54 protein-coding genes and 1 pseudogene (2 of these 55 only partly in view) are annotated in these 56,390 nt (G+C 70.7%); 33 read left to right on the top strand and 22 right to left on the bottom strand.

The features are described 5' to 3' along the window. The 13 genes in view from ACQP2E_RS12040 to ACQP2E_RS12100 are tightly spaced (at most 12 nt apart) and all read right to left on the bottom strand, a layout consistent with a single transcriptional unit that may run on beyond the window. Positions 1-2,196, bottom strand: the 5' portion of a protein-coding gene (locus ACQP2E_RS12040) for a hypothetical protein (RefSeq protein ID WP_433830884.1). The gene continues 885 nt to the left of window position 1, outside the view; 2,196 of the gene's 3,081 nt are visible here — the first part of the coding sequence; it begins with the start codon at positions 2,194-2,196; the stop codon falls past the left edge of the window. After that, positions 2,193-3,731: a hypothetical protein gene (locus ACQP2E_RS12045; RefSeq protein ID WP_433830886.1), complete on the bottom strand. Its 1,539-nt coding sequence runs from the start codon at positions 3,729-3,731 to the stop codon at positions 2,193-2,195. Before ACQP2E_RS12045 ends, ACQP2E_RS12040 begins: the two co-directional genes overlap by 4 nt. 2 nt (positions 3,732-3,733) lie before the next feature. Beyond that, a complete protein-coding gene (locus ACQP2E_RS12050) occupies positions 3,734-4,399 on the bottom strand; it encodes a hypothetical protein (protein ID WP_433830888.1) in 666 nt (221 codons plus the stop codon). After that, complete coding sequence (locus ACQP2E_RS12055) at positions 4,396-4,665, bottom strand: hypothetical protein (protein WP_433830889.1); 270 nt, start codon at positions 4,663-4,665, stop codon at positions 4,396-4,398. Before ACQP2E_RS12055 ends, ACQP2E_RS12050 begins: the two co-directional genes overlap by 4 nt. Positions 4,666-4,667: 2 nt before the next feature. Continuing rightward, complete coding sequence (locus ACQP2E_RS12060; RefSeq protein ID WP_433830891.1) at positions 4,668-5,471, bottom strand: hypothetical protein; 804 nt, start codon at positions 5,469-5,471, stop codon at positions 4,668-4,670. A 12-nt stretch (positions 5,472-5,483) separates the two neighbouring features. Then, complete coding sequence (locus ACQP2E_RS12065) at positions 5,484-6,695, bottom strand: AAA family ATPase (RefSeq protein WP_433830893.1); 1,212 nt, start codon at positions 6,693-6,695, stop codon at positions 5,484-5,486. Further along, entirely contained in the window at positions 6,692-8,539 is a 1,848-nt protein-coding gene (locus tag ACQP2E_RS12070) for an ATP-binding protein (protein ID WP_433830895.1), read from the bottom strand. The genes ACQP2E_RS12065 and ACQP2E_RS12070 overlap by 4 nt, the downstream gene beginning before the upstream one ends. Continuing rightward, positions 8,536-9,390 (bottom strand): hypothetical protein, encoded by an 855-nt coding sequence (locus tag ACQP2E_RS12075; RefSeq protein WP_433830897.1) that lies wholly within the window; start codon positions 9,388-9,390, stop codon positions 8,536-8,538. Before ACQP2E_RS12075 ends, ACQP2E_RS12070 begins: the two co-directional genes overlap by 4 nt. Next, positions 9,335-10,552 (bottom strand): JAB N-terminal domain-containing protein, encoded by a 1,218-nt coding sequence (locus ACQP2E_RS12080; protein WP_433830899.1) that lies wholly within the window; start codon positions 10,550-10,552, stop codon positions 9,335-9,337. The genes ACQP2E_RS12075 and ACQP2E_RS12080 overlap by 56 nt, the downstream gene beginning before the upstream one ends. After that, positions 10,542-12,077 carry an effector-associated domain EAD1-containing protein gene (locus ACQP2E_RS12085; protein WP_433830901.1) on the bottom strand — a complete coding sequence of 512 codons (1,536 nt, stop codon included), beginning with the start codon at positions 12,075-12,077 and terminating at the stop codon, positions 10,542-10,544. The genes ACQP2E_RS12080 and ACQP2E_RS12085 overlap by 11 nt, the downstream gene beginning before the upstream one ends. After that, a complete protein-coding gene (locus ACQP2E_RS12090) occupies positions 12,074-13,102 on the bottom strand; it encodes a HesA/MoeB/ThiF family protein (RefSeq protein ID WP_433830903.1) in 1,029 nt (342 codons plus the stop codon). The genes ACQP2E_RS12085 and ACQP2E_RS12090 overlap by 4 nt, the downstream gene beginning before the upstream one ends. Continuing rightward, entirely contained in the window at positions 13,099-13,704 is a 606-nt protein-coding gene (locus ACQP2E_RS12095; protein WP_433830905.1) for a hypothetical protein, read from the bottom strand. The genes ACQP2E_RS12090 and ACQP2E_RS12095 overlap by 4 nt, the downstream gene beginning before the upstream one ends. Beyond that, positions 13,701-14,534 (bottom strand): effector-associated domain EAD1-containing protein, encoded by an 834-nt coding sequence (locus ACQP2E_RS12100; protein WP_433830907.1) that lies wholly within the window; start codon positions 14,532-14,534, stop codon positions 13,701-13,703. The genes ACQP2E_RS12095 and ACQP2E_RS12100 overlap by 4 nt, the downstream gene beginning before the upstream one ends. Before the next feature lie 300 nt (positions 14,535-14,834). Here ACQP2E_RS12100 and ACQP2E_RS12105 point away from each other — a divergent pair, with 300 nt between their 5' ends. The 11 genes from ACQP2E_RS12105 to ACQP2E_RS12155 all read left to right on the top strand — a co-directional run bounded on the left by ACQP2E_RS12105 (position 14,835) and on the right by ACQP2E_RS12155 (position 26,191). Next, entirely contained in the window at positions 14,835-15,782 is a 948-nt protein-coding gene (locus ACQP2E_RS12105) for a protein kinase domain-containing protein (protein WP_433830909.1), read from the top strand. A gap of 3 nt (positions 15,783-15,785) precedes the next feature. Next, complete coding sequence (locus tag ACQP2E_RS12110; protein WP_433830911.1) at positions 15,786-16,844, top strand: hypothetical protein; 1,059 nt, start codon at positions 15,786-15,788, stop codon at positions 16,842-16,844. Then, positions 16,841-18,754, top strand: a complete 1,914-nt coding sequence (locus ACQP2E_RS12115) for a hypothetical protein (protein WP_433830913.1) — start codon at positions 16,841-16,843, stop codon at positions 18,752-18,754. Before ACQP2E_RS12110 ends, ACQP2E_RS12115 begins: the two co-directional genes overlap by 4 nt. 12 nt (positions 18,755-18,766) lie before the next feature. Next, a complete protein-coding gene (locus ACQP2E_RS12120; RefSeq protein ID WP_433830915.1) occupies positions 18,767-19,831 on the top strand; it encodes a hypothetical protein in 1,065 nt (354 codons plus the stop codon). Continuing rightward, positions 19,828-20,373 (top strand): hypothetical protein, encoded by a 546-nt coding sequence (locus ACQP2E_RS12125; protein WP_433830917.1) that lies wholly within the window; start codon positions 19,828-19,830, stop codon positions 20,371-20,373. The genes ACQP2E_RS12120 and ACQP2E_RS12125 overlap by 4 nt, the downstream gene beginning before the upstream one ends. Next, positions 20,348-21,259 (top strand): hypothetical protein, encoded by a 912-nt coding sequence (locus ACQP2E_RS12130; protein ID WP_433830919.1) that lies wholly within the window; start codon positions 20,348-20,350, stop codon positions 21,257-21,259. The genes ACQP2E_RS12125 and ACQP2E_RS12130 overlap by 26 nt, the downstream gene beginning before the upstream one ends. 74 nt (positions 21,260-21,333) lie before the next feature. Continuing rightward, a complete protein-coding gene (locus ACQP2E_RS12135) occupies positions 21,334-23,217 on the top strand; it encodes an acyl-CoA dehydrogenase family protein (RefSeq protein ID WP_433830921.1) in 1,884 nt (627 codons plus the stop codon). Positions 23,218-23,271: 54 nt separating this feature from the next. After that, positions 23,272-23,895, top strand: a complete 624-nt coding sequence (locus ACQP2E_RS12140) for a TetR/AcrR family transcriptional regulator (RefSeq protein ID WP_433830923.1) — start codon at positions 23,272-23,274, stop codon at positions 23,893-23,895. A 42-nt stretch (positions 23,896-23,937) separates the two neighbouring features. Continuing rightward, the gene (locus ACQP2E_RS12145; RefSeq protein WP_433830925.1) at positions 23,938-24,594 is read left to right on the top strand and encodes a TetR/AcrR family transcriptional regulator; all 657 of its coding nucleotides are present in this window, start codon (positions 23,938-23,940) and stop codon (positions 24,592-24,594) included. 101 nt (positions 24,595-24,695) lie between these two features. Beyond that, complete coding sequence (locus tag ACQP2E_RS12150; protein WP_433833900.1) at positions 24,696-25,028, top strand: DoxX family protein; 333 nt, start codon at positions 24,696-24,698, stop codon at positions 25,026-25,028. Between the two features lie 1,037 nt (positions 25,029-26,065). Continuing rightward, positions 26,066-26,191 (top strand): hypothetical protein, encoded by a 126-nt coding sequence (locus tag ACQP2E_RS12155; RefSeq protein WP_433830927.1) that lies wholly within the window; start codon positions 26,066-26,068, stop codon positions 26,189-26,191. A gap of 4 nt (positions 26,192-26,195) precedes the next feature. Here ACQP2E_RS12155 and ACQP2E_RS12160 read toward each other — a convergent pair whose 3' ends face one another. The 5 genes from ACQP2E_RS12160 to ACQP2E_RS12180 all read right to left on the bottom strand — a co-directional run bounded on the left by ACQP2E_RS12160 (position 26,196) and on the right by ACQP2E_RS12180 (position 31,205). Further along, complete coding sequence (locus tag ACQP2E_RS12160; RefSeq protein ID WP_433830929.1) at positions 26,196-26,633, bottom strand: hypothetical protein; 438 nt, start codon at positions 26,631-26,633, stop codon at positions 26,196-26,198. Positions 26,634-27,124: 491 nt separating this feature from the next. Beyond that, the gene (locus ACQP2E_RS12165) at positions 27,125-28,165 is read right to left on the bottom strand and encodes an ABC transporter ATP-binding protein (protein ID WP_433830931.1); all 1,041 of its coding nucleotides are present in this window, start codon (positions 28,163-28,165) and stop codon (positions 27,125-27,127) included. Continuing rightward, the gene (locus tag ACQP2E_RS12170) at positions 28,162-28,965 is read right to left on the bottom strand and encodes an ABC transporter permease (protein WP_433830933.1); all 804 of its coding nucleotides are present in this window, start codon (positions 28,963-28,965) and stop codon (positions 28,162-28,164) included. Before ACQP2E_RS12170 ends, ACQP2E_RS12165 begins: the two co-directional genes overlap by 4 nt. Positions 28,966-28,970: 5 nt before the next feature. After that, positions 28,971-29,759, bottom strand: coding sequence for a molybdate ABC transporter substrate-binding protein (modA, locus tag ACQP2E_RS12175; RefSeq protein ID WP_433833902.1), 789 nt, complete (start codon positions 29,757-29,759; stop codon positions 28,971-28,973). Positions 29,760-29,834: 75 nt separating this feature from the next. Continuing rightward, positions 29,835-31,205, bottom strand: coding sequence for an FAD/NAD(P)-binding protein (locus tag ACQP2E_RS12180; protein ID WP_433830935.1), 1,371 nt, complete (start codon positions 31,203-31,205; stop codon positions 29,835-29,837). 255 nt (positions 31,206-31,460) lie between these two features. On the opposite strand from ACQP2E_RS12180, the gene ACQP2E_RS12185 reads away from it, so the two are divergent. After that, positions 31,461-32,666, top strand: a complete 1,206-nt coding sequence (locus ACQP2E_RS12185) for a molybdopterin molybdotransferase MoeA (RefSeq protein ID WP_433830937.1) — start codon at positions 31,461-31,463, stop codon at positions 32,664-32,666. A 91-nt stretch (positions 32,667-32,757) separates the two neighbouring features. Here ACQP2E_RS12185 and ACQP2E_RS12190 read toward each other — a convergent pair whose 3' ends face one another. The 3 genes from ACQP2E_RS12190 to ACQP2E_RS12200 form a co-directional block, all read right to left on the bottom strand. Beyond that, positions 32,758-32,985 (bottom strand): hypothetical protein, encoded by a 228-nt coding sequence (locus ACQP2E_RS12190; protein ID WP_433830939.1) that lies wholly within the window; start codon positions 32,983-32,985, stop codon positions 32,758-32,760. Positions 32,986-33,068: 83 nt separating this feature from the next. Further along, on the bottom strand, positions 33,069-33,785 hold the full coding sequence (locus ACQP2E_RS12195; RefSeq protein WP_433830941.1) for an AfsR/SARP family transcriptional regulator: 717 nt from the start codon (positions 33,783-33,785) through the stop codon (positions 33,069-33,071). Positions 33,786-33,892: 107 nt separating this feature from the next. Then, positions 33,893-34,951 (bottom strand): hypothetical protein, encoded by a 1,059-nt coding sequence (locus ACQP2E_RS12200; RefSeq protein ID WP_433830943.1) that lies wholly within the window; start codon positions 34,949-34,951, stop codon positions 33,893-33,895. 134 nt (positions 34,952-35,085) lie between these two features. Here ACQP2E_RS12200 and ACQP2E_RS12205 point away from each other — a divergent pair, with 134 nt between their 5' ends. The 21 genes and pseudogenes from ACQP2E_RS12205 (at position 35,086) to ACQP2E_RS12305 (ending at position 56,384) form a co-directional block, all read left to right on the top strand. Next, on the top strand, positions 35,086-35,682 hold the full coding sequence (locus ACQP2E_RS12205) for a DUF4255 domain-containing protein (protein ID WP_433830945.1): 597 nt from the start codon (positions 35,086-35,088) through the stop codon (positions 35,680-35,682). Next, positions 35,679-36,374: a hypothetical protein gene (locus tag ACQP2E_RS12210; protein WP_433830947.1), complete on the top strand. Its 696-nt coding sequence runs from the start codon at positions 35,679-35,681 to the stop codon at positions 36,372-36,374. Before ACQP2E_RS12205 ends, ACQP2E_RS12210 begins: the two co-directional genes overlap by 4 nt. A 13-nt stretch (positions 36,375-36,387) precedes the next feature. Beyond that, positions 36,388-37,989, top strand: a complete 1,602-nt coding sequence (locus ACQP2E_RS12215; RefSeq protein WP_433830949.1) for a phage tail sheath family protein — start codon at positions 36,388-36,390, stop codon at positions 37,987-37,989. A 1-nt stretch (position 37,990) separates the two neighbouring features. Continuing rightward, positions 37,991-38,428 (top strand): phage tail protein, encoded by a 438-nt coding sequence (locus ACQP2E_RS12220; RefSeq protein WP_433830951.1) that lies wholly within the window; start codon positions 37,991-37,993, stop codon positions 38,426-38,428. Continuing rightward, on the top strand, positions 38,425-39,870 hold the full coding sequence (locus tag ACQP2E_RS12225; protein WP_433830953.1) for a phage tail sheath family protein: 1,446 nt from the start codon (positions 38,425-38,427) through the stop codon (positions 39,868-39,870). Before ACQP2E_RS12220 ends, ACQP2E_RS12225 begins: the two co-directional genes overlap by 4 nt. After that, positions 39,854-40,294: a phage tail protein gene (locus tag ACQP2E_RS12230; RefSeq protein ID WP_433830955.1), complete on the top strand. Its 441-nt coding sequence runs from the start codon at positions 39,854-39,856 to the stop codon at positions 40,292-40,294. Before ACQP2E_RS12225 ends, ACQP2E_RS12230 begins: the two co-directional genes overlap by 17 nt. Before the next feature lies 1 nt (position 40,295). Further along, a complete protein-coding gene (locus ACQP2E_RS12235) occupies positions 40,296-40,478 on the top strand; it encodes a hypothetical protein (protein WP_433830957.1) in 183 nt (60 codons plus the stop codon). A gap of 1 nt (position 40,479) precedes the next feature. Beyond that, positions 40,480-41,169 carry a CIS tube protein gene (locus tag ACQP2E_RS12240; RefSeq protein ID WP_433830959.1) on the top strand — a complete coding sequence of 230 codons (690 nt, stop codon included), beginning with the start codon at positions 40,480-40,482 and terminating at the stop codon, positions 41,167-41,169. After that, entirely contained in the window at positions 41,166-42,263 is a 1,098-nt protein-coding gene (locus ACQP2E_RS12245; RefSeq protein WP_433830961.1) for a phage late control D family protein, read from the top strand. The genes ACQP2E_RS12240 and ACQP2E_RS12245 overlap by 4 nt, the downstream gene beginning before the upstream one ends. Continuing rightward, positions 42,263-42,838, top strand: a complete 576-nt coding sequence (locus ACQP2E_RS12250) for a phage baseplate assembly protein V (protein WP_433830963.1) — start codon at positions 42,263-42,265, stop codon at positions 42,836-42,838. Before ACQP2E_RS12245 ends, ACQP2E_RS12250 begins: the two co-directional genes overlap by 1 nt. Positions 42,839-42,855: 17 nt before the next feature. Beyond that, positions 42,856-43,251 carry a PAAR domain-containing protein gene (locus tag ACQP2E_RS12255; protein ID WP_433830965.1) on the top strand — a complete coding sequence of 132 codons (396 nt, stop codon included), beginning with the start codon at positions 42,856-42,858 and terminating at the stop codon, positions 43,249-43,251. 1 nt (position 43,252) lies between these two features. Further along, positions 43,253-43,672 carry a GPW/gp25 family protein gene (locus tag ACQP2E_RS12260; protein WP_433830967.1) on the top strand — a complete coding sequence of 140 codons (420 nt, stop codon included), beginning with the start codon at positions 43,253-43,255 and terminating at the stop codon, positions 43,670-43,672. Continuing rightward, positions 43,662-45,557 (top strand): putative baseplate assembly protein, encoded by a 1,896-nt coding sequence (locus ACQP2E_RS12265; RefSeq protein ID WP_433830969.1) that lies wholly within the window; start codon positions 43,662-43,664, stop codon positions 45,555-45,557. The genes ACQP2E_RS12260 and ACQP2E_RS12265 overlap by 11 nt, the downstream gene beginning before the upstream one ends. Beyond that, positions 45,554-47,560, top strand: a complete 2,007-nt coding sequence (locus tag ACQP2E_RS12270; protein ID WP_433830971.1) for a phage tail protein — start codon at positions 45,554-45,556, stop codon at positions 47,558-47,560. The genes ACQP2E_RS12265 and ACQP2E_RS12270 overlap by 4 nt, the downstream gene beginning before the upstream one ends. Positions 47,561-47,577: 17 nt before the next feature. Then, positions 47,578-48,768, top strand: a complete 1,191-nt coding sequence (locus ACQP2E_RS12275; protein ID WP_433830973.1) for a hypothetical protein — start codon at positions 47,578-47,580, stop codon at positions 48,766-48,768. Then, on the top strand, positions 48,765-50,195 hold the full coding sequence (locus ACQP2E_RS12280) for a helix-hairpin-helix domain-containing protein (protein ID WP_433830975.1): 1,431 nt from the start codon (positions 48,765-48,767) through the stop codon (positions 50,193-50,195). The genes ACQP2E_RS12275 and ACQP2E_RS12280 overlap by 4 nt, the downstream gene beginning before the upstream one ends. Next, a complete protein-coding gene (locus tag ACQP2E_RS12285) occupies positions 50,192-51,193 on the top strand; it encodes a hypothetical protein (RefSeq protein WP_433830977.1) in 1,002 nt (333 codons plus the stop codon). The genes ACQP2E_RS12280 and ACQP2E_RS12285 overlap by 4 nt, the downstream gene beginning before the upstream one ends. 11 nt (positions 51,194-51,204) lie before the next feature. Further along, positions 51,205-52,302 (top strand): hypothetical protein, encoded by a 1,098-nt coding sequence (locus tag ACQP2E_RS12290; RefSeq protein ID WP_433830979.1) that lies wholly within the window; start codon positions 51,205-51,207, stop codon positions 52,300-52,302. Between the two features lie 10 nt (positions 52,303-52,312). After that, a complete protein-coding gene (locus ACQP2E_RS12295) occupies positions 52,313-54,364 on the top strand; it encodes a hypothetical protein (protein ID WP_433830981.1) in 2,052 nt (683 codons plus the stop codon). Then, positions 54,333-54,959, top strand: a pseudogene (locus tag ACQP2E_RS12300) (hypothetical protein); the annotation flags it as partial. The gene ACQP2E_RS12295 and the pseudogene ACQP2E_RS12300, both read left to right, overlap by 32 nt. A 12-nt stretch (positions 54,960-54,971) precedes the next feature. Next, entirely contained in the window at positions 54,972-56,384 is a 1,413-nt protein-coding gene (locus tag ACQP2E_RS12305) for an ATP-binding protein (RefSeq protein ID WP_433833904.1), read from the top strand. Here the strand turns inward: ACQP2E_RS12305 and ACQP2E_RS12310 are convergent. Further along, positions 56,373-56,390: the final stretch of a hypothetical protein gene (locus ACQP2E_RS12310; protein ID WP_433830983.1), read on the bottom strand. It continues 642 nt past the right edge of the window; only the last 18 of its 660 coding nucleotides appear in the window; its start codon lies beyond the right edge, outside the window; the stop codon is at positions 56,373-56,375. The two genes, ACQP2E_RS12305 and ACQP2E_RS12310, sit on opposite strands and share 12 nt — an antisense overlap.

Raw genomic sequence — 56,390 nt, forward strand, 5'->3', positions numbered from 1 at the left:
GTCGAGCAGCTGCCGGGTCATGTCCTCCAGGAGCGCGCCGGCCGGGGCGCGGTACCGGGTGGCGGTCTCCAGGTCGGCGGCGATCATGGTGACCAGGCCGATCCGGGCGTCGACCGGCCAGCGCAGGGCTCGCAGCGCCCGTACACCCCGCAGGTCGGCGACCGCGTCGAGGGCCGGCGCCGGATTGTCCTCGCCGAGCAGATCGAGAAGCTGCACGAGCAGGGTGAGCGGCTGGCCCTGACCGAACCCGCCGAGCCGGGCCAGCAGTGGTGCCGGATGGTGCAGCGCGGCGCTGTCGGCGTCGGCTGCCGGCCGGGACAGCCGGTACCGGATCGTCCGCCCGCCGGTGTAGGTGACCGCGAGCTGGTCACCCGCAGGTGACCAGGTCACCGTCCAGACGTCGCGGGCCTCGGCATCCGGTGGCGGGATGCGGCACCGGGTCCGGCCGTCGGCGACACCCCAGATCTCCACCTCGCCGCTGAGCCGGTCGCCGGACGCTCCGGCCAGCAGTTTGGCGTCCGGTGACCAGGCCAGCGCGGGAGCCCAGTCACGGCCGCCGGCCGGGGCGAGGGTGTGGTACAGGTCTCCGGACGACGTCAGGAAGATCTGGGTGCCGCCGCGTCCGGCGGAGGTCTGTGCGGCCAGGAACTCGCCGTCCGGTGACCAGGAAACCCGGGTGGTGAGCACGTCGGTACCTGGCATCCGGATGAGGCGTTCGCGCTGCCAGGTCCGGGTGTTCCAGATGATCACCTTGCCGTCGGCGGCGCCGGCCAGCCACGCGCCGTCCGGTGACCAGGCGATCCGGCCGACACCCTCGTCGACCGGCAGCCGCGCGACAGGTGAGGGGTCGGTGATCTCGTAGATCAGCACAGCCCGCGGGGCCGCACCGGCTTCCGGGACGGCCAGCAGGTCACGGTCGTCGGGCGCCAGCACCGGGGACTGCCCGCCCGGGAACTCACCGGCGTCCTCGCCGGTGCCGGCGTCGAGTACGCGTACCCGTCCGCGCTGATTGCGGGCCGCGATGGCGACGTGCCGCACCCGGGGGTCGGCGGTGATCTCGGCGATCGGCTCGTCGATGTAGCGGTCCCACTCCGGGTGGGCGGCCCCGGCCCGGGCCCGGATCAGCCGGCCGGCCGGCGACTCGGCGATCCAGCCGTCCAGTGTCCAGACGAAACCGGGGCTGCCGCTGCCCTCGCCGGCCTGCGGGATCGGTTCGGCTTCGGTGGCGAGCGGCCGTTCGTCGTACGCGACACTGCGCGCCCGGCCCACGGTGAGCGCCATCGACGCGGCCCACCGGCGCACGGCGAACGTGTCGGTCTCCCGGTCCAGCCGCCGGCGGGCGTCCGGCGGGCGGTAGACGGCCACCGAGGTCTCGTCACGGCGTACCGCGACCAGGCCGCACTCGGCCCGGGACAGGTGGCCGCCGGTCAGCACCTCGCCGGGTAGTTCGGCCTGCTGGACCAGGGCGGTGTCCAGCACGTACACGTTGGCCGGGGTGCCGAGCAGCAGCCGGGACTCGTCGCGGCTGAACGCGAGCGCCACCGCGGCCGGCACCTCGGCGATCAGGTCGCTGGTCGGGCCACGGGTGCCGAGCAGGCGTACGCCATGACGGTCGATCAGCGCGGTCCGTGAACTCCGCGTCCCGTGCCGCAGCCCGGTGACCCCGTCCAGGGCGATGGCCGGTGTGCGTACCATCGTGCGCCGGTCGGTGTCCCACTGCTGCACGGTGTCGCCGGTCGCCACGAGCAGGCTGCTCGGACCGTTCCAGGCCAGGGCCACCACGGGATCTATCGCGCTGAGTTCACGCGTACCCCTGCTCTTGAGATTGACGAGATGGACCGCGCCGCGGCGCGTGCCCACCGCGAGGTCCTGACCGCTCGCGTCGATCGCCAGCGCTGTCGCGTCAGCGACCGCGCCCAGCGCCGGGGTGTCGGTGAGATCGCCGCCGGTGTCGGCGCGCAACGCCAGGATCCGGCCGCCGACGGCGGCGAAGAGCACGTCGCCGGCGGGCGTCCAGAGCATCGCGGACGGCGCGGCCCGGTGGATGGCTTCGGTACGCGTCCACAGCGTCGCCTCGTCGTCGACCAGCCGCCAGCCGTGCGCGTCGGCGATCAGCAGGGTTGACCCGAGCGGATGCAGAGCCAGGTGGTTGACCCGGTCGGCGCGATGGACCGAAACGCCCGCGGCCCAGCTCACGCGTCTCCCCGGCCCAGCGCGGCGGCCTCCAGCAGACGTGCCGCCGCGGCGAAGTCACCGGCCTGCTGCAACAGCCCGGCCGCCCGGATCGGATCGTCGTCGTTCTGCGCGATCAGGGCATCGCGGTGCAGCTCGGAGCGTTCGGCGCCACTGACGTCGGTGTCGAAATCCGGCGACGGCACCGGTGGGCGGGCGTCGAGCAGACCGTCGAGGCGGCGCAGGATGTCTTTCGCGCTGCCGGACACCTGGGCGCGGACCTCGGGCAGTTCGGCGGCCCAGAGCGCCCAGATCGGCACCGCGTCGTCGAGCGAGAACCGGCGGACCGTCCCGTCACTGATCACCACAGCGGTACGCCGGGCCACCGCGAACAGCGTCTGCCGGCCGCTTGCCGGGATGGTCGGATGCAGCCGGTGCCCGTCGGCGAGGTAGAGCCCGCCCGGGCCGATGCGCCGCAGCGGGCTGCCGAACGGCAGGTCGGCGACGAGACCGCCGGGCTGCTGGATCAGGAAGCATCCCGGCCCTGGCGTCAGGTATCCGGTCTCGCCGAGCGGCCGTCCGGTGAGGTAGACCCGCAAATTTTCCAGGTCGGCGTCGTCGATCAGCACGGCGTCCGGCCGGCCGGCGTTCGTGGCGTCGCGGACCAGCCGCACGGTGATGCCCTGCGGCACGAACGACGACCGTTTCTGCGGCAGGCCGGGCGCCGCCGACAGGCCGTCCGAGCTGTACAGCTCGTCGGCGCTGTACCAGTTGCCCTCGCTGCGCGGCACCAGCCAGGAGCCGCCGTCCAGGCCGCCGATCACCCAGCGCTCGTCCTGCGGGATCTCGCCGAGCAGGTCGGCCGGCTCGATCGGCAGCCGGTGGTCGAGCGCCACGATCAGCCGCTGCTCCTGGTCGTACGGCTCACCGACGACGGTCTGCGGCAGCTGGGTCAGGGTGCGGACCAGCGAGCGGGGCAGGCCGCCGGCCCGGATCACCCGGATCAGCACGGCCGGCCCCGGTTTCTGGTCCGGTCCGGCCTGCGTCGTCTTCACCTGCTGGTAATGCACCTCGGCGCCGGCGCCGATCGACCGCCGGATCACATGGTTCGCCACCGGGCCGTTGACCAGCAGGATCAGCTCGTGCCGGGCGGTGGCCGACTCCTGGGCCCGGCCCGGCACCGCCGACAGCAGCTCCAGCAGCGGCACCGGTGTATATCCGGGGAAGGCGCTGTGGTCGGCGTACGGTTCCCCGCCGCAGGCCCAGACGATGCCGGTCGCGGTGTCCGGCGGCACCGGCGCGCGCAGCCACAGAGAACCGTCCGGCGCCCGGCGTGCCTCGACGTCGATGCCCTGGCCGGCGATCGCGCGCAACTGCGCCCAGCAGGTCAGCGCCCCGGTCGGCCGGGGGAACCGCGCGAGGGTCCCGGAACCGGCCGGCGCGGACGCGGCAGCGTGTTCCGGCAGCCGCTGCCCGGGGACCTCCGGGTCCGGCGCGCGCCGGATCGTCAGCTGTGCCTTGCGGGGCGCGGGCGGGGGTTTCTTACGAAAGAACGCCACGGTCAGTCCACATGGGGTAAGGGTTGGTCGGGTACGCCGAACGTGTCGCCCAGCGCGACGGCCGCCCAGCCACGCCAGCGGGCCACCGTGTTCGGCGTCCGGGCGTGGTACGCGGCCGCGAAGATCTGTGCGGCGAGGTCGTGCCGGCCGGCCTGGTCGGCGGCCTGAACCGTCCAGTCACGCAGGTCGGCGCGCATCTGGTCGGGGGTGATCGCGGGCAGCGCCACGGCACACCGCTGGACCACGGCCGCGAGCGCGCCCGCGTCGCCGCGCAACCGGACCGCACACAGCGCCAGCCCCAGCTCCCGTCGCAGCCGGCCGGCGTCGGTGGCCGGCGCCGCGTCGGTGAGCAGCACCTGCGCCTGGGCGGTCCGGCCGGTGTGCAGGGCCAGCACCCAGCCGGCGCTGAGCAGATCGCCGACCTGTTCGTGGCAGGTGACCGCGTCGTCCGGCCGGCCCAGCTCGATCAGGATCGACGCCGCCGCGTCGGCCGCGCCGCACCGCCGGTACGCGTCGGCGGCCGCTTCCCGGTCGCCGGCGTTCTCGAAGCTCTGCGCCGCCTTGAGCACCAGGCCGGCCTCGGCGTAACAGCGCCCGGCGTCGAGTGGCAGGCCCGCCTTCGCATAGCTCTCGGCGGCCCGCTCCAGCAGCTCGGCGCGACGGTTCACAGCTCCTGCCGCTCCGGCGTGTCCGGGGTCTGCTCTTCCTGCTCCTGGCCATCGCGGGCGAACGTGGCCTGGTCGACGAGGATGCCGGCAATCGGCACCGTCTCCTCGATCTCGGCGCGGCGCTCGACCAGCGCGCCGAGGCTCTCGGCGACCTCGTCGTGCTGGCCGTCGTGGTCGGCCCGGCGGCCGACACCGGTGTCGACGACCTGGAACACCTCGATCTCGCCGGTGTGCTTGTTGATGCGTACCTGGACCTGATAGTTCACGATCAGGCCTCTCTCTGGTTGAACTGGATGTCGATGAAGTCGCCGTTCTCCTGGACGGTGAGCCCACCGGCGCCGACCCGCTGCGCGTGCGCCACGAGGATGTCCCGGTACGCCTGGGCCAGCGGCAGGTTGATCTCCCGCAGGTAGTCCTGCTGGTAGGTCTGCGCGAGCAGCGCGGCCTCGTTGCGGGCGTCCGCTTCCCGCCGGGCCCGTTCCTCCTCGATCGCGGCGAGCGCCCGGGCCCGCGCCTCCTCGTCGATGTCGGCGGCCGCCTCCTGGAGGCGTTGCAGCGCGGCGGCACGCTCCGCCTCCGCGTTGCGCAGGGCGTTCTCCCTGGCCTGGACGGTCGCGTCCTGCCCGGCCTTCTCGTTCGCCTCACGCTCGGCGACAGCTTTGGTACGCCCGGCGTACCCGTCGGTGTAGTACGAGGCCTCGAACTCGGCGTCGGCCGTGCCCTGCGCCTCGCCGGAGTCGGCCCGGGTGGCGCTCGCCTCCACGGTGAACTCGGCGGTCACCCGGGCGACGATGGCGACCTCGCCGGTGTCCGGGCGGTACTCGACGTAGCCACCGGGCATCTCCCGCCGCAGGGCGCCGTCGACGACCCGCCAGCCGGGGGTGGCGCGGAGCAGGTCGACCAGCCGCTGGCGTACCGGTCCGGGCAGCTGGCGGCCGAGTGGCTGGGTCAGCCGGGCCTCGCCGGTGGCGGTGTCGCTGGCCTGCGCGGTCCGGGTCACCTCGGCCCGCCAGGCCTCAGCGAGCTGGCGGCTCGCGCGTACCCGGATGCGACGAGGGTTGCACATGGTCATATCTCCGATCGTCTAGCGGCCGTTCTGGTCCGCCCGGGAGAGCAAGCTCTTGATGGATTGCTGGATCTGGCTGTCCACCTCGGTCGCGGCCGGGTGGTGCCGGTGCAGGTACAGCTGAAGCCGGTGCAGCTCGGTGAGCCCGCGTTCCAGCACGTGCGGGCCGTTCTCACCCTGCTGGAGGCGTTTCAGGGTCTGCGCGTACACGTTCTGCGCCTGGTACGCGATGGTCTGCACCGTCTCGACGCGTTCCATCGGGTCGCCGCCGTCGGCCTCGACCCGGCTCTGCACCACCTCGGTGAAGACCGGCACGTCGGCCGGGTCGGTCCAGAAGTGCAGCAGCGGCCAGAAATCGCCGAGCTGCGCACGGTCGGCGCCGCGCATCAGGGCCGCGCCGGCGACCAGTTTCCAGCCGCGGACCACCCGCCGGTCGGACAGCGTCACGTTGGCGGCCAGCAGTTCGCGGATCACGTCCTCGTAGTGTCCGCGTACCCCGGTGAGGTCGACCTCGTGCAGCAGCTGGGAGAGCCGGACCACGTCGGCGACGTCGAGGATGGGCTGTTCGCGCTGGCTGGCGGGGCGTTCCTCGGTCGCGCCGGGCGGCTGCTCGCGCAGCCGTTCCTCCTCCTGCGCCCAGCCCCTGTCGATCAGGTCGCCGAGGTGGTCGGTGGCGATCGAGTTCAGCTCGACGCGCAGCAGCATCCGGTCGGCGAAGGCACGCAGGATCGGGTCCTGCGGCGTCTCGTTCGCGGCACCGATCAGGGTGAGCAGCCGGGTCGAGACCGGCTGGGATCCGTTGTGGAACGTCCGCTCGTTGATCAGGGTGAGCAGCGAGTTCAGGATCGCGCTGCTGCCCTGGAAGACCTCGTCGAGGAACGCGATCTGCGCCCGGGGCAGCATCCCGGTGGTACGGATCCGGTACGTGCTGTTGCGGAACGCGGCCATGTCGAGCGACCCGAAGATCTCGGCCGGCTCGGTGAACCGGGTCAGCATGTACGCGAACTTGTCCGCATTGACCAGGTCGGCGAAGCGCAGCACCAAATCGGTCTTGGCGGTGCCGGGCTCGCCGAGCAGCAGCACGTGCTCCCGGCAGATCAGGGCCAGCTGCAGCAGCCGGACCGGGAGATCCCGGCCGACGTACCGGCTGGCCAACCGGCGGCGTACCGCGTCAAGGCTGTTGATCGTCTTGGTGGTCTCCGGCGACCAGCCACGTCGTGTGTCGGTCACAGGTGGCTCTCCCGTTGCTCCTTGAAAGCCCGATTCATCTTCCCGACCAGCTCGCCGATCAGGAACGGGTCGTTCGACTGCCGCCCGTGCAGCTTCTGCGCCACGTACGCGTCCCGCAGCAGGGACTGGATGTGGTCGCCGCTGCGGGTGTCGGTGGCGTCGACCATCAGGTCGACCAGCTGCGGCGGCAGGTCGATCTTGAAGCGTTTGGCGTGCACCTCGATGATTCCGCGCCGGGCGATCGGGTCCGGCGGGCCGATCCGGATGCCCCGGAACCGGCTCGGCCGCAGCAGGGCCGGGTCGATCAGGTTGAGCTGGTTGGTGGTGCCGACGACCAGGAACGGCACCTGCTCGCGGAAACCGTCCAGTTCGGTGAGCAGCTGTGCCACCATCGCGTTGCCGGCCCGGCTGCCGCCGTCGTCGCGGTCGCTGCGCCGGCCCGCGATGGCGTCGAACTCGTCGAAGACGATCACCGACGGGGCGTTGCGGCGGGCCTCGGCGAACAGCTCGCGGATCTTGCGTTCGCCCTCGCCGACGTACTTGTCGGTCACCTCCGGGCCGGAGACCACCATGATCGTGGCGTTCAGCTGGTTCGCGATGGCCTTGGCGAACAGCGTCTTCCCGGTGCCCGGCGGCCCGTGGAAGATGAAGCCGCGCGGGATGAGGTCGCTCTGCAGCAGCTCCTCGGCGGCCGACTCGGGGTCGGCGCCCCCCTGCATGATCTTCAACGCGTCGGCGATCTCCCGCTTCACGTCGTCGTACCCGCCGATGTCATTGAACGACACGTTCGGCACTTCGAAACTCGCCGACAGCTGCGCCTTGAACCCGCGGATCGTCTTGAACAGGTCGAGCCCGGTCGGATTCTCCCGGCCACGGTGCTGGTGGTACGCGTACTGCATGGCCTGGCGTACCCGGATGGCGTTGAGCCCCGCCACGTGTTTGTGGAATTCGCTCGGGTCGTAATCCTGGAAGAGATCCGCTTCCTGGCGGGTGACCAGCAGCTCGCCGAGCAGCCGGGGCCGCCCGTCGAGCGGGTCCGGCACGGCGCGTGGACTGCCGGCCAGCCCGATCCGGGCGGTGAACCGGCTGGCCAGGACCTCGGGCAGCCCGATCGACGGGTCGGCGAAGGCCAGCAGCAGACCCTCCGAGTGGTTGTAGAGCAGCTCGACGACCTCGCGGGTCTCCGCGTTGAGCTGGTTGTCCGGGCCGCCGGCGAGCAGGTCGGCGTGCGGGACGATCAGGAACATCCCGTCCTTGAGTTCGGCGAGCAGCTCCCGGAGCCGGGCCAGCTGCCGCTGCCGCTGCGGTCGCGGCATCATCAGGGTCGGGTCGGCTTCCTCACCCGGGGTGTCCAGCACCACGGCCTGCCGCCCGGCACGCTCGGCGATCAGCGGGCCGAGCTGTTCGACCACCAGCTTCTCGCAGGACACCAGCACGGACAGGTCCTGGCGCAGGAACGACGCGATCGTCTCGATCTCCTCGGCGTACGCGAGGCCGACCGCGTTCCGTACCGTGATCTGCTCGGGGAAGGCCGGCGCCGCCTCGCGGGGCGGCGGCTCGGGATAGTGCGAGGCCGGCGCGGGAACGCCCGGCTGCTCGGGACCGCGGGGCGCGGGCACGGCGCGGTACAGCGGCGTGTCCAAGTCGATCTCGGCGGGCGTCCGGACGACCAGGTCGACGTCGCCGACGCGCAGGTCGGCGAGGAGCCGGTTGAACGGCTGCGGCAGCAGGTATGTCCCGCCGCGCAGCGCCTCGGCGATGGTCTGGCCCCGGTCGGCGCCGTAGAGCCGCGACCGGTCCTCCTCGCTCCAGGCGATGATCTCGAGTTGCCGGCTGTCGGTCACTTCACCATCCCCAGTCTCCAGGCGGTGCGGTACAGATCCAGGCCGAACGCGTAGTCGCGCAGCCCGAACCGGGACTTGAGCGCGGTCGCGCCGCGCCCGCGTTCGAGGTAGGACAGGGCCTGCCACCACTTGGCGACCGGCGCGACCCGGCCGGTGTCGAGAACCCCGCCGAACGACAGGCCCCGGCGGGCGAACCGCACCTGCTCGACCAGCGCCGGCCGGTGCTGACCGAGCGCCGTCTCGTAGACGTCCAGTACCAGGGCCGGCTCGCCGGGCCGCAGCCGTTGCAGGAGGCTGCCCCGCCACAGGCTCTGCTCCGGCGTCGCCGGCGGCCGGCTCAGATGCCTGATCAGCGTGACCCGGCCCTGCGGGTGGAACAGCAGGTCGTCGAGGGTGTCCTCGGCGACCATCTCGGGCGCGCCGCCGGGGTGGTCGAGCAGCGCGGTCAGCGGGGACGCGGCCAGCAGGGCGGCTCGGAAACCGGCCGAGCCGACGCCTTCGCGTACCGCCGGTTCCACGACCGCGTGCCGGGCCAGCAGGTCGTAGCCACCCGCCGGTTGACCGGCCGCCCGGAGCAGCTCCAGCGAGGCGCTGTCGCCGGGCGCGCCGACCGCCGCCGCCACCAGGATCGGCTCGCAGCCCAGCTCGGCGCGGCCGCCGAGCGGCGGGGCGTCGAGCATCATCCGGGCCGCGGTCACGGCCGCGGTCCGGGCCACCGCGCGGCGCAGCACCGGCGGCGGCGCGGCCAGGTCGGCCACGTCGCTCAGGGCGCCGGTCGGTGCCGGGCCCCGCGACTCATCGGTCGCGGTCGCCCAGATCAAGACGCGTAGCGCCGTGTCCATCGCGCTCATCGGTCACCCACAGGGCACAGCGCTCCATGTCGTCCTCGGTCGCCGCGAAGAATCGCAGCTTCCGTTCGGATCGGGTCAGGTTGATCAGCCCGGCCACCTGCCAGGGCTGGCGGAACGTGCTGTGGTGCAGTTTCACGTCCACCGAGGACAGATCCATGTGGTGGTCGGCGGGGAAGAGGTGGGTGTGGTACCAGCCGACGAGCCTGCTCGGCCCGCCGGTCAGCTCCCGGGTCATCTCCTGGAAGGAGTCGACGGTGAAGGTGAAGTGCACCGACGAGGCGCCGGTGTGCTTGGCGGGCAGCACCCGCTCGATCAGGACCACGTATCGGTCCTCGCCCGGCGCGACCCGGAAGATCTGGCCGGCGAAGAAGCCGCCTTCCTCCATCTTGAAGCTCAGGTTCAAGTCGCTGCTGAGCTGGCGGTGCGGCTCGGGGCGCAGCACCACGGTGATCGGCGCCCGGCGCCCGGGTGTTACTCCCAGGTTCGCTGTCTCGAGCAGCGGCAGCTCCGGCTCGGCGGCCTTGCGGATCGAGAACGGGACGCTGCGCGGCCGGTCCAGGTCGACGTCGACAGCGCCCTCGACGCGTGGCGCCGGCCGGACCACCTCGCTGGTACGCCCGTCGTCGCTCTCCCGCCCGACCCGGATCCGCAGGATCACCACGGGCAGCGAGCGGCTGTCCTCGACCAGTTCGGCCGCGCCCTCACCCTCGACCCGGCGTACCGACAACGGCAGCCGGCGAGCGTCGGACTCCTCCGGGGAGACAATCGGCATCCACGCCATCCGGCCCTCGTTGAGCTGGGTGATGTCGAAGAACCAGCGGGATCGGGTCTCCGGATCCAGGTCCTTCGCGAGCCGCTGGATGACCGGTTCCAGCAGCTCACGGACCGGGTGCTCACCGGTGTAGACCTGTTCCTCGTCCACAAAGATCATGATGTGGAAGACGCCGAGATTGCCGTTCAGGTTGATCAGGGAATCGCCGGTGGCCGGGGTCGGATCCGGTCGCTCCAGAAGCGCGGCGGTGAGGCTCACCTTGCCGCTGCGGGGGATGCGGTCGCCCAGACCGAGCCGGAGCAGATGCACCAGCGGCCAGGAGTCGACCGGCGACCGGACGTCGTCCTTGTAAAGACGCACGCTCGGCCGTTTCCGCTGTTCATCGCTCATCGGCGTGCTCCGGTACCACCCGCTGGCCGGCGTGGCGTACCTGCAACGGCAGCGGCGCGCGGACGTTCTCCTCCAGGCGTTCGCGGACCGCGAGGGAGAGCCCGCCCCGCGCGACTATCTGCCGCTGGCCCTCCGCGGAGAGCGCCCAGATGGCGGCGTCCTCGTCGAGGAAACCGTGGCTGTCCAGGATGCCGGGCGGCAGCGCGCCGTAGTTGCGCCAGCTGGCTATGTCGACCAGCAGCTGGCACAGGTCGTGGAAGTCCAGGTCCGGCCGGTACGCCTCGCGGATCGGCCCGAGGCAGGCGGTCCCGGTCGGCATCCGGGGCAGGTCGACGGCAGCGATGTTGGGGTGGAAGAACGGCTTCTCGAAGAGCACCACCGGCGGCCAGAGCGGGAAGTACTCACCGAGGCCGATGTAGAGCCGGTGGGTGTCCTGCAGAACCGGCTGGATCGGATGCTCCATGCTCTGCGGCGGCCCGAAACCGGGCGCCTGGAACTCGATCTCGTACCGGGTGGGCAGCAGATCGTCGTCCTTGTTGACCACCCGGAATGTCGGGTGGCCGGCCACGTACTCCTCGATCTCGTTGCGGACCCGGGCCAGGGCGTCGATGTGCCGCTGCCCGGCCATCGCGCCGGCCGTGCTGTCCGCCTGCACCTGGAGCTGGTCGCCCTCCTCGACGCCGGCCTCGTGCAGGGTCTGCGCCGGTTCCAAACGGTCGATCTGCGGCGGTTCGCCGGCCTGGCCGGGCACCACCCGGTCGACGACCATCCGGCGGTTGCGGCCGAACCGGTCCTCCCGGGCGTCGGCGGCGTACAGGCCGAGGACGGCGTGCGGGATGTCGCGGACCGGGGTGGTGGCCGGAATGTTCTCCACGACGAAGGCCTGCTGGTCCGGGCCGACGACGTTCAGCGTCTGTATCAGGTACGGCTGGTAGTCGAACTCCTGGAAGCGGACCTGGATGTCGGCTTCCGGATCGATCTGCCGGGCCAGTTTCGCCAGCTCCTCGACCATCGCCTCGGCCCGTTCGCCCTCGGGGACGTACACCGCGGTCTCGGTGGCGGCGGCGTAGAGCAGGCGTGGCTGGGGGCCGAGCCGTTCCCGGACCAGGCGCATGAACTGGTCGTACCGCTCGCTGCCGGTGAACAGCAGGGTGGGCCAGATCCGCGGGGTCTCCTCGGGAGCGTGCGGCGCCGCCGGTGCGGGAGCGGCCGCGCGCTGCGGCGTCTCCGGCACCCGGCGGGTCTCCGCCAATTCCTCCGGCGCCTCGGCGGCGATCTGGAACGTCGTATTGCCCGGGTACTGCCGCAGGGCGGCCTCGGCCAGCCACTCCGGCCCGTGGCCGCGGATCCGCCCGCGTTCCAGCGCGGTGACGATCGTGGTCCAGAACGCGATCGTGTTCGGCTGGGCGGCCCAGACCGGGGCGTGCTGCAACGGGTACTCGATGTCTTCGAGCAGCGCGTGCGCGATCGCCTCCTGCGCGAAGATACTCGCCAGCTCGTTGATGAATTCCCTGCGATTTCTCACCGGCGGGGCTCCTCGGAAGTGGTGGACAGTTCGATGAAGCGCACCGCGCTCGTCACCCGTCCGAGCCGGACGGGCAGGATCTCGCCGGGCGCGACCCCGATCTCGGCGAGCGTCCGCGACGGTGTCACCGAGCGCAGGAACCTGCGTCCGGGCAGCACCGGCGGTCCCGACGCGTCCTCGCGGAACCCGGCCCAGGTCATCACGTCCTCGTCCGGACCGATCCGGGCCAGCACCTCGGCCACGGTCGCCGCCGTGGTCAGCGGCAGTTTCGTCACCGCCGAGGCCGGGATGTCGTCGTGACAGGGGCAGTCGATCGCGCGGCGCGGACCGGGTCCGGTCGCCGCGCCGCCGAGCACGTCGACCCGGGTCAGCTCCGCGGCCGGCAGCCCGAACAGCAGCCGCAGCGCGAACGCCGCCTGCCACGCCCCGATCAGCGCGGAGACCGCCACCGAGGCGCCGGCCTCGACAGGTGAGGCGAGCTGCCCGCAGGCCCACGGGTCGTCCAGCACGGCTCGCTCGGCCGGGCTCAGCGGGCAGGCGTAACAGGCGCCGCCCGCCGGGTACCAGCGGATCTCGCCGCCCCACGGCCGGGTGCCCGCGTCCAGCATCCCGGCGCCGACACTCGCGCACCGCCCGGCCAGCTCGATCCGGGCGGCCATGCTGTCCAGCGCGCTGACCACCAGCGTCGCGTCCCGCATCTCACCACGCCCGACACCGCCGGTCAGCGTCGCCGGGCGAAGATCCAGCGCGATCCCCGGCGCCAGCTCGCTCAGCGCTGCGCCCGCGGCCGCGACCTTGGCCCGGCCCACATCATGGGTACGGAAGAGCACACACCTGCTCAGGTTCGACTCCGTCACCACGTCCGGATCGACAAGGGTGAGCCGCCCGGCACCGGCCATCGCGAGTGAGCGGGCGACCTCGTTGCCCAGCGCGCCGACGCCGACCACCACGATCCAGGCGGCCTTGAGGCTGTCCTGGTCCCACCCCGGGATCAGCTCGTGCCGGGCGAACCGGGGCGCAATCATGTCAGGTTCCGGTAGTTCATCGGGCAGACGCTGATCTTGCCGCCGCGTTCGGAGAGCAGGTCGTCGTAACAGAGCAGGTTGTGTGCCGGGTCGCGGTGCACGGTCAGCGCGCAGACCTTCTCGCCGGGGCTGCACACGCAGACCACGACCTGTTCGAGGGGGCGGAACGTGTTGGTGCAGACCATGCAGCGGAACCGGGCTTTTTTCGGGCGTACGTTGGCGCGTACCTGAAGCAGAGGGTGACCGGGCAGCAGCCGTTCCAGGTACGGCGTGACCGGCGGGTCGAACGTCTCGATGCCCCGGAAGAACGTCGTGGCGGTGTCGGTGTCCAGGGGTTCGAGCTCGGTGGCTCCGGTGCACCAGGAGTCGCCGTCGTGGCGTACCTCCTGGATCTTGCCGCGCTCGTCGACAGTGACCTGCACCGCGTCGCCGAGCCGGAAGTCGTGCCAGCAGATGCCGCACCAGGACCGGAACCATCGGGAGTTCTTCGTGGTGACCGCCCGGCCGGAGGTCATCATGCTGGCCGGGTCCTCGCCGTTGCGCTGGCCGTCGTTGAAGGCCGCCTCGATTCCCTCGCCACTGCTCAGGTCGGGGGCGCTCATGCGGCCGGCTCGATCAGCAGGTCGTGCGGCGGGCAGCCGACGACGTCCATGGCGGCGGTCGCGGTGCGGAACGCGTCGTGGACGGTCCAGCCCTCACCGAGCGCCTTGTAGAACGGGCCGGTGAAGGCGAGCGCGCACTCGTCCGCCAGCGGTCGCGGCGAGCCGATCACGGTCTCGGTGGCCGAGCTGAGCAGGTCGGCGTAAGCGCCGAGGAAGCAGGAGGTGAGCACCACCGACCGCAGCAGCGGCACCGTGCTCAGCAGCTTGCCCAGCGCCTCGACCGGCACCGGATGGGAGCGCCCGGCGTCGTCCTCGAGCAACAGCGCGCCCTGCGCGTCGCCGTGGCCGGCGAAGTGGACGATCTGCGGTTCGGCGTCGATGACGCGGTCGACGAGGTCGCGGGCGCGGGCGGCCGGCTGCAGGATAGCGAGGACCGGGCGGCGGGACCGGGCGGTCGCTTCGAGGATGGTGCGGTGCTCGGCGCCGAGCCGGAGCCGGTTCTCGTCGATCGGTCCGGCGGAAAGGCAGAGAACGCGTAGTTCGCCATTGTTTCGTGTGGATCCGAGAAGTTCCTTCAATGATTTGTTACCCGGGTATTGCCGCGCCGCCTCGGTGAAAAGGGTCTCTAGATCAACATTGACGTACCTCCCTCTGTCCAAGATCCGACAGATGGCGCGCCAATGCTCCTTCGCGGAGAGTCGGCCGAAAGGCGGGAGGTCGCTGGCCGAAAGGCCGATTTCTTCCAGAAGGAACCCGACCGAGTCCTCGTCGGGGTACAGATCGGCGAGCACGGCGAAGCCCTGCCGCCGGACGAGTTCCGTGTAGGTCAAGGGTGGCACGCTGCGTTTTCTCCCGTCTTTCCCCACCGAGAAGCAGCTTTGGAGATCATTTTTAATTGATCTCCGTGGTCTTCTGATCGTCAACATCGTGGTCCTTCCCGGCGCGCTTTGGAAGGTGTCCAGGAGGGATTGTCATGGTTGTACCTCGACGCTACTCTGGCCTCCTTATCGGACCCTGGAGGGGGACGCCGAATGGCGCCCAGGCGCGAGCGAATCCCGCTTTACCAGCCACACAGAAGATCTGCTCCACCGGTCGCGCTGGAGTTCGTCTGGTCCGGAATCCGCTCCATCGTGGACGGTCTCGTGGCCGAGCCGGGCACGACGGTCACCGGTGACCCCGTGGTGCGGCTCTCGTCCAGCTCGGTGCAGAGCTACGAGACGCTGCGCACCGAGGTCGAGATCGGCATCCAGCTCGTGCAGACCTTCCCCTCCTTCCCGCCCCAGCTGTCCCGCCTGGTCGGTTACGACGTCCCCGGCCGGCCCACCCTGGCCGTGGTGACCCGCACCGGCGAGCAGCTCTCCGACGAGCGGGTCCGTGCCATGTCGACGGCGGGCATCCGCGCCGCCGCCGAGTCCCTGCTCGACGCGCTGGGATACCTGGCCGAGGCGCACATCGCCCACCGCGACGTCACACCCCACCGGCTCTACTGGGACGGCACCCACCTGCAGCTGACCGGATTCGGTCAGGCGGTCCGGGTCCTGCCGCCGGTCCGCCGCGAGGGCGGCCCGCAGTCACCGCCCTGGACCGCGCCCGAGCAGCTGCGCGGCGAGGGCGTGGTCGACACCGCCGACGACCTGTACGCGGCCGGCGCGATCCTGTTCTGGATGTTCACCGGCGAGCAGCCGGGTGAGGCGGCTGCCATGGCGACCCGGCTCGACCTGCAGAGCGACAACCTGCGCGAGCAGCTCGACGGCATGTTCGCCGAGCCGGCCGTCCACCGCCCCTCGCTGACCGAGGTGCGCCGCCGCTGGCGCCCGCCGGTCCCGGCCGGTCCCCGCGCGCCGGCGTTCGAGGAGCGTGCCCGCGAGGCCGACCGGGCGTTCGCCGAGCTGCGCCGCCGGCAGCTGGAGGACGCGCCGCTGGGTGTGGTCGCGGCGCCGATGTTCCTGGATCGCGCGGCGCCGCCCTGGGCCGGCGCCCGGGAGCTGATGGCGGCCGGCGGCCGGTGGCCGCTCGCGGTCGGCGCGGTCCTGGTGTCCCTGGTGCTGACCGCCATCATCTTCCTCGTCCGGGGGTGAGGCGTGGCCGCGCCGCGAACCATTCGCCAGATCCGCTGCCCGATCTGTCTCTCCCCGCTGAGCCGGCGACCACCGCGTCCCGTCCTGCTCGACGAGGCCGGCAACCGGCAGCCGTTCGTGCCCACGAACCCCCGCGACCCGGTGCTGACCCGGGCCGAGGAGATGTCCGCCTTCCAGATCTGCGACGGCGACGGCTCGGTGGACGCCCATCACCTGCCCCTGCGGTACGCCCATTACGGCGAGCCCCTGGTGGTCGGCGTGATCGGCGCCGGCGCCACCGGCAAGACCACCCTGCTGGCCGCGATGATCGGCTCGCTGCTGACCGCCTCGCAGACCAACCGCCTGCCGCTGCAGGTCGACGCGCTGGACCTGCGGCTGCACACCAACTTCATGAGCCGGTACGTGAACCGTCTGCTCGTGCAGCGTGAGGTGCTGTCGATCACCCGGGTCGGCAGCGTCGAGCTGGCCGACGCCCTGCGCGTGCACAGCCCGGCCACCGGCCGCGACCACGCCGTCGTCTTCTTCGACGTGGCCGGCGAGCAACTGGAGAACGCCGAACGGCAGAACCGCTTCATCAGCGCGATGAACGCTCTGATCTTCGTGGTGGACGGCGAGGAGCTGAGCCATCGGCGCAGCCAGCGAGGCGCTCAGACCGCCGGCGACGCCGCGTTCGAGGTGGTGCTGAACCGGCTCGCCCAGGTGCACGGCTACACACCGAACGGCTTTCTGCGCCTCCCGTCGGCGCTGGTGGTGGCGAAATCCGACCTGCTGCGCTTCTACAGCGACCCGGATCTGGACCGCTGGTTCAGTTACGGCGACGCTGAGGAGTTCGACCTCAGCACCTGCGAGGAGGAGAGCCGTGACGTCTACCGGCTGCTCTTCCAGCGCGGTCACGGATATTTGCGGGGCGCCGAGAAATTCCTGCGCTCCAGCCTGCACTTCGCCTCGGCGACCGGCACCGCGCCGGACGACTCCAACCGGTACGCGGCCGAGGGCTTCGGCCCGCGCCGCACCCTCAAGCCATTGCTCTCCGTCTTCCAGATGGCCGGGGTGCTGGGATGACGGTTCATCAGCTGATGTTCCGGTGGGCCGAGATGACCCTGACCGGCAACAAGGGTGTCGGCCCGGTCGCGTCCTCGATGGACCTCGAGCAGACCAGCGCCTGGCGTGCCCGCCTGGAGTCGGAGATCTGGGCGGCGACCCGGCCCGGCATGTCCTACCTGGAGTCGCACGGCGCCGGCGTGGTGGTGCACAAGCTGCCGGTCAACGACAACAACGACCGGCCCGGGTCGACGCTGACCCACGTGTTGATAGGGCGTCCCGAGGACCTCGGCGCGCAGTTCGCCCTCGGACTCACCGACTGGCACGGCTGGATCCGCGAGGGCGGTACCACGCCGGAGGGCGGCCGGCTCCCGGTCCTGGACGCCGCCCAGATCGCCGCGGACGCCGAGCGTGGCCTGCGGCAGCTGCGGCCGCGTGCCCGCGAGGTGCTGCCCGGCCCGCTGGAACAACTGGTTCGCGCGGTCCTCGACGACCCGGCAACACCACTGTCGGTGCTGGCCGGCAGCCTGCCTGCGGCCGAGGTGCTCTGCGGCATGATCGACCTGCTCGGCCCGGCGTACGGGCCGTGGACGTTCGCCACGGCTGACGCGGGCGACGACGGGGCCGGCCGGCCGCGGATAGTGTTTCTGGACCGGGCGCCGGAACGGGTGTCCGCCCGCAACCGGATCAAACTGGGCTGGGACGCGCAGGGCGACGACTTCCTGGCCGCGTACACCGAGGCGTACCGCCGGGGTGGGCTGCGGGCCGTCGGGCCGGTGCGGCCACCGGCCGTGTTCACCAAGGCCAAGGACATCGCCAACTGGGAGCGCGACGCCCAGGTGGTGCCCGGCGTCCTGAACAGCCCCTTCTCGCTGCTCCTGCGAGCCGGCCGGGCCGCGCTCACCGAGGCCGAGCTGGAGTACGTCGGCCGGCCGCGGACCGTCGACGAGCTGGCCGGCCTGCTGCCGCGGCTCTCCGACCAGGAGCTGACCGAGGTGGTGCAGGAGTGGGCCGCGCCGGAGGGCCGGGAGCAGAGTCCGGACCTGGCCGACCGGGTCACCGACGTCGCCGTGCAGCGGATCATCCTGGTTCCGCAGCGGTCGGCGGAGCTGGCCGTCGCCACCGAGGCGCTCGCGCCCAGCCCCGACTCGGTGCACCGCGCGGTCGAGGCGGCGCTGTCGGAGATCCGCGGCCACCCCGAGCCGCACCAGATCAAACGGCGGATCGGGCTGCTCCGGGTGGTGACCCGCCTCGGTGTGCCTTATCTGGCCAGCAACCCGACGATCGCGCTGATCCTGTCCGGCATCTCCGGGCCCACCCTGATCACCCTGATCGCGACGTCGTCACCGGAGACCCCGCGCCTCACCGAACTGCTGCTCGGCGACCTGCGGCGGGTACGCGCCGAGGGCAACGACGCCCGGCCCGTCTTCGAGGCGATGCGCCAGCACCGGCTGCTGCTTCCGGTGCTGTTGCGGTCACGGTCGCCCGCTGAGGCCGTACCCATGCTGCGTGACCTGCTCGCGGGGATGTTCGGGCCGCTCGCCGGAGCGGCGACGACGATCGAATATCTGCTCGCCGGCTTCCCGCCGAACGCCGTCCCGGCCGCGGCGCTCGCCGCCCTCGCGCTGGTTGCGGACTCGGAGGAGTCGGTCCGGCTGCTCGGCGAGACCAGCCTGCGCCAGCAGCTGGCCGCCGACGGGATCGAACTGCGTCTGCCACCGCCGAAACCGAAGGAACCGTCGCAACAGCAGGGTCCAGCGCCGATGGCGGCCATTCCGGTGGCCGGACCGCGCCCGGCGCCGGTGCGGCCGGACCGGGCGGCCACGGCCACCGGTGAGTTCGCCGAGCGCAGCGTGTGGCCGCTCGTGGCGACCGTCGGCCTGGTCTTCGTCCTGGTGGTCGTGTTCGGGCTGCTGTTCACCTATCGATGAGGACCGGAACAGATGGACAAGCAAGCACTCCAGCTCGTCGGGGACGAACTGGACTACCTGGCACAGACGCCGGGCACCAACGAGGCCGCGCTGAGCCTGCTCGCCACCGAGCTTCATCAGGGCGGCGCCCGTCTGGCCGGCGTCGACCTGCTCGCCGCGTACCCTCCTGATCTGCTCATCGACCACGACGCGGCCGGTCGCCGGCCGCGGGCCTTGACCATCATCGCGACCGTCCGTGATCTTCTGGTCTTCGCCCCGATCGCGGTGACCTGGTGGAGCCTGCATCAGGTGCTGGACGCGTGGTCGGGCCAGAACTATCCGGGCAACCTGCTGCAGTTCTGGCAGACCCGGCAGGAAGGCCTCAGCCTCAGCGAGGCGGCGCTCTGGGTGGTCGCGATCCTGGTGCTGGTCGCGGCGCTCACCCTGATCATCGTGGTGGCGGACAGCGGCGAGCGGCGGGTCGCCCTGCTCAAGGAACGCCTCACCACCCAGCTCACCGCCGCGTCGCTGCTGCTCGCCGGGCCCAGCCAGGAGAGCCGGACCACGGCGCGGCAACTGGCCAGCACCGCCGGGCACCTCGGTGACAGCACCTCGCACCTGGTCGAGGCGATCAACCGGGTCGGCGGCGACCTGCACTCGGTGGCCACCGCCGGTCCCGGCAGCGACCTGCACGACGCGCTCATGGAGTGGCGCAACTCGGCGGCCGCGCTGAGCCGGCTCGGCGAGAGCATGACCGCGCCGGCCGAGATGATGCGGGAGTTCGTGGCGCTGCGCACCGCCGTGGAGGCGGAGGAGGCGGCCCTGCGCCGGGCCATCCAGACGGTCGCCGAACGCCTTGAGGAGTCGACAACGGTCGCCGTCCGCGAGGGTCTGGCGCACACGCGCGTGGCGGAGGACGCGCGGGAGGCCACCCAGGGGCTCAGCACGGCGCTCGACCGGTTCACCGAGCGCACCCAGGACCTCGGCACGCTGGTGGCCCAGGTCCGTCAGCTGCTGATCCGCCTCGAAGCGAGCGGCCTGCTCGTGCCGGAGCAGCGGATTCCCCGGGACAACGCGTACGACGGGTTCCCCCGATGAGAAAGTTCGGCTTCTCGTCGCTCGCGATGATGTCCGGGTGGCTCTTCGCCGACCTGTTGCTCGTCCTGTTCCTCACGGTGCTGAGTTCGAGCGCGGGCGGCAATCCGATTCCGATCCCGACGGAATCGGCCACGCCCTCACCCAGTGTGTCGCCGTCGGCGTCGGTTTCGCCGAAACCGACGCCGACCAAGAAGCCCTGCGCCCAGTCGTTCGAGCTGCGGCCGCAGCAGATCATCGTCGACGACATCTCGCTCTCCGGCCTGCGCAGCGGTAACACGGCCGCCCGCAACCGGCTCAAGCAGGTCGTGCAGAAGGAGATCCGGGAACGGAAACTGCAGAACCAGTTCGCCGGCCTGGTGCTCGCCTTCGGGTACGCGCCCAACGCGAACCGGACCCTGGCCCGGGCCGCGGCGCTCGAAGCCGGACAGATGCTCAAGGCCGACCTGCCCCGGTTCGAGCGGATCCAGATCCGCGAGTTCAGCTTCGAGACCAGCGAGACCAACCGGGTACGCCTCGATGTCTACTTCTTTGTACGCTGCTGAGCTGCCGCCACCACTGGCCGGTGACGTCGATCAGTGCTGGCGCCGGCTCCAGCGATTCCTCGACGAGGGGGAGTCCCGCGTCATCACCGGCGTGCAGGCCCGAGCCGTCGCCGAACGCTTGTGGCGGCGGATCTCCGAGCATCCGTACGGTGCCCGGCCGGAAGCCGACCCGCGGGTCAGCGCCGCCCTCGCCACCCTGTACTGGTTCCGGGTCCGAGCCGCCGGGACGTCGGGGGACGTGGAGGAGCAGCGCTCCCTGGCGCTGTTCCGCTGCCTGGCCCGGCTCGGTGACGGCAAGGTGGTCCCGCCCGGACCACGGAGACGCCTGGACGAGGAGGACGAGGAGAACGGCCAGGCCGAACAGCTGAACGACATCGCGGTCCAGCTCCTCGCCGAGTACGCCGCCAACCGGTCCCGGGGCGCCCTGCAGGAGTCGATATCGGTGCTGCGGCAGGCTGCCGGCCACGCGAAGCCCGGCACCCCGGTCCTGGCCCGGCTGCAGACCAACCTGGCCGGGGCACTGCTCACCCTGTACAAGACCGAGCAGCGTCGCGACATCATCCGCGACGCCCTGACCAGCGGCGGGCGTGCCGTGGCGAACGAGCTGACGTTCGGCGTCGACCGGGCCGCCGCACTGTCGAACTACGCCACCGTGCTGGTCTTCGCCGCCGGTGTGCCCGGACTCGTCGAGCGGCCGGCCCTGCGCGCGGCCGTCGACCACGCCCGGGGAGCGCGGCGCAGTCTGGGGCCGGCCAGCCCGCTGGATTCGTCGTACACCGACACGGTGATCAGCGTGGCCCGTGTCGTCTTCGAGCGGACCGGGGAGTGGCACGACCTTCAAGTGGCGCTGGCCCTTGCCGAGCAACGCCGGCCACGGTGGGTTTGAGTAATCGAGCGGCTACCTTCCGGTAACAATTCTCGGTACCGTGGCCGGAGACGAAGGGGTCAGGAGGGCACATCATGTCCACGACGCACGTCTCCGAGAAGCAGGCGCGGCAGACCGCTGAGGCCGCCCGCGAGTCCGAGTGGCGCCAGCCCAGTTTCGGCAAGGAGCTGTTCCTGGGCCGGTTGCGGCTTGACCTGATCGATCCCCGGCCGGATGTGCCACCCAGTCCGGAAGCCGAGGAGTTCCTGGCGAAACTTGGGGCGTTTGTGCGTACCCATGTGGACGGACAACAGATCGAGCGCGACGCGCGCATCCCCGATGATGTTTTCCACGGCCTCGCGCGTCTTGGTGCTTTCGGCATGAAAATCGACAAGGAGTACGGCGGGCTCGGGCTCTCCCATCTGCATTACTGCAAAGCGCTCACGCTTGTCGGCTCGGTCAACGCGTCGCTCGCCGCTCTGCTGTCCGCGCATCAGTCGATCGGTGTGCCGCAGCCGTTGAAGATGTTCGGCAGCGCTGAGCAGAAAAAGGCTTTCCTGCCCCGGCTCGCGGCCGGCGAGGTGTCGGCGTTCCTGCTCACCGAGCCGGACGTGGGCTCCGACCCGGCGCGCCTCGGCACCGTCGCCGAACCGGTCGACGGCGGTTTCCGCCTCAACGGCCTGAAACTGTGGGCCACGAACGGCACCCTCGCGACTCTTCTCGTGGTGATGGCCCGGGTGCCGGAGAAAGGCATCACCGCTTTTGTCGTCGAGGGCGACGCGCCGGGCATCACGGTCGAGCGCCGCAACGAATTCCTGGGCCTGCGCGGGCTGGAGAACAGCGTCACCCGTTTCCACGACGTCTTCGTCCCGTCCGGAAACGTGATCGGCGGGCTCGGAAAAGGCCTGAAAATCGCGCTCACCACGCTGAACACCGGCCGTCTGTCGCTGCCCGCGATGTGCGTCGGCGCTGGGAAACGCGCACTCGCCATCACCCGCGAATGGTCCGCGGAAAGGGTGCAATGGGGTCGACCGGTCGGTCAGCACGAGGCGGTCGCCAAGAAGATCGCCTTCATCGCGGCGACGACCTATGCCATGGAATCCATGCTGGACCTCTCCTGCGTGATCGCCGACGACGCCCGCAACGACATCCGCATCGAGGCCGCGCTGGTCAAACTCTTCGCCAGCGAGATGGCCTGGCAGGTCGCCGACGAGCTGATCCAGATCCGCGGCGGCCGGGGTTACGAGACCAACGACTCCCTCGCGGCGCGCGGCGAACGCACCGCCGAAGCCGAACAGATCCTGCGTGACCTGCGCATCAACCGCATCTTCGAAGGCTCCACCGAGATCATGCACCTGCTCATCGCGCGCGAGGCCGTCGACGCGCACCTCGCCGTCGCTGGCGACATCATCGACGCCGAAGCCGGGCTCGTCCGCAAGGCCCGCGCCGGGGCGCGAGCAGGCGCGTTCTACGCACGCTGGTTGCCGACACTCACTGTCGGTCAGGGCCAGAACCCCAGTGGGTACGCCCCATTCGGCCCCCTGGCGGCCCATCTCCGGTACGTGGAACGTGCCTCGCGCAAACTCGCCCGGTCCACGTTCTACGCGATGTCCCGGTGGCAGGGCAGGCTGGAGCGCAAGCAGGCGTTCCTCGGTCGGATCGTGGACATCGGCGCCGAACTCTACGCGATGTCGGCCGTGTGTGTCCGCGCTCGTGCCGAGGGGCGCCCGGAGGGCCGTGAACTGGCCGATCTGTTCTGCCGGCAGTCGCGGTTGCGGGCCGACGCGTTGTTCGCGGCGCTGTGGGACAACACCGACCGGCTTGACGCGGAGGCTGCTCGGCGCGTGATCGGCGGGCGGTACGCCTTCGTCGAGGAGGGTGTCGTCTCTCCGCCGTCGTCCGATGCCTGGGTGGCGGCGTGGCAGCCGGGCGCGGCCTCGGTGCCGGATGTCCGGCGCCGGATCCCGCCGGCGCCGTGATTGTGCCGCGTGGCACTCGTTGTCACGAACGAACGTTCGCTTTACATTTGGGGCATGCCCCGAGTCACCGAGGAGTACCTGGCCGGTCGCCGTGCCGAGATTCTGGCCGCGTCCGCACGGCGGTTCGCCGCCGACGGCTTCCACGCCACCTCGATGGCCGGGATCATCAGTGAGTCCGGGCTGTCCGCCGGTGCGGTCTATCGGTACTTCCGCAGCAAGGAAGAGCTGATCTCGGCGGTTGCCGAGATCGCGTTGTCGAAGGCCGAGGAGGTCTTTGAAGGCCTCCTTGTCGACGGGGCTACGCCATCACCCGCCGAGGCGGTCAGCGCGATGGTGCACGGGGTTGTCGCCCGGGCCGCCGACGACACCATCACGAAGACCGACCTGACCAGGCTGGCGGTCCAGGTCTGGGGTGAGGCGCTGAGCAATCCCGAGGTGCATCAGCGGGTCGGCGACGTCTATCGCAGCCTGCGCGGGCACTGTGCCGAGGTGGCTCGGCGCTGGCAGGCCGCCGGTCACCTGCCGCCCGAGGCGCCGCCGGAGCAGGTGGGCACGGCGATGCTCGGCCTGGTCCAGGGTTTCGTCCTGCAGCGGCTCCTGCTCGAGGAGACGAGCGCCGACGCTTATCTTGCCGGCGCGACGGCCCTGCTGCCGGGTCGCCCGGCGGGCAGCGGGTGACCTGCGGCGGTATGGTGTCCGTTTGTTCAGGAAGGACTCCTCATGACGACCGAAGCCGTGCCGGCTGGTTCTGGTCCGGCTTTTGCCGGTGCGCAGCGGCGGGGGCGTCGCCGGGATGCCGAGGAGAACCGGGACCGCATCCTGCTCGCGGCCCGGGCGCTGCTGGTCACCAACCCGAACGCGAGCATGGACGACGTCGCGCAGGCGGCCGGTGTCGTCCGCCGCACGGTCTACGCGCACTTTCCGAACCGGGACGAGCTGCTGACCGGCCTCGGCGATCGGGCCGCGGCGGACATGCTGGACGCGTTGAGTCGTACCGATAGATCTGCTCTTGATCCTGCGGTCGCGATGGCGGATTTCTCGCTGACGATCTGGACGGCGGGCGACCAGTACCGCCTGCTGATCTCGCTCGCCGAGAGCGAGTTCGGCAGTGCGCGGCTGCGCGATCTGCTCGCGCCGATCCGCAAACAGGGCCTCGAGTTGCTGGTCCGCGGCCGCGACGAGGGCCGGTTCGCGACCCACCTGCCGCTGCCGGTGCTCAGCGCCGCGCTGCAGGCGGTCACGTTGTCGCTGTTGCAGGCGGTCAACGACCAACTCTGGACCGACGACGGCGACCGGGCCGCCCGAGCGGTACTGATCACCGCGGGCGTGCCGGCAACCGACGCCGACCGTGTGATCCAGCAGGCACGCGCATTGTGATCGCTGTTCTTCACGGCTAACGTGCACGCAGCTGTGCAGGTTAGCGGTTCGGCGTCGGTTTTACCGGGGCCGCCGAAGACGGTGGAGGGGGTGGTCGCGTGATGGTCACGTTCGCGGTACTCACGATGGGCGCGTTCGGCGTGTCCGGAACAGCCAAGGTCACCGCCGTACCCGACACTCGCAGCACCGCGGTCCGCCTGGGATTCTCGCCGGGAGAGTTCCGTGCCATCGGCGTGCTGGAGCTGCTCGGGGTGGTGGGCGTGCTGGCCGGCCTGTTCATCACCGGCATCGGCGTGGCGTCGGCAATCGTGCTGCTGCTCCTGATGACCGGCGCGACAGCGATGCACCTGCTCTCCGGCGACGGCCTTTTCGGCACCATCCTCCCGGTGCTGGCGGCAGCACTGTTGTCCGCCTACCTGATAACCCTCACCTGAGAACCGGCCTGTCCAGCGGGCCGGCCAAATGCGCCCGCGATGACCCCGGCTGGCTCCCAGAGCTGAGCCTGCTGCGTTAAACGCTGGCGCGGCTCCCCGTCGCTCGGTCGCCCGTCGTCTCCACGTGTGGTACCCAGTGGCATGTACTGGCCGCTCCGCGATCTTGAAACTTCCGGCCGGAAGTTACTCGCCGTCACGGCGATGCCGGCCGGTCGCCGATATGTGGAGCATCGTGGTTCCGCCAGGCTCCGCCAGTTACCAAGATTGGCCGTGATGCCCGTCGGCACGACACCCAGCGTGATGAAGCACCGAACCGTGTTTAGTCAGGGCGCGATGCGCACCTCAAGTCGACATGAACAGCCGATTCGCGGTGCGCGTGTCGATATTGGGCGCGGAGCGCACCCGAAATCGACACATACGCGGACTTGGGCCATCGTTGCTGGCCTCAAGCGGCGGAAAGCTGCCCGCGATCGGCTGCGCCTGCCCGCGATCGGCTGCGCCTGCCCGCGATCGGCTGCGCCTGCCCGTCAAGTCGGATAAATCCGCATCAGTCGGCACTGGCCTGCGAGATCTTGTCGAGGACGGGTCACTCCGTGGGCAGAGCTCGCCAAGATCGGGGCAGGGCGGGCACCTCGGTGGCCGATGAGGGTGAATATTCTCTGGTCAGCGCGTTGGCTCAATGGGACAGCAAGGTCAGGGGCGGTCTCGCGCCAGTCGGCTGTCGCCCGCGCCGGCTGGCTGTCGCCCGCGCCGGCTGGCTGTCGCCCGCGCCGGCTGGCTGTACAGCATGGTGACCGCCTGGTGCGGCCCGCGGGCAGCCGTCGCGCGGTGCGGGGTTCGTGTGGACCTTGTGAGTTTCTGGTTGAGGGGACGGCCGTATCGCACGAGTTCAGAAGCTCGCACTCCATCGAGGGCCCGCGAAGGCCGGGGGAGCCTCACATCGGCACATCGCCTGCGATCGGCACCCGTTCGGGTGACCTGGTCGGGGTCTACATTGCTCATAGATTCGGCACCCGAATCCTGGCCGGCGCAAGCTGGTGTTCGGTGAGGCGTACACCCTGAAGGACTTCGGCATCTCCGGGATCGTGAAGCTGCAGATCCGCTTCACCGGGGCGCTCGGCCGAACCTACGGCGCGGTCGGCAAGCCGGTCATCTGGAAATGATGGTTCAAGCCGTCGCCCTGCGCCGGCGGTGTGCCTGGGCCAGCTTCCACGAGGCCATGGGTACGCCCACCGCCCCGAATATCGTCGCGCCCAGCGTGAACCAAGCGACCCGGTGGTTCTCCGGCACCCGGGTGTCGCGTACCTCGCCGGCAGGGTTCCGCGGGTCGTAGACGATCGGGACAGTGTCGCCGGCCCGGGTTCCGCCGACGGAGTCGCCCTGGCCGATCAGGGTGTCGACGGTCCGGCCGTCGGCGGTGGTGAAAGTGACGTGGACCCGGCCCTTGCCGCCGACCTCGGTCACCTGTGCGGTGGTCTCGACGCCACGGTCACGCAGGGCGAAGTCGTTGCTGAAGTTCCGGACGGTGAGCCAGGCGAAGACGCCGACGACGATCACACCGAGCGAGATGTACAGCCACAGAGGCGGGAGCTTCCGGGATCCCATGTGGACACGATGCCCGCGAATTGCCGCGTTCAATCAACGGGGAACGTGACCGTGTTGCTGAGGCCACCGCCCGGGCGGGAGCGAGCGGTGATCTTCGCACCCTGCTCGGCCGGAACGGACGGGCCGGTGTTGGCGACGGCGAGCGTGCCGCGACGGCGAGCGTGCCGCGACGGCGAGCGTGCCGCGACGGGTGCCGGCCCCGCCGGTCCCAGGGCTCACCGTGTGCCACAGTCCTCGCTTCGGCGAGACGGGAGCACACCGAATCGTTGCGTGTTCCCGGGTCAACGCTATGACGGTGGTGAGGTCGCACGGATCGGTTGCGTGCGACCTCACCACCGCGTTCCGCGTTGAACGAGCGAACAAGCAACCGTTTCGCGTGAGCGCACGGCCCTCATGGCGGCGATGAGCGAACGCGCAACCGTCTCGCGTGAGCGCACGGCCTTCATGGCGGCGATGAGCGAACGCGCAACCGTTTCCGCGTTGAACCGAGCTCAGTCGGCGGGATAAGCGCGCGTCTCGGTCGCCTTCACGGCCACCCAGATCTGCATCCCCGGTTCGAGGTGCAGCTGGGCCGCGGCCGCCGGCGTGATGTCGGCGGCCACTGTGATCGGGCCGTCCAGGGTGACCCGCAGGTTGTCGCCGTGCCGCTGGATGTCGGTCAGCACGGCCGGCCACGTGTTGCGCGGGCTCCCGTCCGGCGCCGACAGGTGCAAAGCCACCGCGGACGGCGGGAACGCCACGAACGCATCTCCGTTCACCACGTCCGTGGTGGACAGCGCGAACCCGCCCCCGAGGACAACGAGGTGACCGTCGCCCCGCCCCTGGTACAGGTTCAGCCCGACGAGCCGCGCCACATAATCGGTCCGCGGCTGCGATGTGATCGTGGCGGCGTCGCCCTCCTGCACCACCCGGCCGTTCTCGATCACGACGAGCCGGTCGGCGAGGACCAGTGCATCGAGGGGATCGTGGGTCACCAGCAGCGTGGCGCCGGGGTGGGCAGCCAGGTGTCGTCGCAGCTCACCGCGGGTCTCCAGGCGGGTCCGCGCATCCAGGGCGGCGAGCGGCTCGTCGAGCAGGAGCAGCAGCGGGTCGACGGCGAGCGCCCGCGCCAGGGCCACCCGCTGCGCCTGCCCGCCGGAGAGCTGCCGCGGCTTACGGCGGGCGAACGATGCGAGCCCGACCCGGTCCAGCCACCGGTCGGCGATCTCGTGCGCGACCCGGCGGTCGACGCCGTGCCGCCGTGGACCGAAAGCCACGTTGTCCCGGGCGCTGAGGTGCGGAAACAGCAGATAATCCTGGAAGACGACGCCGATCGGCCGGTTCTCCGGAGGGGCCGAGGTCAGATCCACGCCATCCATCCGCACAAACCCGCCGGATAAATCCGACAAACCCGAGAGAACACGCAAAGTCGTGGTTTTTCCGGCGCCGTTTGGACCCAGCAGCGCTACGGTCTCGCCGGCTGAAATCGTCAGCCGGATGTCGAGCTCGAACGTACCCCGCGAGGCGACCACATGCGCGTCGACAAGACTCACGGCGCCGTCAGCCACTTGTCACGCAACGCCGCCAGGATAGTCACCGACACCGTGAGCAAGATCAGGCTCAGCACCACCGCTCCCTCCAGATCACCACTCTCCATCGTCTGATAAACGGCGAGCGGCATCGTCTGCGTGATCCCCGGATAGTTCCCGGCGAACGTGATCGTCGCCCCGAACTCACCGAGCGCCCGCGCCCAGCACAACACCGCCCCCGCCGCGATCCCCGGCGCCACCAGGGGCAACGTCACATGCGTGAACCTCACCCAGGGCGTCGCGCCGAGCGTAGCGGCGGCCTCTTCATAGCGGGAGTCAGCCCCGCGCAGCGCACCCTCCACCGAGATCACCAGGAACGGCAGCGCCACGAACGCCTCGGCGATCACCACCCCGGCCGTCGTGAACGGCAGCGTGATCCCGAACGTCTCGTCCAGCCACGATCCGACCAGCCCGCGCCGCCCGAGGGCGAGCAGCAGCGCGATGCCACCGACGACCGGCGGCAGCACCAGCGGCACGGTGATCAGCGCGCGCACCACACGCCGCCCGGGAAACTCGACACGCGCCAGCAGCCACGCGAGCGGCACACCGAGAACGAGACAAACCAGCGTCGCGACACTCGCCGTCAGCAGCGAAAGGCGCAAGGCCATCAGCACGCCCGGCTCTGCGAGCCGTTCCCCGAGCGACGACCATGGGGTACGCGCCAACAACCCCACCAGTGGCAGCACGAGGAAGACGAGTCCCAGTGCTGCCGGCAGAAGCAATGGCAGAGGTACGCCGAGACGACGGTTCCGCACGGTGGTCACAATGATCAGGGTGCCTGGAAACCGGCTTCGGTGAGAACCTTCGTGCCCTCGGCGGACAACACGTAGTCGACGAACGCCTGCCCACCGGCCGCGTTCTTGGCGCTTTTCAGCACGGTGATCGGGTAGTCGTTGATCGCCTTGGCTGACTCGGGGAACTCGACCGCGTCGACGTCGGCGGCCGAGGCCTTCGCGTCGGTGCGGTAGACCAGGGCGGCGTCGACCTCACCGAGCTTCACCTTGGAGAGGGCCGCTTTAACATCCTGCTCCAGGGTGACCGGGGTGACTTTCACGCCGGCCGCCTCGATGGCGGTCTTCGCGGCGGCGCCGCACGGCACCGCCTCGGCGCAGAGAGCCACCTTCAGGTCGGCCTTGGTCAGATCGGCCAGCCCGGTGATGCCTTTCGGGTTGCCCTTGGCGACCGCGATGACCAGCTGGTTCTTCACGAACGTGGTGGGGGTGCCGGCGTCCGTGACGACCTGCATGTTCTTCGGCGAGGCCGAGGCGAAGACGTCGGCCGGCGCACCCTCGTTGATCTGCGTGGCGAGCGCCGAGCTGCCGCCGAAGTTGAATGTCACAGTGCTGCCCGGGTTCGCCGACTCGAACTGCTTGCCCAGGGTGGTGAACGACTCGGTCAGGGAAGCGGCCGCGAAGACGGTGACCGCCCCGCCGGCAGAGCCCGAGGTCGCCAGAGCGGAGCCGGTGGAGTCATCGGTTTTACCGCCGCAGGCGGCCAGACTCGCGGTGAGAAGCACAGCGAGCCCGGCCACGGCGAAACGAAGCGTCTTCACGGCGATCACTTTAACCGCTCCGCAGATGCGGCCGGAAGAACGACGGGGTGATCGCAGACACCAGTTCGGTATCGACCTTCGCTATCGCATCTGCAGGCAAGCCGTCATCTGCTCGACCTGCTTCCGGATCTCCGGTACCGCCGTCGCCTCCCACAGCCGGCCACGCCGCAGCGGCCCGACCAGCCACAATCCCTGCTCGACAGTGCCGTCGGCACCGATCGTCCGTCCGTCGTCATCGGTGTCGATGCCGAGGCCGTGCGGGCCGGGACGCAGCAGACCGTCGCGCAACAATCCGGCGGCCAGCGGTCCGGCCGCGCCCGGAAGCGATCCCGGGCCGGTGCAGTTGACGACCGCGCCGTACCGGCGGGGCTCCTCGCCCTTGATGTGCACGGTCAGGCCGCCGTCCGGGTGCGGGACGACCGAGGTGAGCCGGCCGGCGCGGGCCTGCAAGGTGCCTTCCTGGCGCAGTTCGGCGATGCGGGCCGCGACCGGCGGGGCCATGCGGTGCCGGTGGACCTCCCAGAACCGGTGGCAGTGGCGCAGGAACCGCTCCTGAGCGGCCGTGTCCAGGGCGGACCAGAGTTCGTCGGCCTTCGTGCGTACGAAATCCATCACGGCGACCCAGTCGGAGCCGGCGGCGATCTGCTCGCGCACCCGGCGCAGCAGCGGCCGCAAGGTCGCTGAAGCCGGCAGATCAAAAGCGGTCCCCGCAGGCGGAAGCTCGGGATGCTCGCGAGGCACCAGGCCACGCCGCGACAGGGCTTCGACGGGGGTGCGGCGACCGTTCGCGGTGAGCGTGAGGGCCACGTCGATCGCGGTCAGCCCGGTTCCGATGAGCAGCACCGGCTGGTCGGCGGGGACCGCGTCGAGGGCGCCGAACGCCCACGGGTCGTTGATGTACTCGAAGCTGCGGAACGCCTCGTCGCTGACGGCCGCGGGCCTGGTCAGCGTGGGGTTGCCGACCGCGAGGATCACCTGGTCGGCATAGGTGTGGCAGCCCGAGTCATCGGAGACCAGGAAGCCGCCCTCGTGCCGCCGGATCGACGTGGCGGTGGCGAGGTGGTGCTGGAATCGGTCACCGGCGGCCTTCGTGGCCTCGACGAACTGGTCCGCGAGATAGTCGCCGAACTCAGCGCGGGGCAGGAAGTCGGTGGGCTCGGTGGCCAGGCCGCGCTCCTGCCGCCAGCGGACAAGGTGCAGCGGATCGGCGGAGTCGACGCTCATCGCGGCGGCCCGGGAGTTGAGCACGTGCCACGGCTCGGCGGCGCCGTAGGCGACCCCCCGGCCAGGCTGCGCCTCGGGCGCGACGAGGACTGCCCGCCATGTGGTATTTGTCAGGACGGAGCGGACAGCGAGCGCTCCGCTGGCGCCGCCACCGACGATCGCGACCACCTCCGTGCGGGTCCCGGGATGGGGCTCGGTCACCCTCCCGCGGACAACGGTGCTGGTCACCGTGCATCCACCCGGTTCGATGGCCGCTTGGTACAGACGCTTGGCATGTTGTCCTCCCGTGGTCCGGCGCCACTCTGCGCTGTTCTCAGCAAACCATAAAGCCTATAGTTTTTGTAGGCTATGCGCGCATGAGACGAGAAGGTTAACAGAGCAGCATCCGCCGCTGGCCGACCAATTTCTCGCCGGGCGTGGCGTCCGTTTCCGGCCGGTTACCATGGCGAGTCGGCACCATCGGCTTGCTCGCGGGGAGAGATCTTGGTCGCGTCCCCGGAGCACGGCCGGCACGAGCCCGGCACGACCGCCCGGTCCACTGACCGGATGATGCCGTGGCCGCAGGCGAACACCCTCGCTCGTGAGATCGCCCGGCCGCTTCCCGGCCGCACCACCCCGGTGGTCCAGGCAGGCGGCCAGGTCCTGGCCGAGACAATTGCCGGTGTACGCCCGGTGCCCGCATTCGACACCGCAGCGATGGATGGCTTCGCGGTCTCCGGCGGGGGCCCGTGGACGATCACCGGCCTGCTGCTGGCCGGCGGTTACGACACGTTGCCGTCGCTGTCGTCAGGCGAGGCCGTCGAGATAGCCACCGGTGCCCCGGTCCCACCGGGCACGACAGCCGTCCTGCCCTACGAGGAGTCAACGGTCGGCGCCGGCACGGTTTCCGGGGTGATCCGGGGGCGCATTCACATCCGGCGTACCGGGGAGACACTGGCCGTCGGCGCCCAGGTAGCGCCGGCCGGCCGCATCGTCACCGCGACCCTCGCGGCGGCCGCCGTCCAGGCCGGCGTCGACGACGTGGTCACCCACCGCCCGCCGGCCGTCACCCTGCTGGTCACCGGCGACGAGGTCATCTCCGACGGCACACCCGGACCGGGCCAGGTCCGCGACTCGTTCACCGGCCTCGTCACCGCGATCACCACCCGAGCCGGGGGAGTCCTGACCGCGAGCCGTCACCAACCCGACGACCCGGCAACCCTGGCCGAGGCGCTGACCAGTGCCGGCACCGACGTGATCGTGGTCAGTGGTTCATCGTCGGCGGGAGCGGCCGACCACCTGCACACCCTGCTGACCGAGCGCTCCGCGACCTGGCACGTGCGAGGCGTAGCCTGCCGCCCCGGCCACCCGCAGGCCCTGGCCGAATTACCGGACGGCCGCTGGGTGGTAAGCCTGCCAGGCAACCCGTTCGCCGGCCTGGTGGCAGCGCTGACCCTGCTGGAGCCCCTGCTGGAAACTCTCGCCGGCCGCCCACCGAAGCCGTACCCCACCGCCCCGATCACCGGAACGGCGAAGCTCACCCCGGACGCCGCCCGAATAGTCCCCGTCACCTGGACAGGCGAGTCAGCCAGCATCATCCCGGGTTCCGGACCGGCCGGCCTGCACGCCGCAGCCTCCGCCGATGCCCTGGCCGTCCTGCCCGCCACCTGGACCCCCAGCACCCCGGCCCACCTACTGCTCCTCCCGTGAGCCAGCCCACCCGGCTCGTGCTCATGGCAGTAGCAGCGCCCGAAAAGCAGCCGTGAGCGCCAGCCGGAAATGGTCTTGCCGGCTCCCGCCGTCAGTGGTCGCTCCGGAGTCTGGTGGCGGTGGCGCGGATCAGGAGGATGGCTTCTTCCAGGTCGGTGGGGCGGTATCGGCGTTCGCCCGCGCGGGTCCGGACGTCGGGGTTGAGCAGCACGCTGACCAGGAGGCGGCCGCTCTCGATGCGCATGGTGAGTACGCACACGGCGGCCTGCGGCACCGCTGAGCCGTCGTCGCCGGTGATCCGTCCGTCAAGGGCTGCCATGGTCCCAGGATCGTCGCCGGTCGTCACGCCGCTGTCATCATGGAGTGACCAGCGGGAAGAAAACGCCGGCCGGGATGAACCGGTCATCGGGCGACGATCACCGAGGACTCCCACGCCTCCAGGTCGGTGGGAGCTCGCAGGTCGAGCTCCTCGCACATCCGAGCGCGGAAACAGCGGTACAACCGCACCGCCGAAGCGACATCCCCGTCCGACAGATGTGCCGCCATCAACGCCCGATGCACGCTCTCCCGGAAGGGGTCGAGACGGGCGGCCGCGGAACCGGCGGCCACTGCTTCGGCGGGGCGGCTCTCGCCGGTCCGGCGGCGGCAGAGGCGTTCCAGTGCGCGTACCCGGAGAAGCAGGAAGCGTTCCCGGGCCATGATGACCCAGTCCTCCTGCTCGTCCGGCAGCAGGTCGCCGTCGCCGACAAGCAGGTTCTCGCCGTCGTCGGCACCGCCGGCGGCGACGATCTCCGCGATCCTGGTGTGCTCCCACAGGTCGACGCAGAGGTCCGGGTGCAGGGCCAGATGCGACCGGTCGGCGAGCAGCCGGTCGCCGACGAGCCGCCGGATGCGGTGCACGACGCCGCGCAGGTTGCCGGCGGCCCGTTCCGGGCAGACCGCCGGCCAGAGCGCTGCCGCGGCGCCGGCCCGGCCGACCGTTCCGTCGTTGACCGCGACGTACGCGAGCAGCCGCCGGCCGCCGGTGCCGACGGTGATCTCGGTGGTGCCCTGGTGCAGTGCGAACCTGCCCAGCAGGCGCAGGCGCCAGCAGGCAGGGGAGGCGCATTGGTCGGGCATGCGGCCCTCCGGCGGGGTTGTGACGACGCGGGCAGAGTTCGCCTTCATCGTGGCCCGGAAGGGCCACCCGCCGGAATCCTTGAACTGACGCAGTCGCCTTGCTGACTTCAGGCGCGACCGGCGTCGTTCTGGCTTGCGATGCTGGAGGGCTGGCTTGCGTTGCTCGACGGGTTGCCGGCGGCCGTGAGCGTCTCGGTCACCAGGTTCTTGCGCAGCTCGTCGCAGCGGTTGCGCCGGGAGAGCGCCTGACAGTCCTGGAAACTCTTGTCGCCGATCAGGTTCGCGAGCAGCTTGCGGCCCTGCAGCGAGCAGGTGATCCCGCGGCAGAGGTCGCACTGGAACACCTCGGGGTCGCCGAACGGCGCGAAGACGATGTCCAGCCGCCAGCCGGCTTCGAGCGCCTGCACGTACAGCTTCTCCCAGTCCGCGCCCGGCGCGACCTTGGCCGTGTCCAGGTCATCGACGAGTTTCTTGACCTCGGCGACCCGGGCCTTGAGTCCTTCCGGCTCCTTCACCAGGACGTCGTCGAAGAACTTCTCCACCTTCTCGACCCGGGTACGCAGATCGGCGATCCGGTCGGCGGTCCACTGCTCACCGGTGAACCCGCAGTCCTCTGGCACACCCTCGGTCGTCTTCTCCGAGCATTCCCGGATCGACTTGAGGATGTTGTCGAACGCCTGCTTGAGCAGCGGCCGGCGGTCCGCGTGGATCTTGCATTCGAGGAAGCTGGACAGCTCCTCCAGCCGGGTCTTGAGCGCCTTGGCCGCGCTGTCGGCGGCTCGGCGCTCGGTGCCGTACCCGGTGCGAGCCGCCTCGAACGCCTTCTGCCGGTTGTCCAGCGCGGTGGCGCTGCTCGCCAGCTCGTCGGACTCCGCTTTCACAGCGGCGGCCTCGCACTTGAGGTCGTCGATCCCGGAGATGTCGCACCTTGCCGGCTTGTCCGGCTTCGGCGGCGGCTTGGGGGAATAGCCGGGCGGCGGCTGGGGGGAATAGTCGGGCGGCGGCTTGGGGGAATAGCCGGGCGGTTCCTTGTCCGGATGTTCCGGAGGGGTGGAAGGCGAATACTCAGCCGGCGACTCCTCCGGTTCCGGAGCCTGATGTCCGGGAGCCGGTACCTCTCGCGGTCGGCTCCCGTAACGCGGGTCGGAGTGCGGAGGGCTCGTCATGGCGGTGCCTTCTTTCGAGTAGGAACGAGAGACCCATCGTCGGGAGCAAGGCGTCAGGGCCGCGTCGCGTTGGCGTCATCCGGTGCCACGGCCGCGTGACGAGGGTGTGACGGCCGTTCCGGACAGTCGTCGGCATGAGTGGTTACCGGGTTCTCGACGCGGCCAGTGAAGGTCTGCGCCGATTGCTGTGGAACTCACTCAAGGACGACCAGGCGCTCAAGGACCTGGTCGGCACCGAGGACGGCATCGTCTTTCTCAACCCGACGCAGACGGCGGAGCAGTCGGACCGGCGGCTGTCGCTCTGGCTGTACCACGTGGCCGAGGACGAGCACCTCAAGAACACCCCGGCGGTGCGGCTGACCGACGGCACGTTCCGGATGACGCCGCTGGCCGTGGACCTGTATTACCTGCTGACCCCGTTCGCGCTGTCCGGTCAGGGCAATCACCAGCTGCTCGGGCGATCGATGCAGACGTTCCATGACAACGGCATCGTGCGGATCACCGACGGCCAGCCGGGCGGGGTGAACGAGCAACTGCGGATCAGCCTGTACCGGCGGTCGCTCGACGAGATCTCGCAGGTGTGGCAGGCGCTGCGGGAGCCCTATCGGCTCAGCGTCTGTTACCAGGTGAAGGTCACCCGGCTGGACTCGGAGCGCACCGACGACTCGGTGCCGGTGATCGAGGTGTCGGCGGCCTGGGATCCGGACCTGGAACGGGCGGAGGCGTCATGACCGACGTCCGCTCCTACCGGCCGGCCGGGATCTTCGACGTCCGCGACGACCTGCGCGAACGGCGTGCCGCCGACGGGGTGGCGGCCACCGTCACCGGGCCGGTCCGGTTCGCGGTGCGGGCCGTGGTGACGCCGCTGGGGCGTACCGAACCGGAGGACTGGGTGCTGCACACCGGGCGGACCATCTCCGGGCTGGCGGTCTTCCGGAACCGGGTGGTGGAAAACAAAAGGACGACGCGCCGGCTCGCGGCGGCGGTGACCGGCGTCGAGCTGCTGGTGGAAAGCCCCGGATTCCAGCCGGCCGACGTCACGTTCGCGCCGGTCGGGGGCGCCCGGATCCAGATCGACCTGGCGCCGGGCGTGGATTATCCGTTCGGCCCGGCGACCTCCCTGCTGCGCGGTGGTGTCGTGGACGACGCGAACCAGGGAGTGCCCGGTGTGCTGGTCAGCGCGCCGGAGGCGCTCTACGGATACCGCACCGCGGCCGACGGCGCCTGGGCGCTGGTGCTGCCCGGCCCACCGGATCCGCCGCTCCCCGCCGACGTCGCCCTGACCGTGACCGTCCCGGCCGGCGTGGAGGTCCTGCCCGGCGGTGGGTGGACCGGTAACGGCCCGGCGGTCACCCGCATCGTGCCCGGAGCGCTGCCCGGGAGAACCACGTCCGTACCCGAACTTCGGCTCCGGCTCACCTAGGAGGCCAGCCAGCATGCCCGAGTACCTCGCTCCCGGCGTCTACACCGAGGAGATCAGCACCGGACCGGTTCCGATCACCGGCGTCAGCACCAGCACCGCGGGGTTCGTCGGACTCACCGAACGCGGGCCGACAACCGTGCGCCTGGTGACCAGCCTGCGCGAGTTCGAGCGCTGGTACGGCGGCCCGATCGAGGACTCGTTCCTGCCGCACGCGGCGAAAGGGTTTTTCGACAACGGCGGCCAGCGGCTCTTCGTGGCCCGGGTGACCCGGCCGGACGCGCTGCGGTCCGCGGTGAGCCTGGCGACCGCCGATGACCCGCTGGTGCTGGAGGCCAGCGGCCCGGGTGAGCTGGACAACCGCCTGTTCGCCCGGGTGCAGGCACCGAGCCGGCGGAACCCGGCGAACCCGGCCGTGACCGATCCGCAGCGTTTCCGTCTCCAGCTGCTCTACTACAGCAAGGACCTGCCGCCCGGCGCGTTCGTCGATCCGTTGCTGCGGGCGAACCTGCGTGACGCGAACCGGCGGGAGCCGGACGTCTTCGAGGACTGGGATGACCTGTCCGTCGACCCGCTCTCCGACTCCTACGTACTGAACGTGCTGCAGAACTCGCAGCTGGTCACGGTCGTGGCGGGAACCACGCCGGGCCTGCCGGAGGTGAACAACACCTGGACCCCGTTCGCCGGCGGAACGCCCGGTGGCGACATGACCCTGGCGCCGTTCATCGGCACCGAGGATCCGCCGGCCGGCCTCGCCGGGCTGCGGATGATCGACGAGATCTCGCTGATCTGCGTGCCCGACGAGGTGAACGCGACGCTGATCCCGGAGGCGGCGGTCCGCGACGGGATCCGGCAGGCAGTGGTCACCCAGTGCGAGGAGCTCAAGGACCGGTTCGCGGTCCTTCAAGTGGACCGCAACCAGGGCAACGCCGACACCATCCAGCCGACCCTGACCAGCTCGTACGCCGCCCTGTACTACCCGTGGGTGCGGGTGCTCGACACCCGGACCCTTGACACGATCCTGGTGCCGCCGGGTGGTCACGTCACCGGCATCTACGCCGGCACCGACATCCTGCGCGGTGTGCACAAGGCGCCGGCCAACGTGGAGGTCCGCGGCATCGTCACGCGGGACCTGCCGGGCAATCGCAAACCCCTGGAGTTCCTGGTCAACAAGAGGCAGCAGGACATCCTGAACCCGCGCAACGTCAACGTGATCCGGGACTTCCGGGCCGACCGGCGCGGCATCCGGGTCTGGGGCGCGCGAACCCTGTCGTCCGATGCGCAGTGGCGGTACGTGAACGTACGACGGCTGTTCCTGTTCGTCGAGGAGTCGATCGACGAGGGCGTGCAGTGGGTGGTCTTCGAGGGCAACAACGAAGCCACCTGGGAACGGGTCCGGCGCAGCATCGTCAACTTCCTGACCAGCGTCTGGCGCAGCGGCGCGCTGATGGGCACCCGCCCCGAGGAGGCGTTCTTCGTCCGCTGCGACCGGACCACGATGACGCAGCAGGAGATCGACACCGGTCAGCTCATCTGCTTCATCGGCATGGCCGCCGTGAAGCCGGCCGAGTTCGTCATCCTGCGTTACAGCCACCTGACCATCGAGGCGGAGGCCTGAGATGCCGGCGACCGGGGATCGCAACGATCCGTACTCGCAGTTCAACTTCATCGTCGAGGTCGACGGCGTGATCATCGGCGGGTTCGCCGAGGTCAGCGGGATCGGCATGGAAAACGAGATCATCGAGTACCGCAACGGCGACGAGGACATCACCGTACGGAAACTGCCGGGCAAGGCGAAGTACAGCAACCTCGTCCTCAAGTGGGGTCTCACCCAGGGCCGTGAGCTGTGGGAGTGGCGCCAGCTGGTGATCGCCGGGCAGACCGACCGGCGGCCCGGGACGATCCAGCTGCTCGACGAGGCCCGGCAGCCGGCCCTGCAGTGGGATTTCCGGGAGGGCTGGCCCTGCAAGCTGGAGGGCCCGGCGTTGAACGCCAAGGGCAGCGACGTCGCGATCTCCACGCTGGAGATCGCCCACGAGGGAATCCGGCAGCAATGACGTCGCCGCTGGTGCGGGGCAGGGCGTCCGGCCGTGGCCCGGCCGGCCCGGCACGCCCTGCGCCCGGCGTCGCGGTGGAGTGGGTCGGACCGCTGTTCGAGCAGCTCAGCGGGGTACGATCGGACATCGCCGGGTTTGCCGGGTTTGCCGTTCGCGGGCCGGTGGGCGTACCGAGGCGGTTTGCCGGGGCGGCCGAGTTCGACGACGAGTACGGCCCGGCGCCGGCCGGATCGTTCCTGGCCGCCGCGGTGCACGGCTTCTTCGCCAACGGCGGCGAGATCTGCTGGGTGGTGCGGGTCGCCAAGGGCGCGGCGGCCGCGTCCGGCGGCATCTTCACCGCCCGTAGCCCGGGGACCTGGGCGAACGGTCTGGAGATCGCCCTGCGGCCCTCCGGCGGGAAACGGTTCGCTCTGACGCTCACCGCGCCGGACGGGCGTCGCGAGGTGTGGCGCAACCTGACCTTCGCGGGGCTGACGGAACGGTTCGGCCCGGAGGCGGAGTCGTCGTCCACCATGTCGGCGCTGGTCTCCGCGGTGTTCGACGGGTCGCCGGACACCCCGGTCGTCCCCTCGCTGATCAAGCTCGAAGGTGGGGACGACGGCCTGGAGCCGGTCGCCGCCGACCTGACCGACGCCGCGGAGCTGTTCGACGACATCGCCGAGATCGGGCTCGTCGCGATCCCGGACCTGGTCCGGCCGCGATTCGACGCCGACGTGATCGGCGACGAGCAGGTCCGGCTCGCCGCCGCCTGTGAGGAGCTGCACGATCGGATCGCGCTGGTGAACCACCCCGACCCGGACGCCCTCGCCGACGAGGTGATCGCCTGGCGGGGGAGGTTCGTGACCGCCTTCGCGGCCGTCTACTGGCCGTGGCTGCGTACCGGGGTGACCGAGACGGTGCCTCCGTGCGGTCACGTCGCCGGGGTGATCGCCCGCTCCGACCGGGCGGCCGGGCCGCACAAGCCGCCCGCGAACGAGCCGCTCGCCGGGGTGGTCGGGCTGAGCGTGCCGGTTGACGACGAATTGCACGGGCAGGTCAACGCGGACCAGGTGAACGCGATCCGGGTCGTGCCCGGCCGGGGGATCCGGGTGGCCGGTGCGCGTACCACCAGCCGCGAACCGCAGTGGCTGTACCTCAACGTGCGCCGGCTGGTCAGCCACGTCCAGCGCACCCTGGCCGGTCGGGCCGCCTGGCTGGTGTTCGAGCCGGACAGCCCGATCATGCGGGACAACCTGGAGCGGGTGACCCGGCAGTACCTCGACGAGCTGTGGCGGGCCGGCGCGCTCGACGGGCGTACCGCCGACGAGGCGTACTCGGTGGCGGTGGGCGACGAGGGTGAGGGCCGGGTCGTCGTCGAGGTCGGGTTGCAGCCGCCCTGGCCGGCCGAGTTCGTGGTGGCCCGGATCGACGTGACCGGAGGCGATCGTGGCGTCGACAGCTGACCGCGCCGACCCGTTCCTGGCGTTCCGGTTCGAGGTACGCCTCGACGACCTGCCGGTCGGTGGCTTCTCCGACTGCGGCGGGCTGAGCGTCGAGACCGAGTTCTTCGACTACCCGGAGGGCGGGGTGAACGACCACGTGCAGCGTTTCCCGGGCCGCAGCCGGCACCCGAACCTGGTGCTCAAGCGCGGCATCGTCGACAAACTGCTCTGGGACTGGCACGCCGATCTGCAGCGCGGCGTGGTCCGGTTCCGCAACGGCGCCGTGCTGGTACGGGACGCGTCGGGTACGCGTACCGACATGCGCTTCGAATTTCACGGAGCCCTGCCGATGAAGTGGACCGGGCCGGAGCTCTCGGCGGGCGGCAACGCGGTGGCCGTCGAGACGTTCGAGCTGGCGCACAACGGCCTGGACCGGCGGATCTGACATGCCGCTGCACATCGGATCCCTGACGACCGAGGTCACCGTCCTCGACGGCGACCTGCCGCTCTCCGAACGCCAGCTCTGCCAGATCGCGGCGGCGGTGGTCCGGCTTCTCGAGGTACGCGACCGGGACGCCCGCCGCCGTCAGGCGTCCACCGAGATCCAACGCTCGGCCCTGGGTGATTGAGATGGCCCTGGAACACGCCGTGATCGAGATCCTGGACGCCGCAGCGGTCAATCCGTCGCGCGGGCTGACCAAGTACATGTCGGTGCAGTTCAACCCGACCGAGTACAACCGGACGAAGGCCGCCCAGCTCGCCGAGATCCCCATCCCCGGCCTGGACTCGCCGATCATCCAGTTCATCAGGGGACAGACCGAGACGCTCAAGCTGGACCTGTTCTTCGACACCACGGCGAGCGGGATGGACGACGGCGCGACCGACGTCCGGGACCTGACGAACGGCTTCTACCAGCTCGTCAAGATCCAGCCGGCCACGCACGCGCCGCCGCGGATCCGCCTGACCTGGGGTGAGGGCTTGTCCTTCAAGGCCATCGCCGAGTCGGTCGATCAGAAGTTCACCCTGTTCACGCCGGGCGGCATCCCGGTACGCGCCACGCTCAGCCTGGCCCTGCGCGAGTACAAGACCCTGGAGGAGCAGCTCGCCGAGCTGAATCTCCAGTCGTCCGACCACACGAAGCTGCACGCGGTCGTGGAGAACGAGACTCTTGCCTCGATCGCGCTGGCCGAGTACGGCGACGCCCGGCTCTGGCGCCGGATCGCCGACGCCAACCGCACGCTCGTCGACGACCCGGCCGCGCCGCCGGCCGGTGTGCTGCTGGAGATCCCGAGCGACGAGACCCGGAACGGTGTGCGATGAGTTCCGCGACGCTGCCGGTGACCACCGCCGGGGACTTCTACGTCCCGGCGTTCGAGCTGAAGCTGCGCGGCCGCCCCGCGAAGAAGGACGTGATCCACGACGTCGTCTCGGTGTCGTACAAGGACAGCATCACCGACATCGACAGCTTCGAGGTGGTGATCAACAACTGGGACGCCGGGACCCGGTCGTTCAAGTACTCCGACGACACGCTCTTCGACCCGGGCGCCGAGGTGGAGCTGAGCATGGGCTACCGGGGCGGCGGCGATCTCGACCTGATGATCACCGGGGAGATCACCTCGTTGCGGCCGTCGTTCCCGTCCGGCGGTCAGCCCACGCTCACCATCGGCGGGCTCAATCTGCTGCACCGGTTCCGCAACGAGCAGCGTTTTCTCGCGTACACCGACAAGACCGACTCGGAGATCGCCGTCGCGGTCGGGCAGCGGATCGGCGCGCGGGTACGCACCGGCGCCACCGGCGAGCCCCGGCACAAATACGTGTTCCAGGACGGGTACGACGTGGCGTTCCTGGTCGGCCGGGCCCGGGCCAACGGGTACGACCTGTTCGTCGAGGAGTCCGATTCAGCGCAGCCGAGGCTGTACTTCGGCCCGTCCACCGAGATCCGCCGGCCCACCTACGAGCTGGTCTACGGCCGCTCGCTCGTCGAGTTCCAGCCCGAGCTGACGACAGCGAACCAGGTCGGTGAGGTGGTTGTCAGCGGCTGGGACCCGATCCGCCAGGAGAAGATCGAATACCGGGCACGCCTGCCGGAACTGGAGACCGAAGGCATCACGCCGGGCGTCCGGAAATCCTTCGAGAACCGCAAGGAGATCGTCGCCGACCGGGTGGTGGACAGCCTGGCCGAGGCGCGGCAACTGGCCGTGGAACTCCTCCAGCAGATCGCGAAGGGCCTGGTCAAGGCGACCGGTTCGACGGTCGGGCTGCCCCGGCTGCGGGCCGGCAGCGTGATCGAGGTGGGCGGCCTGGGCACCCGGTTCGCCGGCCGGTACTTCGTCACCGACACCACACACGCGATCAGCGACAGCGGTTACACGACCCAGTTCGGGTGCCGCCGCGAAGAGGTGAAAGGGAGCTGATGACGGTCAACAACGTGGTGCTCGGCGTCGTGGACGACCTGAAGGATCCGGCGAACCTCGGCCGGATCCGGGCGCTGCTGCCTCAGCACGGCAACCAGCTCTCCGAGTGGGCGCCGATCGTGTCGGCCGGCGCGGGCAAGGGCCGGGGCTCGTACTTCCGGCCGGAACGCGGCGACCAGGTGATGATCGCCTTCGAGCGGGGCGACCTGCGCCGGCCGTACGTGCTGGGCGGTGTCTGGTGCGTGCCCGGCCCGCCGCCGGAGAAGTCCGGTGTGGCCGAGGTCAACGACGTACGCCAGATCATCACCCGCAGCGGCCACGTGCTCCGCTTCGACGACAAGCAGGGCGCCGAACGGATCGAGCTGATCACCGCGGGCGGGCAGCAGAAGGTGGTGCTCGACAAGGCCGCCGGCCGGATCGAGGTGACCGCCACGGCGGGCCAGGTGGTGGTGGACGCGGCCGGCGACGTGACGGTCAAGAGTTCGGCGAACCTCAGCCTCACCGCCACCGGAGACATCTCGATCACGGCGACCGGCGCGCTCAAGCTGCGCGGCAAGACCGTCGACATCAACTGAGGGGCAGGTGGACCGACATGGGCAAGCCGGCCGCGAAGCAGGGCGATCGGATCACCGCGATCGACCTGCACCTGATCCAGCCGACCACCGTTCCGCCACCGCCACCGATCACGGTCCCGCACGCGTTCAACGGCATCCTGACGCAGAGCCTCAGCCGCGACGTGCGGATCGAGAAGCGGGCCGCGGCGACCACCGGCTCAGTGGCGATCAACACGCCGCCGCACCTGCCATCCGGCGGGCTGTTCGTGAAGCCGCCGGACAACCGGGGGACCGTGCGGTCGGGCAGCTCCACGGTCCGCATCAATGGCAAAGCCGCAGCCCGCGCCGGCGACCCGGCGACGACCTGCGCCGACCCCGCCCCGAACCGGGCGGCCACCGTCATCGCCGTCTCCACGGTGCGGATCGGAGGCTGAGATGCGCGACTTCCTGGGCAAGGGCTGGGCTTTCCCGATCGCGGCGACGACCAGCCGTGGTCCCTCGTTTGCCGAAAAAGCCGACAAAATCCGGCAGAGCATCTGGCTGATCCTGAGCACCGCGAAGGGTGAGCGCCCGTTCGACCCGGACTTCGGCGCCGGCATCCACGACCTGGTCTTCTCGGCGAACACGGCGGGCCTGCGCGGTCTGGTCGCCGCGGACGTCCGCGACGCGCTGACCCGCTGGGAACCCCGGGTCGACGTGCTCGACGTCCGGGTCGAGACACCCGCCGACGCCCGCAACCGGCTGATCATCTCGATCGGCTGCCGGATCCGGGCCAACAACGCCGCGCTGAACCTGGTCTACCCGTTCTTCCTCACCGAGGGTGTCGGGCTGGCGGGTGGTCCCCGTGCCGATTGAGCCGCCGAACCTGGACGACCGCACGTTCGAGCAGATCCGCGACGAACTGCTGCTGCGGATCCCGCACTACACGCCGGAGTGGACCGACTGGAACCTGTCCGATCCAGGACGCACCCTTGTCGAGCTGTTCGCCTGGCTCGCCGAGACGATCGGGTACCGCCTGAACCAGGCGCCGGACCGCAGTCTGCTGACCTTCCTCGCAGTGCTGGGCATCAACCCGGACTCGGCCCGGCCGGCGTCCGCCGACCTCACCTTCACGGTCCGCGACGGCGAGACCCGCCCGATCCTGGTCCCGGCCGGTTCCCCGGTCAGCTCCGGCGCCAGCACCGTGGACGGGCCGATCGTCTTCGAGACCGAGGACAGCCTGTCGCTGATCCCGCTGCGCATGCGCAGCATCCAGGTCGGCGGCCTCGGTGGCTTCGAGGTGATCTCCAGCGACGAGTCGGCGTACGCCGATTTCCGCCCGTTCGGCGCCGACCCCCAGCACGGTGACGCGCTCTACCTGGGGTTCGGTCCGGCGGACGCGGCTGTTGAATTCCCGCAGCAGATCAGCCTGCTCATCGACCCCAGCGCGGACCGGCAGGGCACGGTGACCGACGCCCGCCTCCAATGGGAGTACCGGGCCGACCCGAACACCGACCGCTGGAGCCCGCTCGGCTTCTTCGAGGACGGCTCCCGGGCGCTCACCCGCCGCGGTTACGTGCTGATCGACGGGCCGCGCAACAGCGTCGCCGTACCGGATCTCGGCCACGAGCCCCGGCCGATGCACTGGCTGCGCTGCCGTTTCGTCGCAGGTCAGTACCCGCCGGGACAGGAGCCGGTCATCGGGCTGCTGCGGTACAACACGGTGGCCGCCCGCAGCCTCACCAGCGTCCCCGCCGAGACGGCCGGGCGCAGCGACGGGCGTACCGATCAGGTGTTCCGGCTGCGCAACCGGCCGCTGCCGGAACCGCAGGACACGACCGTCGACGTTGCCGACCCGCAGAGTGACGAGCGGACCCGCTGGCAGGTGGTCCGCGATCTGATCAATTCCGGTCCGGAGGACCAGCACGTTCTTGTCGACGGCGGGCGCGGCGAGCTGCGTTTCGGCGACGGCCGCAACGGCCAGGTGCCGGTGGCCGGCCTCGACATCGTGGTCGGTTACCGCTACGGCGGCACCGCGCTCGCCAACGTGCCGGCCGGTGACATCACCGGTCTGCAGAACACCCCGCCGGGTGTCGAGTCGGTGACCAACCAGCGGCCCGCCGGACAGGGCCGCGAGGAGGAGACCGCCGAGGACCTGAAGCGCCGCGCGCCGGCCGTGCTGCGCAGCCGGGACCGGGCGGTCACCGCCGAGGACTACCGCGAGCTGGCCTGCCGGGTCGGTGGTGTCGCCGACGCGGTCGCGATCGGGATGCGGCACCCGTCCTTCCCCGGCACGCCGGTGCCCGGCAGCGTCCTGGTGGCGGTGCTCGCGCGCTCGTCCGCCCGGGTACCGGTCGCCGCCCCCGAGCTGCTCGAAGCGGTCGAGAAGGAACTCGCACCGAAACGCACGATCGGCACCGAACTGCACATCCGCGGCGCCCGGTTCGTCGAGGTGGCAGTCACCGCGGTGATCCAGGTGTCACCGTTCGCGGCGATCGGCGAGATCGTCGCCGAGGCCCGCCGGCGCATCGACGAGGCGCTTTCCCCGGCCGGTGGCCGGTTCGGCCGTGGCTTCTTCCCGACCTCACTCTTCGGAGTGCTCCAGCAGATCCCGGACATCCTGGCGGTGCCACTGCTGGAGGTGCGCATCGACGGCGCCCGGCACGAGATCGAGAACGAGGTGCCGATCGACGCCGATCAACTCATCGTGCCGGCCGAGAACCACGAGATCGACGTCCAGCCGCCGAGGAGGAACCCGTGACCAGCGGCGCCACCATCGTCCCGGGCTCCTGGTGGTTCGGCCGGGGCTGGCTTCCCTGGCGCACTGCCACGTCGACCGTGACCATCGGCGCCACCGCCCTCACCCTGCCCGCGACGCCGTGCGGCCCGCTCGGCATCGCCTCACCGAACGGCACCCTCGGCGGCCGCACCCTGCCACCCTCACTCACCGTTACCCCCGAAGCCACTGCGTGGCTCCTCAACCGCGGAACGCTGCGGCTCTTCGACGCTCTTTCCGGCCGATTCCGTACGATCCACAACACCCCGTTCTCCACCACAGCATCCTCGGTGGCCGCCGCCTCCATCGGCATTGCGATCTCCGATCCACAACGGTCACACGTGATCGTCCTGGATCCCGGCACCCTCAGCGTCCGGGCCGTCCTGCCGCTCGGCGATCGCCGTCCGGTATCCCTGGCCGTCACTGGCGGCCGGCTGCTCGTCCTCGACGACCACGCCACGATCTCCACCCCGGCGCTGGGCCACCTCCGGCCGCTGTTCCAGGTCCCGAAATCAGCCGGCACCGGCTGGCAGCGCATCGCGGTGGACACGGCTGGCCGCCTCCACGTGGCCGGCGGTGACCGGCTGGTGGCCCGCACCCCCGAGGGCCGATGGGCGGAACTGCCGGACGCGACCTTCCCGGCACTGCCGCTCCCCGTCGACCACCGAGGCCGTTTCCAGGTGCCCCCGCGATTCCGGGTTTCGCCGGACTCCGACGACCAGTGGTTCGACTCCTCCGGACGGCCGGTCACCATCGCACCCGAGGACGTCGCCGGGCCCCGCAGCTTCGCCACTCGCGGTACCTGGACTAGCGAACCCCTGGACAGCGCGGTCCTCGGCTGCCGCTGGCGGCGCACCACGCTCACCGCCGTCATCCCGCCCGGCTGCGCCATGACCGTACGAACCTTCGCGAGCGACACCGCCTTCGACCCGGCCACGATCGACAGCGACTCCTGGGCCCGGGCCCACGTGCTGACCGGACGACCCCAGCCCCGCCGGCCCGCCGATTCCGCCGTCGACGCCGACCTGGCCGTCCTCGCCGACCGCGGCCGGTTCCTCAGCGTCAAGGTCGAGCTGTCCGGCGACGGCTGGGACACCCCGGCAGTCGGGCAGCTGCTGGTCGAGCCGCAGGCACCCGGTCTGGAACGTTTCCTGCCCGCCGTCTACCGCAGCGACGAGCAGACGACCGACTTCCTGCGCCGCTTCCTGGCGATCTTCGCCCGCGAGCTGGAAGGGGTCGAGCATCGGCTGCGCACCCTGCCGGCCCGGTTCTCCCCGGATGCCGTGCCCGACCGGCTGCTCGCCGCCCTCGCCGCCGAGCTCGGCGTGGCCCTCGAACAGACCTGGGCGCCGGAGCAGCAGCGGGTGCTGCTCGCCGCGGCGCCCGCGCTCTACCCGCGCCGGGGCACCCCGGCCGCGATCACGAACATCCTGCGGGAGCATTTGCGGGCCGACCTCGGCCGGCCGGTGCCGAGCTTCGTCCCGGCGATCATCGAGGGATATCGGGAACGGCCGGAGGCCACCATCGGGCGTACCCGGCTGCCGACCGGCGCCGGCGTCACGCTGTGGAGCGACTCGGTGGTGGACCGGCCCCGGCTCGGCGCGCCAGGGCGGCACGACACGATCAGCCTCATCTCGGTCGGTGACCAGCTCACCGACCGGTTCCGGGTGCACGCCAACCGTTTCAAGGTCCTGGTGCCGCGCGGCCTGCTGCCGGACGCGGACGCCCGGGACCGCTTCGAACGACTCGTCGCCGCCGAGAAACCGGCGCACGTGGATCACGAGGTGATCCTGGTCGAGCCGCGGACCGTCCTCGGGCGGCAGGCGCTGCTCGGGGTGGACGCGTACCTGGGCAGCCGGCCACCGGCCCGGCTCGTGCACGCCGGCGACCGGACCGGCCCGCCGCTGGGCCGGGGCCTGCGCCTGAGCCGGGGCCTGGGCCGGGCAGGCCGCGGGGATTTCCTTGGCGTCCGAACGGTCCTGATCTAGTAGTTGAGGAGAGCGTGATGAACCGAGGTGACGGCTCCGCCGGCCACCGTGCGGGTGCGCTGCCGCGAACCCGGCCGCGGTGGTTCACCGGCCGATTCCTGACCGCCCGCGACCTGACCGACGAGCAGGAGTACCACCGGGGCCGGCGGCACCTGCACAATCGGCTCCTGCACGGGTGGGGCGTGGTCTGCGGTCTGCGGGTCCGGCCGGACGACCGGGCCGGCCAGGCGCACGAGTACGTCCGGGTCGAGCCGGGCATCGCCCTCGACGCACGAGGCCGGGAGATCGTGCTGGACGAGCTGGAACGGGTGCGGTGGCCGGCTGATCCGTCGCTTCCGTACGCGGGACACACACTCGGGGTGCTCTGCATCCGGTACGACGAGTGCCTGGCCGAGCCGCTCCCGGCGATCGCCGGTGACTGCGGCGCGCCGAACACCACCGAGCCGGGGCGGATCGTCGAGAAGCACCGGTTCGAGGTGCACGTCCCGACCGGCGAGCCCGGCGACCCGTGGAGTGAGCTGCTGTACGGCAGCTCCGGTGATGCCTCGACCGACGGCGATGGCGAGCCGGGCTGCGGACCTGACGGCGGCTGTGTGGAACCGGCGGACGACCTGGACGGCTGTGTGCCCATCGCGTTGCTGTGCCGGACGGGCAAGGAGCCGATCCGCGTCGATGTGGACGGTGAGGGCGTTGTGCGTACCGTCAGGCGAAGCCTGCCGCCACCCGCGGCCTGGCTCACGCACGTCTCGCAGACGAGCTGGGAACACGGGTCCTACGTCCCGGTCGACGAGCTGATCCGCGACCACGGGCGGCTGCACGTCTGGTTCGACCGGGAGATCGCCGAGGGGGACGAGACCCGGGTCGGCGTCAATTCCTTCACGTTCGTCGTGGAGGTCGAGGATCCGCGCGGCAACCGGGAACGGCTGGCCGCCGACCCCCGGTACCCGCCGGTGCTCGTCGGCGAGCGGGAGGCCGTCTTCACCATCGACCCGGACGAGCTGCAGGCCCGGCGCAAGGGCGGCCATCCCGGGATCGTCGGCGAAACCGTCTTCGTGACGGTGTACGGCGACCTGATCCACGACTGTCACGGCCTGCCGGTGGACGCCGACTACCTCGGGTCGTTCCCGTCCGGCAACGGGGTCAAGGGCGGGGTCTTCCGCAGCTGGTTCACGGTTTCCCCGGAGGCTTCCCAGGAGGCGGACAAATGATCACCGAAGGCCTGGAGCGTCCCCTTTTCACCAGCGGGATGGTGCTCTCCGACACCGACCTGACCGCCCTTGTCGACTGGATACGGGCCCGGTTCGCCCTCGGCCGGCACCGGCACGGCTGGGGCGTGGCCGCCGGGCTCGACGTCCGCTGCCGCCCGGACCGTCCGTCCCAGGTCGTCGTCGAGACCGGGTACGCGGTGAGCAGCACCGGGGCCGATCTCGTGGTGGCCGCCGCGATCGACGTCGACCTGGCCGAGTTCGCCGGGCCGCCGCGGGCGCAGGGCACCAAACCGGATCCGTGCGGCGAAGCGGTCGTGGACCTGTTCCTGGAGGAGTTGGAGACACCGGCCGTGGCCGAGCTGGTGGACCGGTGCGGCTGCGGCGGCGGATGCGACAGGGCCGGGACGCAGGTGCTGACCCGGCTGCGCGAGGGCGCGCGGGTAATTGTGAAACCGGTGCCGCAGGCAGTGGTCAATGACGACCCGGAGGCCGGCGGGGTGGCGAAGTGGCAGACCGAGTGGACGAGCTGCCACCAGTTCCTGCGGGACTTCCTCTCCGACAAGCAGGACGCCGCCACGGGCGACGAGATCATCAGCTGGCTGGACCGGCGCACCGGCCTCGAACCGCCGTGCGACTGGCTGCCCACGCTGCGCGCGGCGCTGAAGGGTCTGGCCGTGGAGCCGGCCAAGGCCGTGGTGACGGCCGCGTTCCTGGATCTGGTCGCGGTTCACCGGCACCGGCTGCTGCGCCGGCAGTTCACCGAGCCGGGGCTGCGGCTTGCCCGGGTGTGGCTGCGCCAGCCAGCAGCGACCGCCACACCGGCAGTGGCCCGGGTGGACGTCTATCCGCCGTACCGGCGGGAGCTGTCGCTGTCGCCGGGGCATCCGGTGGCCGGCGGCACCTTCGACCTGACATCGCTCGTCTGGCATCGGTGGGATCAAGCGGTCGAGAAGTGGCACGCGTTCGCCGGCGCCGCGAACGCCGTCGTGGTGACCCCGGGTACCGTCCCGGACCTGCTGACATTGCTGGACGACAGCGACCTGGTCGCGTGGAGCTGGTTCAGCGCGCCGCCGCTTCCGATCCTGGTGGACACCACGTGTCTGGGGCGGCGGGTGCTCGGCTTCCGCAGCCTCGCCAAGGGCCTCGAACCGGTGAGCCCCGGCCCCGGCATCGCAAACGCCCCGGTACCGGTACCCGTGCCGGTGCCGGAACCAGCACCCGCACCTGGACCGACGCCGGAGCCGGACCCCCTTGAGGAGATCAGCGGGATCGGCCGGACCACCATCGGTGGGCTGCGCGCCGCGGGAATCAACACCTTCCAGGATCTGGTGGACACGCCGACCGCGGTCCTGACGAAACTGCTGCGTGGCCAGCGGATCGACAAGATCAAGGCGGCGGCCCGGGAACGGATCGGGCCGACGCCGTGACCGGGCGCGCCGACTTCCGGGACGGCCGCAGGCTGAGCGCCGCCGACCTCAACCGGGAGTCCACGTCGCAGGCCGACGATCGGGACACCCACCTGGTGAATGCCCATCCGGGCGTCGACGATGACCAGGGCCTGGTCGCTGGCGGGATAGTTTCGCCGGCCGAGGCGACCACGATCAGCCTCGTGCCGGTCGGCCCGTCGACAAGCGTCCGTGCCGGTCTGCCCGGCGTCGCCGAGGCGGTGCGTCTGGCACCGGGCGGCCATCGCGTCACCGGTCCGGTCCGGGGCACCGGAACCCCGGTGGCGGCGACCGGGTTGATCCGCCTCAGCCCGGTCGCCGGCCCGGAACCGGTGGCCGCGCCGTGGACGTTGCGAGCCGTCGAGGTACGCGACGACGAGAACCGCCTGATCGCCCGGGAACTCCGGGTGGAACTCGAAGCGCCGGCCGGATCCGCCCCGGACAACAGCCGGATGGCCGTGACCGCCGGAGCGGAGACACGCTTCGTGGCCGACGCCGCCGGCAACGTGCGGATCCGGGGGGACGTGCTCGTCGCCGGAACCGTCTCCCAGGGCTTGATCGGTCCCGACCCGGCGGACCCGAGGTTCGTCGCGGCACTCACCGACATGGTGGCGCGCCGGCTCCTGAGCATCCCGGCCGGCCCAGGCAACCCCACGCTCAACACCGTCGTCAAAGCGGGCGCGGCCTCGACGAACACACTCACCGCCCTGGAGATCACGCTGACGCCGGCCCAGCGGCTGAATCACCTGGCCGTGGCGATGGAGGTACGCCGGGAAGGCGTCACGCTGGGTATCGAACTCGTGAAGATCGCCAACAGCGTGCCGGCCGGGGTGGAGTTCCCGCTGACGCGCTCCCTGCCGTGGGACCCGCCGCTGAGCACGAGCAACTTAGGGCTCGTGGTGGTCGAGGTGGTGGCCTTCGATGCTTTCGGTCAGTTGCTGCTGGAACGGCGGCAACAGCCGATCCTCTTCGTCACCTAGGGGGACGACGCATGTCACGTACCGTTTTCCAGGACGGCCGGGTACTTCGTACCTCCGACTTCGTCGCCGACCAGGCCGACCATCTGGCCCGGCACCGGCGGCACAACATCGGCCAGCATCGCTGGGGCATCGTCGCCGGGCTGGGCATCGTGCTCAGCGAGGGCGACCTGACCGTCGAGCCCGGCCACGCGGTCGACGGTTACGGCCGGGACGTCGTGCTGACCAGCGCACAGACCCTGGACCTGCGCAGCCTCGACACGCAGGGCATCCAGGACGTCGAGGTCTGGCTGGTGTACGACCAGGAACGGCTGCCGGCCGCCGGCGACGGCGTGGACCGGCTCAGCGACTCCGCCACCGTCGAACCGGCCGCAGCGATCTTCCTCAGCGATGTGCGCAAGCCGCCGGGTGTGCCCGAGGCCGACCTGACGACCACGTCGCCACCGGAGACCGACGACCCCGGACGGCGCTGGCCGATCTACCTCGGCCTGATCACCCGCGACCTCACCGAGGCGGACGGCGCACCCGTCATCAACCTGGACAAGAGGCCGTACGCCGGTCTGGTCGGCGCCACTGTGGAAAGCCCGGACCGCGACGTGTGGATCGACCTCGGCGCGGCGAAGGCCCGCACCCTCGCGGTCCGGATCACCGGCGCGGACGGCAAGACCCAGCAGACACCTCTGGAGGTCGGCGACGACGGCTTGCGCTTCGAGGGCCGGCTCACCGTCAACGGCGACCTGACGCTGCGCGGCGGAGCCCTGACGATCGAGGCGGGTGAGGTGCCCGACCCTCTGCCCGACTGGTCGCTGAGCCACGCCAAGACCGAGGGCAACGTCCCGGACGAACTGTGTGTCACCCTGCCGGCCGGCAGCACGGACGTACCCACCCGGCTCGTGGTCGGCGCGTTCGTCGACGGAACGTTCCAGCCCAGCCTGGTCATCGGCGAGAGCGGAACCGTGGTGATCGCCGGGAACCTGGAGATCGGCGGGCACCTGCGAGCCGCCTCGATCCGGGAGTCCTCGCTCAACGAGGAGGCGCGGAACTTCATCGCGGGCGCGCAGGCGGGCAGCCTCCTCTCGCTGTTCACCCTGCCGCTCTCGTCCACGGCATGACGAGGTCCGGATGGAGGTGACTGTCGCCGCGTTCGACCTGGTGGCCCGGGTTGTCGGTGCCGTGCGCCCCGATCTCACGGCGGTCCTGCTCGACGGTCCGGCCCGGGAACGCCTCGTGGAAGCGCTCGCCGGCTCGTTCGGCGGCGACGAGGTGATCATCGTTCGGGAGCTGCGCTGCCGTGCTGTGGTCGTCCTCGGCCAGCCGTTCGCCGATCACGTCCTGCCGGAGGCGATAGCTCGCGCCGTGGCCCGGATCGTCCGGGACCACCCGTTCGACGACGACCTGGTGGCACGCTTCCCGGACACGCCGGCGTACCTGGCCGCGTACCTGCACGACATCCGGGACGGCCACGGCGATCGCTGGTACTACGCGCCGCTGGCCCGTTTCCGGCGCCCGGACGGGACCGCCGACTGGGAACGCCTGCTCACCGAACACCACTGCGCACGGTGGCAGTTCCTGGCCCGGGCCGACGGCCTCGGTGACCTGGAAGCGCTGCTCACGGCCCTCGGCCCGGCCGTGCTGACGGACATCCTCGCCCCGGCCCCGGGCTCGGCGTCGCTTGCAGCGACGGCAATTTCATTGGTACGCGCGACCGGCGCTGAACCTCGCCCTGTCGCTGGACTGCGCGATGTGGCAGTCCCGGACTGGCGTGACCCGTCCAGCCTCGGCAGCGCGCTCGGCGTGATGGTGCGGCAGTTGCTGGGCGGATCGGGTGTGGAGCCGGCGGCGGTGCTGCGCGAGGCCGGGCGGTTCGACTGGTTCGACCAGGGGGCTTTTGCGGTGGGGCTGGGCTTCGTCCCGGCAGGCTTGGCAGGGCCGTCCGCAGCGATCGCTGACGCTCGCCCTGCTGATGAGCTGTCCCAGACCTCTGAGCTGTCAATGGCGGTTGAGCTGTCACGGGAAGCTGGGTCTGCCGGACCGGCTGGGGTGGCTGGGGTGGCTGGGGCGATCTTGGAATCGGGAGTGGATCGGGACGGCGTCGGTAGTCCGGGATCGCAGGCGCTTGGGGCTGTGTTGTCGCCGCGGACCCGGCAGGTGGTCGGGGATCTGTACGCGGTGGTGGACGGCGATCCACGGTTGTGGCTCGATCCGGGGGACGCGGCGGGCGCGGCAAACGTTGTCCGGCTTGTCGCGGCGTTGATCCGGCACTCGCCTCGGTGGCGTGACGACGAGCATGCACGGTCGGTGGTGGCGCACGTATTGCGCGTCTGGAATGGTCCGCCGGCTCTGCCCGACCGTTTCTCGATTGTTGAAACCGGAGAAAAGCAATCGCTGGTGGTTCTCGCGTACAAAATGGGTTTGCGTTTTGGCCGGGAACGGACCGTGAGTTATGCGCCTGGCGTGAGTGGCGCGGGGTTGCTGCTTTTCCGGACGATGAATGCGCTCGGGTTGGGTACGGCCCTGCTGAGCCCGATCGGCGCGAGTGGCGAACCGTTGCTCGCGGCCCTGCTGCGCGCCTGGACCGGAGTGGGCGCCCAACGCGATCCGCTGCTGGAGCTGGTCGAGCTTCTCAGCCGTGCCAGAAGCACACGGTGTGACGTTGGCGTCGTGGCTCGGCGGATGGTGGGGCAGCGGCTGGTGGTGGGGCCGTTTCGGGTGGTTGCTCTTCCCGATGGGCTTGTCGCTGTGGCCGGCGCTGATGATCGGGTTCTGCCGCTGCTGGCGCGGGATGTCTCAACGCTGGAGCGTTCGCTCCTGGATCTTGGCGAGTCCGGGCTTGAGCGGGAGCCGGCTGATCCTGCTGAGGGCGCGGCTGCGAACGCCGGTGACGCTGTGATCGCGGGTGCTCTGGAAGCGGTTGGGGCGGAGGATCCGCAGGTCGGGCTGTTTGCGGTGGGGTGTGTGCAGGCGTGGGCGCGGTGGTTGCCCGGGTTTGCGACCGCGTCGGTGCCGTTCCTTTTGGAGCGGTTCGTGCGGCGGCCGGCGGAGGTTGCTGTCGGTGATGGGGCGATCGAGGTACGGCTGTCGCCGCGGCCGCATGACGTCGTGCTCTCACTGGCCGGATATCTCGAACCGATCACCTTCCTCGATGGGCGGGAGTTGCGTTTTGTCATCGCCTGAGCATTATGCGAGCAGCGAGGAACACCTGAACGAGCATCTTCGGAGGGTTGAGCACCTGGTACGCGCGCAGGTCGAACGCTGGCGTGACGCGGTTGCCGACCAGCGGCCGGACACGCGCTGGGGTACCGGAATCCTGGATGCGGCGGAACTCGCGCGATATCTGGCGCACCCGTTCGGCGAGCCGATGGACGATCTCGCGCGCAGCCCGGCCGGTGCGCATGCGGCGGTGTTGCAGGCGGCCGCGCTTGCGGCTCGGATCGAGATGCGCCGGCGGCAGGAACCGGTGCCTGAACTGCGCGTCGAGCGTTTGCGGGAAGCCTTTGGTCTGCGGCCCACCGACCTCGACGTGTTGCTGATCTGCATGCTCGGGGAATTGGATTCGCGGTATCGGCGGCTTTATGGCTGTCTCGCGGATGAGGAATGGCGGCGGGCGCCATCGGTGGGGTTGCTGGCCGAGATATTGCGGCCGGGTGCCGGTGAACTCGCTGGTTTTCGAGCGCGATTCTCGCCGGAGGCGCCGCTGGTGCGGAATCGGTTGATTTCCCTGGCCGCTCCCGGTGTGGATGCGGGTCTTTCGGCGCAGTCGGTGGTCATTGATTCGCGGATCGTGGCGTTTCTCGGCGGGGTGGATCATCTGGAGTCGTGGCTTGTGGAGAGCGTTTCGCTTGCTGGTTCGCCGCCGACGCTGATCTTCACGCCGCAGCAGCAAGCCGTTGTGGACGGACTTATCGAGAAATGTCGGGTGGTTGCCCTGCTCGGGGCTGATGGCAGCGGCCGGAAAACCCTCGCCCGTGCCGTGACCAGCGCCCTCGACATCCCGCTGTTGATCGCTGACGCCCGGGCGGAGATCGTGCCGGACGTATACCGGGAAGCGTTGCTCAGAGACGCCGCCGTCTACTGGAGTGGGTGCGGATCCCTGGCCGGCCGCGCCGCCGCTGACGACCGCCCCTGGTCGGATCTGCTGACCCGGGCCGCCACCCACCCGAGGCCGACCTTCGTCGATCATGCGCAGCCGTGGGACTCGGTGCTGCAACGGGTGCCGTGCCCGTCGCCGTCCCTCGCCGAACGCCGGCTGATCTGGGAGAAGCTCCTCGACGATCCGGCGCCCGCGGGCCGGTTGGCGGCGACGTTCCTGCTCACACCCGGCCAGATGCGCGAGGCGATCCGGATGAGCGACGGCTCCGAGGCGAGTTTGCACCAGGCCTGCCGCCGCCAGTCGTCGCGCCGGCTGCTGAGCATCGCCCGCCCGGTCGAGGCCCCGGCTGAGATGACGCTGGACGACATCGTGCTGCCCGCCGACCGCAAACGGGACCTGCTCACCCTGCGCGACCGGATCCGCAACCGACCGCACGCCCAACGCATCCTCGGCCGCGCCGGTACGAAAGGCCTGGTGGCGATGTTCGCCGGCTCCTCCGGCACCGGAAAGACCCTGGCGGCCGGCCTGATCGCCAAGGACCTCGGCCGGGACCTGCTCAAGGTGGACCTGTCGCAGGTGGTCAGCAAGTGGGTCGGCGAAACCGAGAAGAACCTGGAACGCGTGTTCAGTGAAGCTCAGGACGCCCACGCCATCCTGTTCTTCGACGAGGCCGAGGCGATCTTCGGGAAGCGGGGGACGGTGACTGACGCCCGCGATCGGTACGCCATGCAGGAGATCAGCTTCCTGCTGCAGCGGATCGAGGAGTACGAGGGCGTGGTCATCCTCGCGACAAATCTGCGGCAGAACCTGGACGAGGCGTTCGTCCGCCGGATCACGGCGATCGTGGACTTCCCGCGGCCGGATGAGGAGTGCCGCCGGGAAATGTGGAAGCTGGCGCTGTCCGGTGTCACCCACGATCTGAACGACGCGGATGTGGACCGGCTGGCCGCGAGCCACCGGTTGTCGGCGGCGGCGATCGCGGGGGTCGCGGTGGCGGCTTCGTTCGTCGCGCTGGGCCGGGATGCACAGGCGGAGTGCGTCACCGTCGGCGACGTGGAGGAGGGGGTACGGGCGGAGTTGCAGCGACTCGGATTACCGCAGTAACGGATC

This window comes from Actinoplanes sp. CA-015351, from assembly GCF_050955685.1.
In the GTDB taxonomy this organism is placed as follows: domain Bacteria; phylum Actinomycetota; class Actinomycetes; order Mycobacteriales; family Micromonosporaceae; genus Actinoplanes.

Coding starts and splice junctions, on each gene's coding strand:
- ACQP2E_RS12280 (WP_433830975.1), top strand. CDS start 48,765: ATGATCACCGAAGGCCTGGAGCGTCCCCTTTTCACCAGCGGGATGGTG.
- ACQP2E_RS12150 (WP_433833900.1), top strand. CDS start 24,696: ATGGTCACGTTCGCGGTACTCACGATGGGCGCGTTCGGCGTGTCCGGA.
- ACQP2E_RS12250 (WP_433830963.1), top strand. CDS start 42,263: ATGACGGTCAACAACGTGGTGCTCGGCGTCGTGGACGACCTGAAGGAT.
- ACQP2E_RS12260 (WP_433830967.1), top strand. CDS start 43,253: ATGCGCGACTTCCTGGGCAAGGGCTGGGCTTTCCCGATCGCGGCGACG.
- ACQP2E_RS12205 (WP_433830945.1), top strand. CDS start 35,086: ATGAGTGGTTACCGGGTTCTCGACGCGGCCAGTGAAGGTCTGCGCCGA.
- ACQP2E_RS12140 (WP_433830923.1), top strand. CDS start 23,272: ATGCCCCGAGTCACCGAGGAGTACCTGGCCGGTCGCCGTGCCGAGATT.
- ACQP2E_RS12130 (WP_433830919.1), top strand. CDS start 20,348: ATGTCTACTTCTTTGTACGCTGCTGAGCTGCCGCCACCACTGGCCGGT.
- ACQP2E_RS12095 (WP_433830905.1), bottom strand. CDS start 13,704: ATGAGCGCCCCCGACCTGAGCAGTGGCGAGGGAATCGAGGCGGCCTTC.
- ACQP2E_RS12235 (WP_433830957.1), top strand. CDS start 40,296: ATGCCGCTGCACATCGGATCCCTGACGACCGAGGTCACCGTCCTCGAC.
- ACQP2E_RS12220 (WP_433830951.1), top strand. CDS start 37,991: ATGCCGGCGACCGGGGATCGCAACGATCCGTACTCGCAGTTCAACTTC.
- ACQP2E_RS12240 (WP_433830959.1), top strand. CDS start 40,480: ATGGCCCTGGAACACGCCGTGATCGAGATCCTGGACGCCGCAGCGGTC.
- ACQP2E_RS12120 (WP_433830915.1), top strand. CDS start 18,767: ATGGACAAGCAAGCACTCCAGCTCGTCGGGGACGAACTGGACTACCTG.
- ACQP2E_RS12215 (WP_433830949.1), top strand. CDS start 36,388: ATGCCCGAGTACCTCGCTCCCGGCGTCTACACCGAGGAGATCAGCACC.
- ACQP2E_RS12295 (WP_433830981.1), top strand. CDS start 52,313: ATGGAGGTGACTGTCGCCGCGTTCGACCTGGTGGCCCGGGTTGTCGGT.
- ACQP2E_RS12255 (WP_433830965.1), top strand. CDS start 42,856: ATGGGCAAGCCGGCCGCGAAGCAGGGCGATCGGATCACCGCGATCGAC.
- ACQP2E_RS12190 (WP_433830939.1), bottom strand. CDS start 32,985: ATGGCAGCCCTTGACGGACGGATCACCGGCGACGACGGCTCAGCGGTG.
- ACQP2E_RS12135 (WP_433830921.1), top strand. CDS start 21,334: ATGTCCACGACGCACGTCTCCGAGAAGCAGGCGCGGCAGACCGCTGAG.
- ACQP2E_RS12060 (WP_433830891.1), bottom strand. CDS start 5,471: ATGACCATGTGCAACCCTCGTCGCATCCGGGTACGCGCGAGCCGCCAG.
- ACQP2E_RS12195 (WP_433830941.1), bottom strand. CDS start 33,785: ATGCCCGACCAATGCGCCTCCCCTGCCTGCTGGCGCCTGCGCCTGCTG.
- ACQP2E_RS12200 (WP_433830943.1), bottom strand. CDS start 34,951: ATGACGAGCCCTCCGCACTCCGACCCGCGTTACGGGAGCCGACCGCGA.
- ACQP2E_RS12125 (WP_433830917.1), top strand. CDS start 19,828: ATGAGAAAGTTCGGCTTCTCGTCGCTCGCGATGATGTCCGGGTGGCTC.
- ACQP2E_RS12080 (WP_433830899.1), bottom strand. CDS start 10,552: ATGAGCGATGAACAGCGGAAACGGCCGAGCGTGCGTCTTTACAAGGAC.
- ACQP2E_RS12145 (WP_433830925.1), top strand. CDS start 23,938: ATGACGACCGAAGCCGTGCCGGCTGGTTCTGGTCCGGCTTTTGCCGGT.
- ACQP2E_RS12275 (WP_433830973.1), top strand. CDS start 47,578: ATGAACCGAGGTGACGGCTCCGCCGGCCACCGTGCGGGTGCGCTGCCG.
- ACQP2E_RS12225 (WP_433830953.1), top strand. CDS start 38,425: ATGACGTCGCCGCTGGTGCGGGGCAGGGCGTCCGGCCGTGGCCCGGCC.
- ACQP2E_RS12075 (WP_433830897.1), bottom strand. CDS start 9,390: ATGAGCGCGATGGACACGGCGCTACGCGTCTTGATCTGGGCGACCGCG.
- ACQP2E_RS12245 (WP_433830961.1), top strand. CDS start 41,166: ATGAGTTCCGCGACGCTGCCGGTGACCACCGCCGGGGACTTCTACGTC.
- ACQP2E_RS12160 (WP_433830929.1), bottom strand. CDS start 26,633: ATGGGATCCCGGAAGCTCCCGCCTCTGTGGCTGTACATCTCGCTCGGT.
- ACQP2E_RS12090 (WP_433830903.1), bottom strand. CDS start 13,102: ATGATTGCGCCCCGGTTCGCCCGGCACGAGCTGATCCCGGGGTGGGAC.
- ACQP2E_RS12290 (WP_433830979.1), top strand. CDS start 51,205: ATGTCACGTACCGTTTTCCAGGACGGCCGGGTACTTCGTACCTCCGAC.
- ACQP2E_RS12115 (WP_433830913.1), top strand. CDS start 16,841: ATGACGGTTCATCAGCTGATGTTCCGGTGGGCCGAGATGACCCTGACC.
- ACQP2E_RS12210 (WP_433830947.1), top strand. CDS start 35,679: ATGACCGACGTCCGCTCCTACCGGCCGGCCGGGATCTTCGACGTCCGC.